The sequence below is a fragment of the Streptomyces sp. NPDC058326 genome (assembly GCF_042879855.1).
Classification (GTDB): Bacteria; Actinomycetota; Actinomycetes; order Streptomycetales; family Streptomycetaceae; genus Streptomyces.
In genome coordinates this window covers 113,184-170,854 of record NZ_JBHVZO010000013.1, presented here as the reverse complement: position 1 = coordinate 170,854, position 57,671 = coordinate 113,184, and the positions used below count along the sequence as shown (strand labels likewise).

General features: G+C 72.7%; 44 protein-coding genes and 1 tRNA gene (1 of these 45 only partly in view). 20 read left to right on the top strand and 25 right to left on the bottom strand.

Annotated elements, in window-relative coordinates; all coding sequences use genetic code 11:
* The 5 genes from ACFVYX_RS23750 to ACFVYX_RS23730 all read right to left on the bottom strand — a co-directional run.
* Window positions 1-121: the 5' portion of a hypothetical protein gene (locus ACFVYX_RS23750; RefSeq protein ID WP_389683448.1), read on the bottom strand. Its footprint begins 47 nt before the window's first position; only the first 121 of its 168 coding nucleotides appear in the window; the start codon lies at window positions 119-121; its stop codon lies beyond the left edge, outside the window.
* 170 nt (window positions 122-291) lie between these two features.
* The gene (locus ACFVYX_RS23745; protein WP_389683447.1) at window positions 292-666 is read right to left on the bottom strand and encodes an FKBP-type peptidyl-prolyl cis-trans isomerase; all 375 of its coding nucleotides are present in this window, start codon (window positions 664-666) and stop codon (window positions 292-294) included.
* A gap of 147 nt (window positions 667-813) precedes the next feature.
* On the bottom strand, window positions 814-1,956 hold the full coding sequence (locus tag ACFVYX_RS23740) for a LacI family DNA-binding transcriptional regulator (protein ID WP_389683446.1): 1,143 nt from the start codon (window positions 1,954-1,956) through the stop codon (window positions 814-816).
* A 285-nt stretch (window positions 1,957-2,241) separates the two neighbouring features.
* Window positions 2,242-3,363, bottom strand: coding sequence for an MFS transporter (locus tag ACFVYX_RS23735; RefSeq protein ID WP_389683445.1), 1,122 nt, complete (start codon window positions 3,361-3,363; stop codon window positions 2,242-2,244).
* Window positions 3,364-3,720: 357 nt separating this feature from the next.
* Window positions 3,721-4,179, bottom strand: coding sequence for an SRPBCC family protein (locus ACFVYX_RS23730; RefSeq protein ID WP_389683444.1), 459 nt, complete (start codon window positions 4,177-4,179; stop codon window positions 3,721-3,723).
* 329 nt (window positions 4,180-4,508) lie between these two features.
* Here ACFVYX_RS23730 and ACFVYX_RS23725 point away from each other — a divergent pair, with 329 nt between their 5' ends.
* Together ACFVYX_RS23725 and ACFVYX_RS23720 are read left to right on the top strand one after the other, a co-directional pair.
* A complete protein-coding gene (locus tag ACFVYX_RS23725) occupies window positions 4,509-4,892 on the top strand; it encodes a VOC family protein (RefSeq protein ID WP_389683443.1) in 384 nt (127 codons plus the stop codon).
* A complete protein-coding gene (locus tag ACFVYX_RS23720) occupies window positions 4,889-5,764 on the top strand; it encodes a sigma-70 family RNA polymerase sigma factor (protein ID WP_389683442.1) in 876 nt (291 codons plus the stop codon). Before ACFVYX_RS23725 ends, ACFVYX_RS23720 begins: the two co-directional genes overlap by 4 nt.
* Window positions 5,765-5,845: 81 nt before the next feature.
* Here ACFVYX_RS23720 and ACFVYX_RS23715 read toward each other — a convergent pair.
* Window positions 5,846-5,919 (bottom strand) — tRNA-Met (locus tag ACFVYX_RS23715).
* Window positions 5,920-6,224: 305 nt separating this feature from the next.
* Window positions 6,225-7,481, bottom strand: a complete 1,257-nt coding sequence (locus tag ACFVYX_RS23710) for an ABC transporter substrate-binding protein (protein ID WP_389683441.1) — start codon at window positions 7,479-7,481, stop codon at window positions 6,225-6,227.
* A gap of 456 nt (window positions 7,482-7,937) precedes the next feature.
* On the opposite strand from ACFVYX_RS23710, the gene ACFVYX_RS23705 reads away from it, so the two are divergent.
* Entirely contained in the window at window positions 7,938-9,572 is a 1,635-nt protein-coding gene (locus ACFVYX_RS23705; RefSeq protein WP_389683440.1) for an amidohydrolase, read from the top strand.
* A gap of 114 nt (window positions 9,573-9,686) precedes the next feature.
* Here the strand turns inward: ACFVYX_RS23705 and ACFVYX_RS23700 are convergent, their stop codons facing one another.
* Window positions 9,687-10,469 carry an SAM-dependent methyltransferase gene (locus ACFVYX_RS23700; protein ID WP_389683439.1) on the bottom strand — a complete coding sequence of 261 codons (783 nt, stop codon included), beginning with the start codon at window positions 10,467-10,469 and terminating at the stop codon, window positions 9,687-9,689.
* Between the two features lie 176 nt (window positions 10,470-10,645).
* On the opposite strand from ACFVYX_RS23700, the gene ACFVYX_RS23695 reads away from it, so the two are divergent.
* Entirely contained in the window at window positions 10,646-11,539 is an 894-nt protein-coding gene (locus tag ACFVYX_RS23695) for an NAD(P)-dependent oxidoreductase (RefSeq protein ID WP_389683438.1), read from the top strand.
* Window positions 11,540-11,654: 115 nt separating this feature from the next.
* Here the strand turns inward: ACFVYX_RS23695 and ACFVYX_RS23690 are convergent, their stop codons facing one another.
* Window positions 11,655-12,248 carry a DinB family protein gene (locus ACFVYX_RS23690; RefSeq protein WP_389683437.1) on the bottom strand — a complete coding sequence of 198 codons (594 nt, stop codon included), beginning with the start codon at window positions 12,246-12,248 and terminating at the stop codon, window positions 11,655-11,657.
* A gap of 132 nt (window positions 12,249-12,380) precedes the next feature.
* Window positions 12,381-13,220: an N-formylglutamate amidohydrolase gene (locus tag ACFVYX_RS23685; RefSeq protein ID WP_389683436.1), complete on the bottom strand. Its 840-nt coding sequence runs from the start codon at window positions 13,218-13,220 to the stop codon at window positions 12,381-12,383.
* A 102-nt stretch (window positions 13,221-13,322) separates the two neighbouring features.
* Between ACFVYX_RS23685 and ACFVYX_RS23680 the strand changes: the two genes are divergently transcribed.
* The gene (locus tag ACFVYX_RS23680; RefSeq protein WP_389683435.1) at window positions 13,323-13,469 is read left to right on the top strand and encodes a hypothetical protein; all 147 of its coding nucleotides are present in this window, start codon (window positions 13,323-13,325) and stop codon (window positions 13,467-13,469) included.
* A 258-nt stretch (window positions 13,470-13,727) separates the two neighbouring features.
* Window positions 13,728-14,957, top strand: coding sequence for an enoyl-[acyl-carrier-protein] reductase FabV (gene fabV / locus ACFVYX_RS23675; RefSeq protein ID WP_389683434.1), 1,230 nt, complete (start codon window positions 13,728-13,730; stop codon window positions 14,955-14,957).
* A 156-nt stretch (window positions 14,958-15,113) separates the two neighbouring features.
* Here fabV and ACFVYX_RS23670 read toward each other — a convergent pair whose 3' ends face one another.
* Window positions 15,114-18,488, bottom strand: coding sequence for a S8 family serine peptidase (locus tag ACFVYX_RS23670; RefSeq protein ID WP_389683433.1), 3,375 nt, complete (start codon window positions 18,486-18,488; stop codon window positions 15,114-15,116).
* Between the two features lie 543 nt (window positions 18,489-19,031).
* Between ACFVYX_RS23670 and ACFVYX_RS23665 the strand changes: the two genes are divergently transcribed.
* Complete coding sequence (locus ACFVYX_RS23665) at window positions 19,032-20,540, top strand: right-handed parallel beta-helix repeat-containing protein (protein WP_389683432.1); 1,509 nt, start codon at window positions 19,032-19,034, stop codon at window positions 20,538-20,540.
* Between the two features lie 310 nt (window positions 20,541-20,850).
* Here ACFVYX_RS23665 and ACFVYX_RS23660 read toward each other — a convergent pair whose 3' ends face one another.
* Window positions 20,851-21,519 carry a hypothetical protein gene (locus tag ACFVYX_RS23660; RefSeq protein ID WP_389683431.1) on the bottom strand — a complete coding sequence of 223 codons (669 nt, stop codon included), beginning with the start codon at window positions 21,517-21,519 and terminating at the stop codon, window positions 20,851-20,853.
* A 157-nt stretch (window positions 21,520-21,676) separates the two neighbouring features.
* Here ACFVYX_RS23660 and ACFVYX_RS23655 point away from each other — a divergent pair, with 157 nt between their 5' ends.
* The 6 genes from ACFVYX_RS23655 to ACFVYX_RS23630 all read left to right on the top strand — a co-directional run bounded on the left by ACFVYX_RS23655 (window position 21,677) and on the right by ACFVYX_RS23630 (window position 28,214).
* Window positions 21,677-22,597, top strand: coding sequence for a hypothetical protein (locus ACFVYX_RS23655; protein ID WP_389683430.1), 921 nt, complete (start codon window positions 21,677-21,679; stop codon window positions 22,595-22,597).
* Complete coding sequence (locus ACFVYX_RS23650) at window positions 22,594-23,172, top strand: hypothetical protein (protein WP_389683429.1); 579 nt, start codon at window positions 22,594-22,596, stop codon at window positions 23,170-23,172. Before ACFVYX_RS23655 ends, ACFVYX_RS23650 begins: the two co-directional genes overlap by 4 nt.
* 360 nt (window positions 23,173-23,532) lie before the next feature.
* Complete coding sequence (locus tag ACFVYX_RS23645) at window positions 23,533-24,699, top strand: aromatic acid exporter family protein (RefSeq protein WP_389683428.1); 1,167 nt, start codon at window positions 23,533-23,535, stop codon at window positions 24,697-24,699.
* 376 nt (window positions 24,700-25,075) lie between these two features.
* On the top strand, window positions 25,076-25,942 hold the full coding sequence (locus tag ACFVYX_RS23640) for a GNAT family N-acetyltransferase (protein ID WP_389683427.1): 867 nt from the start codon (window positions 25,076-25,078) through the stop codon (window positions 25,940-25,942).
* Window positions 25,943-26,067: 125 nt separating this feature from the next.
* Window positions 26,068-26,331, top strand: coding sequence for a GlsB/YeaQ/YmgE family stress response membrane protein (locus ACFVYX_RS23635; RefSeq protein ID WP_389683426.1), 264 nt, complete (start codon window positions 26,068-26,070; stop codon window positions 26,329-26,331).
* Between the two features lie 653 nt (window positions 26,332-26,984).
* Window positions 26,985-28,214, top strand: coding sequence for a PP2C family protein-serine/threonine phosphatase (locus ACFVYX_RS23630; RefSeq protein WP_389683425.1), 1,230 nt, complete (start codon window positions 26,985-26,987; stop codon window positions 28,212-28,214).
* 471 nt (window positions 28,215-28,685) lie between these two features.
* Here ACFVYX_RS23630 and ACFVYX_RS23625 read toward each other — a convergent pair whose 3' ends face one another.
* The 3 genes from ACFVYX_RS23625 to ACFVYX_RS23615 all read right to left on the bottom strand — a co-directional run bounded on the left by ACFVYX_RS23625 (window position 28,686) and on the right by ACFVYX_RS23615 (window position 32,014).
* Window positions 28,686-29,684, bottom strand: coding sequence for a glutathione S-transferase family protein (locus ACFVYX_RS23625; protein ID WP_389683424.1), 999 nt, complete (start codon window positions 29,682-29,684; stop codon window positions 28,686-28,688).
* Between the two features lie 69 nt (window positions 29,685-29,753).
* The gene (locus ACFVYX_RS23620; protein ID WP_389683423.1) at window positions 29,754-30,923 is read right to left on the bottom strand and encodes a YhjD/YihY/BrkB family envelope integrity protein; all 1,170 of its coding nucleotides are present in this window, start codon (window positions 30,921-30,923) and stop codon (window positions 29,754-29,756) included.
* A 29-nt stretch (window positions 30,924-30,952) separates the two neighbouring features.
* Window positions 30,953-32,014: a GlxA family transcriptional regulator gene (locus ACFVYX_RS23615; protein WP_389683422.1), complete on the bottom strand. Its 1,062-nt coding sequence runs from the start codon at window positions 32,012-32,014 to the stop codon at window positions 30,953-30,955.
* A gap of 129 nt (window positions 32,015-32,143) precedes the next feature.
* Here ACFVYX_RS23615 and ACFVYX_RS23610 point away from each other — a divergent pair, with 129 nt between their 5' ends.
* Window positions 32,144-33,067: an NADP-dependent oxidoreductase gene (locus ACFVYX_RS23610; RefSeq protein ID WP_389683421.1), complete on the top strand. Its 924-nt coding sequence runs from the start codon at window positions 32,144-32,146 to the stop codon at window positions 33,065-33,067.
* Between the two features lie 103 nt (window positions 33,068-33,170).
* Here ACFVYX_RS23610 and ACFVYX_RS23605 read toward each other — a convergent pair whose 3' ends face one another.
* Window positions 33,171-34,109: a terpene cyclase gene (locus ACFVYX_RS23605; RefSeq protein WP_389683420.1), complete on the bottom strand. Its 939-nt coding sequence runs from the start codon at window positions 34,107-34,109 to the stop codon at window positions 33,171-33,173.
* Between the two features lie 252 nt (window positions 34,110-34,361).
* On the opposite strand from ACFVYX_RS23605, the gene ACFVYX_RS23600 reads away from it, so the two are divergent.
* Both ACFVYX_RS23600 and ACFVYX_RS23595 read left to right on the top strand, forming a co-directional pair.
* Window positions 34,362-35,030, top strand: a complete 669-nt coding sequence (locus ACFVYX_RS23600; RefSeq protein WP_389683419.1) for a macro domain-containing protein — start codon at window positions 34,362-34,364, stop codon at window positions 35,028-35,030.
* Between the two features lie 142 nt (window positions 35,031-35,172).
* Window positions 35,173-36,819, top strand: coding sequence for an ADP-ribosyltransferase domain-containing protein (locus tag ACFVYX_RS23595; RefSeq protein ID WP_389683418.1), 1,647 nt, complete (start codon window positions 35,173-35,175; stop codon window positions 36,817-36,819).
* Between the two features lie 128 nt (window positions 36,820-36,947).
* Here ACFVYX_RS23595 and ACFVYX_RS23590 read toward each other — a convergent pair whose 3' ends face one another.
* Together ACFVYX_RS23590 and ACFVYX_RS23585 are read right to left on the bottom strand one after the other, a co-directional pair.
* A complete protein-coding gene (locus tag ACFVYX_RS23590) occupies window positions 36,948-37,304 on the bottom strand; it encodes a PRC-barrel domain-containing protein (RefSeq protein WP_389683417.1) in 357 nt (118 codons plus the stop codon).
* 119 nt (window positions 37,305-37,423) lie between these two features.
* Window positions 37,424-39,082: a cation acetate symporter gene (locus ACFVYX_RS23585; RefSeq protein WP_389683416.1), complete on the bottom strand. Its 1,659-nt coding sequence runs from the start codon at window positions 39,080-39,082 to the stop codon at window positions 37,424-37,426.
* Window positions 39,083-39,433: 351 nt separating this feature from the next.
* On the opposite strand from ACFVYX_RS23585, the gene ACFVYX_RS23580 reads away from it, so the two are divergent.
* The 4 genes from ACFVYX_RS23580 to ACFVYX_RS23565 all read left to right on the top strand — a co-directional run bounded on the left by ACFVYX_RS23580 (window position 39,434) and on the right by ACFVYX_RS23565 (window position 48,431).
* A complete protein-coding gene (locus ACFVYX_RS23580) occupies window positions 39,434-42,691 on the top strand; it encodes a type 2 lanthipeptide synthetase LanM family protein (protein WP_389683415.1) in 3,258 nt (1,085 codons plus the stop codon).
* A gap of 243 nt (window positions 42,692-42,934) precedes the next feature.
* Window positions 42,935-43,126 carry a hypothetical protein gene (locus ACFVYX_RS23575; RefSeq protein WP_389683414.1) on the top strand — a complete coding sequence of 64 codons (192 nt, stop codon included), beginning with the start codon at window positions 42,935-42,937 and terminating at the stop codon, window positions 43,124-43,126.
* 114 nt (window positions 43,127-43,240) lie between these two features.
* Entirely contained in the window at window positions 43,241-46,336 is a 3,096-nt protein-coding gene (locus ACFVYX_RS23570; RefSeq protein WP_389683413.1) for a helix-turn-helix transcriptional regulator, read from the top strand.
* A gap of 196 nt (window positions 46,337-46,532) precedes the next feature.
* Window positions 46,533-48,431: a BTAD domain-containing putative transcriptional regulator gene (locus ACFVYX_RS23565; protein ID WP_389683412.1), complete on the top strand. Its 1,899-nt coding sequence runs from the start codon at window positions 46,533-46,535 to the stop codon at window positions 48,429-48,431.
* A 67-nt stretch (window positions 48,432-48,498) separates the two neighbouring features.
* Here ACFVYX_RS23565 and ACFVYX_RS23560 read toward each other — a convergent pair whose 3' ends face one another.
* From ACFVYX_RS23560 to ACFVYX_RS23530, 7 genes are all read right to left on the bottom strand, one after another.
* Window positions 48,499-48,882, bottom strand: a complete 384-nt coding sequence (locus ACFVYX_RS23560; RefSeq protein ID WP_389683411.1) for a VOC family protein — start codon at window positions 48,880-48,882, stop codon at window positions 48,499-48,501.
* Between the two features lie 63 nt (window positions 48,883-48,945).
* Complete coding sequence (locus ACFVYX_RS23555; RefSeq protein ID WP_389683410.1) at window positions 48,946-51,135, bottom strand: prolyl oligopeptidase family protein; 2,190 nt, start codon at window positions 51,133-51,135, stop codon at window positions 48,946-48,948.
* On the bottom strand, window positions 51,132-52,565 hold the full coding sequence (locus ACFVYX_RS23550; RefSeq protein WP_389683409.1) for an MFS transporter: 1,434 nt from the start codon (window positions 52,563-52,565) through the stop codon (window positions 51,132-51,134). Before ACFVYX_RS23550 ends, ACFVYX_RS23555 begins: the two co-directional genes overlap by 4 nt.
* The gene (locus ACFVYX_RS23545; RefSeq protein ID WP_389683408.1) at window positions 52,562-53,542 is read right to left on the bottom strand and encodes a DUF6895 family protein; all 981 of its coding nucleotides are present in this window, start codon (window positions 53,540-53,542) and stop codon (window positions 52,562-52,564) included. The genes ACFVYX_RS23550 and ACFVYX_RS23545 overlap by 4 nt, the downstream gene beginning before the upstream one ends.
* Window positions 53,543-53,622: 80 nt before the next feature.
* Window positions 53,623-54,870, bottom strand: a complete 1,248-nt coding sequence (locus ACFVYX_RS23540) for a radical SAM protein (RefSeq protein WP_389683407.1) — start codon at window positions 54,868-54,870, stop codon at window positions 53,623-53,625.
* Window positions 54,867-55,910, bottom strand: coding sequence for a DUF6895 family protein (locus tag ACFVYX_RS23535; RefSeq protein ID WP_389683406.1), 1,044 nt, complete (start codon window positions 55,908-55,910; stop codon window positions 54,867-54,869). Before ACFVYX_RS23535 ends, ACFVYX_RS23540 begins: the two co-directional genes overlap by 4 nt.
* Window positions 55,882-57,081, bottom strand: coding sequence for a glycosyltransferase (locus ACFVYX_RS23530; protein ID WP_389683405.1), 1,200 nt, complete (start codon window positions 57,079-57,081; stop codon window positions 55,882-55,884). Before ACFVYX_RS23530 ends, ACFVYX_RS23535 begins: the two co-directional genes overlap by 29 nt.
* Window positions 57,082-57,671 lie beyond the last annotated feature (590 nt).

Sequence of the window (57,671 nt, the reverse complement as noted above, 5' to 3'; positions counted from 1 at the left end):
CCCGGAGCGCGAGCTTCGGGACATCGGGGCTCTGCGGGGGCGCGCCCTCGAACGTCCCGTCGAACTCGGCTCCGGTTCGGCTGATGTCGGCCGGGAACCTGCGGTGAGGTGCGGTCGTCATGGCAGAACTGTAGCGGCGAGGGTGATCACATCGGATAACCCGTCGATATCCGGGACGACGGCCCGGACATCGACGAGGGGGAAGGGAGCTGTGTACTGCCCCGCCGCCGCACGCGCTCTTCCAACGCCTCGGTCGAAAGAGCGAGTACCGGCACGACGGCCCCCTGGGCCTCAGACGGAGAGCAGGTCCACCACGAAGACCAGTGTCGAACCCGCCGGGATCAACGGTGAGGGTGACTGCTTGCCGTAGCCGAGAGACGGGGGAACGATGATCTCGCGCCGGCCACCCACCTTCATTCCCCTCACGCCCCGGTCCCAGCCCTTGATGACCCTGCCGCCGCCCAGCGCGAACTTGAAAGGCTGGCCCCGGTCCCAGGAGGCATCGAATTCCTTCCCCGACTCGAACGTGACCCCGACATAGTGGACCCTGACGACCATGCCCGGCTTCGCCTCGGCCCCGTCCCCGACGACCAGGTCTCGGATGGTCAGCTCGGTGGGAGCATCACCCTCCGGAACGTTGACTTCGGGCTTCGTCAGTTCACTCATCGCAGCCTCATCACCTTTCCGCCGGAAGCCCTCACAGGGACCAGCCGGACACATGGACACTCCATGCAGCGATGATCACGCTACCGAGAATGCCGGTCTCCAGAGCACATCGCATCGTCAGCTCAAGGCAGGACGCCAGGTCGGGGGTCAGACCTTCGGGTCCGGCCCCTTCCTGTTCTCTCCGGCGGACTCCGGCCCTGTCGGGCGCCCGGCGACGCGGTGAGGCGTGCCCGCCGGGCGTGTGGCGCTGCGCCGGACGACGAGTTCGACGGGGACGACGGAGGAGAAGGGTGCTTCGGTGGTGCCGTCGATGCGGTCGAGGAGCAGCCGCAGGGCCTGGTGGCCGATCTCGGGGAAGGCGGTTCGCACCGTGGTCAGCGGCGGGAGCATGTGCGCGGCCTCGGGGATGTCGTCGTAGCCGACGACACTGACGTCGTCGGGGATGCGGCGCCCGGCCTCGTGGAAGGCGCGCAGCACCCCGAGGGCCATCTGGTCGTTGGAGGCGAAGACGGCGGTGACGTCCGGGTCGTGGGCAAGGGTGCGGCCGAGGGCGTAGCCGGAATCGGCGCTCCAGTCGCCGAAGAGCGGATCGGGAACGGGCGCCCCCGCGTCGTCGAGCGTCTGCCGCCAGCTCTCCACGCGGCGGTCGGCGGATGTCCAGCCGACCGGGCCCGCGATGTGGTGGACCGTGCGGTGGCCGAGCCGCAGCAGGTGTTCGGTGGCCGTGCGGGCGCCGGCTCGGGAGTCCGCGGCGACCCAGGGGGTGCCGTCGCCGAGGTCGTTCTCCACGACTACCAGGGGGGTGTCGATCCCGGCCTGTGCCAGCGCCCTGCCGACGCGTTCCTGCGGGGCGATGGCGATGACGCCGTCGGCGCTCTCCGCGCTGAGCCGGTCGACGGCGCGCAGCATCGTGTCCCGGCCGGCGGTGTCGAGGGCGATGGAGCTGACGAGGTAACCGGCTTCCTGGGCAGCGGAGTTGATCGCGGTGAGGATGGAGGCGGGGCCGAAGCGGGCCGCGTCGAAGGAGATCACGCCGAGCATCCGGGTGCGGCCACTGGCCAGTGAGCGGGCACTGCGGCTGGGCCGGTAGCCGAGGGCGCGCATGGCGGACAGGACGGCCTCGCGGGTCGCGGGCCGGACCGCCGGGTGGTCATTGAGCACACGGGACACCGTCTGCTTGGACACGCCCGCCAGTCTGGCCACGTCGCCCATCACGGGCCGGGTCCCCGCGAAGCTGCGGCGGCTGCGCCCCTTGGCGGACGCCGTGCCGTCGGCGGGGCTTCGGGTCATGGCGGAGGAGTCCTTCGCGCTTTCGGCCTTGCCGGGGAGGTGCTCTGTTGTGGTGACAGCATAGGTGGTGCGGGGTGGTCGGAATGGCCGGGTGGCCGACGCGCTCCGGCACCGGGCCTACCTCGCATTGGCGTTACGCCGTGTCGATCGCCCAGGGGGACCGGCGGGGCGGACCGGCGGGCCGGGGGACCGGCGCGGCCTGGGGTCAACGGATCCGGGGGTCAATGGATCCTGGGGTCAACGGATCCGGGGGTCAACGGATCCGAGGGCCAACGGATCCGGGAGTCAGCGGGTCCTGGTGGCGCGGGTCAGCCAGAGCGTAGCGGCCAGACACAGCGCCGAGACGACGCACAGGAGCAGCGGTACCGCCCGGACGCCGGACCACTCGATGGCCCACCCGAGCGTGGGTCCGGCCACGACGCCGCCGACCATGGACGCGGCGATGACCAGGGCCCCGGCCCTGCGGGCGCGCGGGGCGGCACGGTTCAGCCAGGGCAGCCCGGTCGGGAAGATCGGCGCGATGAACAGGCCGACGCCCCCGTACGCGTACGGGGCCAGGCCCGGCACGGCGGCGAGGAGAAGGCACAGCGTCATGCCCGCGCAGGAGACGGTGATGATGGCCTGTGCCGAGAAGCGCAGCGCGAGCGGTGCCACGAGGAACCGGCCCGCCGTCATCATCAGCCAGTACACCGACGTGGCGGTCGCGGCCGCCCCGGCACCGTAGCCCACGGTCTCCAGATGGGTCGGCTCCCAGCCGCCGACACCCGCCTCGACGGCCACGTGCAGCACGTACAGGGTGACGAACATGGTGAGCACCGACGCCAGGCTGCGCCGCAGCACCGCCGTCCCTTCGGGGAACTCCTCGTCGGAGAGGGGGGCCGGCACGTGGTCACGGACGCCACGGAGGCACAGCAGCAGGGGCAGGTTGGCGGCGGCGAACGCGAGGAACACCGCCGGGTAGTGATCGGCGCCGACCGCGCCGATCACGGCCGGGCCGAGAATCGCGCCGATGCCGAAGTGCGCGTTGAGGATGTTCAGCATGGCCGCCGAGCGGCGCCCGAAGCCGACGGCGAACAACTGGTTGAGGCCGTAGTCGATGCCGCCGAAGCCGAGCCCCGCGAGCAGGGCCATCACCAGGGCCGACGGCCAGTTCGGGGCGAGCGCGAACCCGACGGCACCGACCGCCATCAACAGATAGGAGCTGCCGAGGATCTTCCGGTTGCCGATCCGGCCGTAGAGCCGGTCGAACAGGAGCACCCCGGCCACGCCGCCGACGAAGTGGGCGCTCAGGCCGAGCCCCGCCGTCGAGGGCGACAGGTCGAACTCGTCGCGCAGCGCCGGGATCGCGGGTCCGTAGAGCGCCTGCAGCGCGCCGATGAGGACGAACCCGACACACGAGGCGACCACGGCGGCCCGGTTGAAGGCGGCGCCCTCGGCGGTGACGCGGTTCCGCGCGGTGCGAGATGTGCGAGAAGTGCGAGAAGTGCGAGAGGTACGAGTGGTCGGTCGGCTCACGTCGCCTCCGGATGAAGGTGGGGGCCGAAACCGCTTGCTGCTGTCCGGCGACGTTGATTGTTACCGGTAACATTCGCGACGGTCAAGATTTCCGCAGGTGTGAGGGGGAGGTGATATGGCGTCAAGCAGCTGTGCTGCACGGGGAGTTGGCGAGCGAAGGCGCCCGCCATGGACAGGGCTACTCGGGCTCCGTACCCAGCCGCGCCCGGACGCGTTCCGCCAGTCCTTCGTCGAACGTCATGGCCGCCCTCACCCTTCCCGGAGGCCGCTCACCTGACGGTGAAGATCCTGGAGATCCTTGACCAGCGACGCGCGCACCTTGCGCCCCATCATCGGTTCCGCCAGCCGGTAGGGGCCGGAGGCATCGCCGCGCACGCGGATCCGTGCGAGCGTGCCGCCGTCCGGGAGCTGCTCGAAGGTGTAGGTCACGTGCATCGGCATCGGGCCGGCGACCGAGACCATGTCCAGCAGAATCGGGGGCTCGTACGCGGCGACCCGCAGCACGTAGTCGATCCGCTTGCCCAGGAAGTACGCCGTCCGCGTCACCTCCGCCCCGACCCCGAAACCGCCCGTGTCCGCCGGCCGCGTCAGCTCCGCCGTCCGGATGCCCTGGGTCCACTCGGCATCGTGGCGCCAGTCCATGGCATACGTCGCCACCCGCTCGCGCGGCAGCGGGAGCACCCGCTCCACCGTCACGTCGATACCCATCCGCAACCCCGTTCCCTGGTGACGGTTCCATGGACCCATCACTGGCGCGCACCGGCAACCCGACGCCGAGCGGGCCCACCGGCGCGTAGGTACGTCCCCTCGGCACCTGACGAGACCGACCACCCGGCTGGGCAGGACGACGTCGGACGAGATCCGGGACCCGCGGGGCGGAGGCCGCGGACGGGGAAGTCTGGGGGCCGCTGGTGCGGAAGTCCGGCAGGAGGTCTGGGTGACCGACCTCCCTTGTTACCTCCTCCGGTCCGCACGCGTCATAGGTGTGACGACCGCATACGAGCAGGCGTCACTCCTACGAGTGAATCGAGAACAGCTTGCTGACCGGCATCATGTACGTGACGATCTACGTCACTGACCAGGACCGTGCCCTGGAGTTCTACACCGAGGGACTCGGCCTGGAGAAGCGGCTCGACTTCCCGGGGCCCGACGGGCGTTTCCTCACCGTCGGCGTTTCCGACAGCCCGGTGCAGATCATCCTGTGGTCGCACCCGGCGGCCGCGGGACAGCCGGGCGGCGCGGGCGCGCCTGGTCCGCTCATCCTCGAATCCGAGGACCTGCGAAAGGATTTCGAGATCATGCGCCGACGAGGCGTCAGCTTCGAGGAGCCCGAACCCGTGGACTATCCCTTCGGGGTCCGCGTCGAAGCGGTGGACCCGGACGGCAACCGGATCTCGCTCCGTCAGCAGCGCAAGCCATGACTGCACACCCGTCCGACCTCGTGGCCGAGACGTTCGAAGCCCAGCGCGATCGGCTGCGCGCCGTCGCGTACCGCGTGCTGGGCTCGCACGCCGACGCCGACGATGTGGTCCAGGAGGCCTGGATGCGCCTCGCCCGCCAGGACGCGGAGACCATCGACAACCTGGCCGGCTGGCTGACCACCGTGGTCGGCCGAATCAGCTTCGACCTCCTGAGATCCCGCCGGGCCCACCCCGAAACCGCCTACGGGCACGAGTCCGCCGAGCTCGTGGTGACGCCCGTCGACGCCCCCGCGCCCGACGAGCAGGTGGCGCTGGCCGATTCGGTCGGCCTCGCCCTGCTCGTCGTGCTCGACTCGCTCACCCCGAGCGAACGCCTGGCGTTCGTCCTGCACGACATGTTCGCGGTCCCGTTCCGCGAAATCGCGCAGGTCCTGGGCAAATCAGCCGACGCCACCAAGATGATCGCCAGCCGTGCCCGCCGGAAGGTCCGAGCCACGGACCGCCCGGCGGGACCCGGCCGCGAGCACCAACAGGTCGTCGAGGCTTTCAGCGCGGCCGCTCGCCGCGGTGACTTCGAAGGGCTTCTGCGTGTCCTCGACCCGGACGTGCGGCTGACCGTCGACACCGCCGCCGGCGTGGTCGTCACCCTCGGCGCCACCAAGGTCGCCGCCGGCGCCCGCATGTTCTCCGGCGAGGTCGCCCGCCACCGCCCCGTGCTGCTCAACGGCGTCCCCGGCCACATGTCCTGGCGTCCCGACGGAACCCCTCTCTCCGTCATCGCCTTCAGCGTCACCGCGAGCCGGATCACCGGCATCCACATCGTCGTCGACCCGGCCAAACTCGCCTCGATCCACCTGCCCGCACCGGCCTGAGCCGGTGAACGGGCGGCCTGGGGCCGGCGAAGACACGCATGAGGCCCGGATCCACAGGATCCGGGCCTCATGTCACTTCAGTAGCGGGGACAGGATTTGAACCTGCGACCTCTGGGTTATGAGCCCAGCGAGCTACCGAGCTGCTCCACCCCGCGTCGGTAGACCCAACAGTACGCCATCCACGGCACCCCCAGGACCACGAGCATGTGGCTCAGGGACGGCCGGGGCCCGCGGGCGGTCCGTACGGGCCGTCATGGGTCGACTGGCCCAACGTGGACGAGGACGCCTACCGGGAGATGGCGGGCGCGCTGCGGGAGTTCGCGGACGACCTCGCCGATGACGGACAGCTCGCCAACAACCGCGTGCAGCGTCTGCTGTCGTCGGGGCACGGCGAGGCGATGGAGGCGCTCGGCGCGCACTGGGGCAAGGTCAAGGACAAGCAGGCCGGTGCCCGGTCGCGCTACCTCTCCTGTGCCATCTCCCGCGCCTGCTCGGCGATGTGTTCCAGCACGATCTCCGGGTCGGCGGACGGCGCCACGGCCTTGCCGATGTTCCGCTTGAGGGTGTCGCTGACCCGCAGCCACGACGGTTCGTTGACCGGGTAGAGGCGGGCGCCGCGCAGTGCGATCAGGAACTGTTCGGCGCTGGGGTCCGCCGCCGCGTCCTGGGACGCCTGGGTGGCGGACACCGTCGACGGCAGCAGGTGGTAGCGCCCGGCGAACTCGTTGAGGTTCTTGTCCTCATAGACGAAGTTCAGGAAGGAGCCCACCAGTTCACGGTTGCCGTCGTGCTTGAAGGCCATCATCCAGTCGGCGACACCCGCCGCCGGCGGGGTCGCCGTGTCGTCCAGGGTGTCCGACACCGGCATGCTCAACGTGTTGACCTTCATGCCCTTCTCCCGTGCCTCGTGCAGGAGGGAGGGATAGCCGTTGACCATGCCGACGTCGCCGCGCAGGAAGGCGGCGAAGGCGTCCTTCCGGTTGAGTTCGGCCGGCGGGACCGGGCCGGTCAGCGCCGGCGAGACCAGGTTGTCCTTGATCCAGCGGAACGTCTCCGTGTTCTCTTCGGACGCGAGGCTGTAGTCGCCGCGCTCGTCGGTGTACCCGCCGCCGTTGCTCAGCTCCCAGATCAGGGCTTCCGCGTGAGCCTCCTCGGGGCCGAGCGGCAGCGCGTACGGGTAGAGCACGCCCTCCTCCTTCAGCGCCGTGGCCGCCTCCTTCAGGTCCGACCAGGTCTTCGGTGGCTTCGCCCCCGCCTCCTCGAACAGCTCCTTGTTGTAGAAGAGCAGTCGGCTGCTTGCCACGAACGGAAAACCATAGAGGGTGCCATCGACCGATCCCGCCTTCGCGAGGGGCGGCAGGAAGTTCGCCTCCGTCCGGATCGACATCACCTCACTCGCGGCATAGAGACGCCCCTGCGCCGCGAAATCGGAGTACGCGCCCATCAGGGCCACGTCCGGGGCATTGTCCTCCCGGACCATGCGCGTGACCTCGCGGTCGACGTCGGCCCACGGGTGGATCGTCACGTCGACCCTCTTCCCGGGGTGAGCGGCGGCGAAGGCCGCGGTCAGCCTGTCCCAGTACGGCTTGGAGCTGGTCGCCGGGGTGTCGCCGTACTCGGGGACCACCAGGCGCAGCGTCGTCCCGCCGCTCCCGGACGAGCCGCAGGCGGTGACGAGAGAGCCCAGCAGTCCGAATGCGGCCACGGAGGCGGTCATGCCGAAGAGTCTTGGTCGCACGGATCTTTCCTCATGTTCTTTTTGGACGGTGCGCCCGGAATTCTCTCCTGGCCCGGGGCATATTTCGCCCCCCGCCGAAAGGTTGTGGCCGTATCTCCAATCGGGACGATTCCGAGTGGTGTTTTTCGATATACCGGCACGGATTCCGACGCGCGTAGAACCCTCCATGACGTCCAAGAACCCGCCGTTCAGGAGCATTGACGAAGGGACCGGAAAAGGGCGGCACGGCATCGGATTCCTGCTGGCTCCTGGGTGGCGTCCCGCTCTCCGTACCGACAGGGCGTAGGTGCGTCGCCGACCGGCTCAGGGGTCCCGAACACCCCGGTAAAGGCCTTACGTCAACGCCATTGACGTGTGAACGGCAGACGGGCTTCCATGGCGCCCTGTCCGTCGTCCCGCGCCCGTCCGGCGCGCCGCACGCAAGGGAGCCGCCCCATGCCCCACGCCGATCTGGTCTTCACCCGGGGACCCGTCCTCACCATGGACGCGGCCAGGACACGGGCGAGTTCACTCGCGGTCACCGGCGAGCGGATCACGGCCGTCGGTCATGACGAGGTGCGCGAGCTGATCGGTCCCCGGACGGAGGTCGTGGATCTGACGGGCAAGCTGCTGCTGCCGGGTTTCCAGGACGCGCACATCCACGCGGTGGGCGGCGGGAGCGAGCTCGCCGCGTGCGACCTCAGTCAGGTCGTCGACGCCGAGGCGTGTCTGGAACGGATCCGCTCCTTCGCCGAGGCGCACCCGGACCGGGAGTGGATCACCGGCGGCGGCTGGTCGATGGAGAGCTTCGCCGGCGGCCTGCCGACCCGGCATCTGCTCGACTCGGTCGTGCCGGACCGTCCCGTGCTGCTCGCGAACCGGGACCACCACGGCGCCTGGGCGAACTCGCGGGCCCTGGAACTGGCCGGGATCACCGCCGGCACTCCGGACCCGGCCGACGGCCGTATCGAGCGGGAGGCGAACGGCGCCCCCAGCGGCATGCTCCAGGAGGGTGCGACCGGGCTGGTGTCCCGCCTCGTGCCCCCGAGTACGCCGGAGGACCGGATCGCGGGCCTGCTGCGGGCACAGAAGCTGCTGCACTCGCTGGGCATCACAGGCTGGCAGGACGCGCTGCTCGGTTCGTTCAACGGCATGCCCGACCCCTCCGACGCCTACCTGGCCGCGGCGGAGGACGGTTCGCTGACCGCCCGAGTGACCGGGGCGCTGTGGTGGGACCGGGAGCGGGGCGGCGACCAGATCCCCGAACTCGTCGGGCGCCGCGACGAGTTGAGCTTCGGCCGGTTCCGGGCGGGCTCGGTCAAGATCATGCAGGACGGAATCGCGGAGAACTTCACGGCCGCGATGACCACCCCGTACCTCGACGGCTGTGGCTGCGCGACCGGCAACACCGGGCTCAGCTTCGTCGACCCCGAGGCGCTGCGCGGCCACGTCACCGAGCTCGACGCCCTCGGCTTCCAGGTGCACTTCCACGCGCTCGGCGACCGGGCCGTGCGGGAGGCGCTGGACGCGGTCGAGGCGGCCATCGCGGTCAACGGGCGGCGCGGCAACCGCCACCACCTCGCCCACCTCCAGGTCGTGCACCCCACCGACCTGCCCCGCTTCGCCGAACTGGGCGCCATCGCCAACATCCAGCCGCTGTGGGCGGCGCACGAGCCGCAGATGGACGAGCTGACGATCCCGTTCCTCGGTCCGGAGCGGGCGGCCTGGCAGTACCCGTTCGGTTCGCTGCTGCGGGCCGGGGCGACCCTGGCGGCGGGCAGCGACTGGCCCGTCTCCAGCCCGAACCCGCTGGAAGGCATCCACGTCGCGGTGAACCGGCGCGAGCCGGGGTCCGAGGACGAGCGGGTGTTCCTTCCCGATCAGCGCATCGACCTGCTGACGGCCCTGGCCGCGTACACCGCCGGTGCGGCGCACGTGAACGGCCACGACGACGCCGGCAGTCTGCGCCCCGGCCACCTGGCCGACCTGGTGGTACTCGACCGCGACATCCTCGCCGGACCGCCGGAGGGGATCGCCGAGGCCGTGGTGGAGCGCACCTATGTGGGCGGCGCGCTCGTGCACCACTCCTGAGCGCCGAGTGCCCCCTGCGCCGCCCGCGGGGAGGAGGCGCGGACCCGCGGGCCGTCTCCGACGTCACCGAGACTCACCAGCCGCGGTGCCTGATGCCCCGTCACCGCCCCGCTCCTACTTTCGGCCGACGCCCGCGAACATCGCGACGTCCGGCGTCGGCGTCTCCGGCCGCCACGCGGAGCAGGACACCACCCCGGGCTCCAGCAGCTCCAGGCCGTCGAAGTAGCGTGCGACGGCGGCGGGAGTGCGCTGCGTGAGCTTCGGGGTGCCGTGCTCGTTCCAGAACGCCACCGCCGCGTCGACGTCCGGCATGTCGGGGTGGGTGACCGTGTGGGACAGGACGAGGTGGCTGCCGGGTGCGAGCGCGTCCATGAGCCGTCGGACGACCGCGTACGACTCCTCGTCGTCCTCGATGAAGATGACGACTCCGAGCAGCATGAGCGCGATGGGCTGCGACAGGTCGAGCGTCTTCGCCGCCGCGGCCAGGACCGTGTCGACGTCCCGCAGATCGGCGTCCAGGTAGTCGGTACGGCCCTCGGGCGTCCCGACCAGCAGGGCGCGGGCGTGCGCGAGGACGAGCGGGTCGTTGTCCACGTACACGACCCGTGCGTCGGGGGTGACGCGCTGGGCGACCTCGTGGGTGTTGTCGGCGCTCGGCAGGCCCGTCCCGATGTCGAGGAACTGGCGGATGCCCTCCTGCTCGGCCAGGTGCCGCACCGCCCGCCCCAGGAACAGCCGGTCCGCCTTCGCGTACTCCCCGATCCCGGGATGCAGCTCCCGGATCTGGTCGCCCGCCGCCCGGTCGACCGGATAGTTGTCCTTGCCGCCGGTCCAGTAGTTCCATATCCGGGCGGTGTGCGGCCGGGACGTGTCGATGCGCGATTCGATGTCGGTCACGTGATCAACGTATCGCAGTGCCCCGCAACTTCCTTGCGCGGAGGGTGGTTTGCCCCCTGTCGCGCGGAGGGTTCTTGACCTCAACTCCGGTTCGGATTTTAGCGTGACGGTTCGTGCAGCACCTGTGGCGCTCCCAGGACGGGGGCGGACCACCGTGACCGGGGAGAGAGATGTTGATGAACACTGCCGCAGAACGAACCGATGCCAAGCCCGCCGTGACCGTGATCGGCCTGGGCGAGATGGGCTCCGCGCTCGCCGGGGCCTTCCTGGACGGCGGACACCCGACCACGGTGTGGAACCGTACGCCGGAGCGCGCCGACCCCCTGGTCGCGAGGGGAGCCGATCGGTCCGAGACCGTCCGCGACGCCGTCGCCGCCAGTCCCCTCGTGGTCGTCAGTGTGAAGGGCAACGCGACGGCCCGCGCGGTGCTGGAAGCGTCGGGCGACGCGCTGTCCGGCCGCTCCGTGCTCAACCTCACGGACGGGACGTCCGCGGAGGCCAGAGCCGTGGCCGAGTGGGTCAGGGGCCAGGGCGCGCGGTATCTGCACGGGCAGATCATGACGATCGCCCCGGGCATCGGGGCAGCGGAGACGGTGGTCTTCTACGGCGGATCCGACGCCGTGTTCCGCGATTTCCGTCCCGCGCTGGCGCTCCTCGGCGGCCGGGCCACGCTGGTCTCGGCCGACGCGGGCGTGCCGGCCCTGTACGGGATGGCCGTGCACGGCACCATGTGGGGCGCGCTCAACGGCTTCCTCCACGGGGCCGCACTGCTCTCCAGCGAGGGCATCGAGATGCGGCGGTTCCTGGACGACGCCGGGCCGTCCGTCGCCGCGCTCCTGGCGTCCTTCCCCGTGATCGCCGACGAGATCGACCGTGGTGAGTACGCCACGCCGTACGGAGCGCTTCAGCACCACCTGCCCTCGATCGAGGACCTGATCCGCGAGAGCGGAGACCGGAACATCGACGTCGAACTCCCCGCGTACACCCTCGGCCTCGTGAACGAGGCCGTGCAGGACGGCCACGCCGAGGACAGCTACGCGCGTCTGATCGAGCACTTCAGGAAGGAGTGAGTACGGCTGCCGTCGAGCCCCGGCGGCCCGGGGGGAAGCGGCCACGGCTGAGCCGAGGGCCGGTGCGCTCGCGACGCGCAGCACCGGCCTTCGGCGCCGGGACCCTCACCTCACCTCAGCCCTGCCTGGCCTGAGCCTCTTTGGCGGATGCCTCCAGGCGGTTCCAGTGGGCCTCGTACACGGCCTCGTCGCCGCCGGCCATGTTGCTGTTGCTCTCCCGCATGCCGACCTTGCCGTCGATCAGCTCGCGGACGATGTCGGCGTGACCCGCGTGCCGGTGCGTCTCGGCCGTCATGTGCAGCATGATCCGCTGAAGCGTCACGTCCCCGTTGTCGCCCCACCATGCGACGCGGCCCATCGCGTCGAGCGGCAGCGCCTCGATCGTCGCGTCCGCGTGGGCCCGGGCACGCTCGTAGAGGCCGAGGATGTCCTCGCGCGACTCGTCGGCGGTCGCCCACATGTCCGCGTTGGGCTCGGCGTCCTCGTCGTGCCAGGGGAGGGACTCCTCGTGCGGGCGTCCGAAGGTCGGGCCGAAGTACCCCAACTCGACGCAGGCGAGGTGCTTGACGAGGCCGAGGAGGTTGGTGCCGGTCCGCGTCAGGGGACGGCGTATGTCGTACTCGGACAGTCCGTCCAGCTTCCAGACAATGGCGTCGCGGGCCGACGTGAGGTAGCGGTGCAGGTCGTCCTTGGGGTCATTGGGCTTCATGGGGCCGAGTCTCGCATCACCCACTGACAGCGGTCGCGGATTCACCCCGGCGGACGCCGTGCCCGCGCACGTACCGGCCTCTGACGGGGCGTCTCCGCTCGGCGGGCGCCCCGCGCGACAGCCCTCCTCCCGTCAGACGGACGCCCACGCGACCAGCTCGGCCAGCGCGCCCGCCAGTGGTGCGAGGCCGGGGCCCGCGGGGCCGCCGGGCTCCTCCATGTAGAGGTCGCGCCGGATCTCGACCATCAGCGCGGTGACCTCGGGTGTCTTCCCGTAGTACCGCAGGGGCACATACGTGCCGGCGAACGGGGTGTCCATCTCCGTGCCGCCGAAGCCGCCGAACGCCCGCCGCGCCGCGTCGAGCAGAGGCGCGGGCGGGTGGAACGGGTCCGTGCCCAGGCAGACCGGCGGGCGCGGCCCGTCGCCGTGGAGCTCGTACGGCAACGCCTTCGTCGGATACGAGTGGACGTCGATGATCACCACCCGCCCGACCGTCGCCAGCCGCTCGGCGACGGCGTCCGTGACGGCCTGCGCGTAGGGCCTGAAGTAACGTTCGATCAACGGGTGTCCGTCGAATCCGTCCGGGCGCAGCTCCTCGCGGTGCGTGGTCCGGGTGTAGACCGCGCCCATGCCCGCCGCCAGCATCTCCTCCCGTTCGTCGGGGAACCGCTCCGGGTCGACGACGAGACGCGAGAGCCCGTTGACGAAACGCCAGGGAGCGAGGTGCGCGGCCTCGGCCGCCCCTGCGGCCATCTCCGCCGTGAAGGAGTCGGTGATGTGGTCCAACTCCCGCTCCAGGGCGGCGTCGTCGAGCGTGATCCCGGCACGCACGTCCGGGGGTACGGTCCGGGAGGAGTGCGGGACGTGGAGGATCACCGGGGAGTCGGGTGCCCCGGGGTGGAGGCGGAACGCGGGGGAGGGAGGGGCGGCGGGCGAAGGAGAAAGGGGAGAGGAGGGAGAGGCGTCGTTCATCCGGTTCCTCGCTGCGCGTCGCGTACGGGTGTGTTGTCCCGGACATTGTCGCGGCATCCCGGGGTAGGCGACCGGTACACGACCCGGCTCCGAGGAGGAACCATGTCCGGACTGCTCGCCCGCATCAGGCAGTTCACCAGCAGCCCGCAGGGACGGCGGACCATCGCGTCGGCCCGGCGTGCCGCCGCCGACCCGCGCAAGCGCGACCAGGCCCGCCGACTGCTCGGGCGGCTGCGCGGACGGCGGTGACGGGGGAGGCCGGAGGGCTCGTACACCCCCGTACGGCAACGGGGCAGGCCGAAGGGCTCGTGGCCGCCCCGACACCCCCGTACGGCAGTGGCGCGGCCAGGGCCGCCCCGCTGAAGCAGTGGGAACCCTCCAAGCCGGGCCGGACATCGTTGTGTCGGTCAAGATCACCATGTGCCTCCCCACGGCCGCAGACTTGTGGGACGGGGTGGCCGAGGTGGCCGCCGCTTCCTGTCCGTGCCGACACCCGGGACCCATACCGTGACTGAACGTGTCATCGCGCCCAAGAGCCGGGGCTTCCTCTTTCTCGACTCCCACCCCGGCGGCTGCCGACAGCTGGTGGACGAGATGTGGCAGGCCGTCCCCGCCCCCGTCGCCCCCGGCGAGGGTGACGGGCCGGTGGCCCTCGTCATCGGTTCGTCCGCCGGGTACGGCCTGGCCGCCACGATCGCCGGCCTCGCCCGGGTCGGCATCCGCGGCATCGGCGTGTGCTTCGAGAAGGCGCCGGCGCGGCGCACCGGCACGGCCGGCTGGTACCGCACCGCCGCCACCGCCCGGCTCGCCCGGCAGCACGGCCGGGACATGGTCTTCATCAACGGCGACGCGTTCAGCGACACGGTGAAGGAGCAGGTCGCCGCCCTCCTCGCCGAGCGGTTCGGGGGACGGCTCGACTTCCTGATCTACTCGGTGGCCGCGCCCCGGCGCACCGACCCGGACACCGGCGACGTGTACGCCTCGGTCCTCAGGCCGATCGGCTCGCCGTACACCACCAAGACCCTCGTCTTCGACGAGAACGGCGCCCCGGAGGTGAAGGAGGTCACCACCGCGCCTGCCGAGGGCGACGACATCGAGCAGACCGTGGCGGTCATGGGCGGCACCGACTGGGAACGGTGGATCACGTTCCTGGCGGACCGTTCCCTGCTCGCCGACGGCTTCACCACCGCCGCCCTGTCGTACATCGGCTCACCGCTCACCGCGGCGATCTACCGGCAGGGCACCATCGGCGTCGCGAAGTCCCATCTCGAAGCCACCGCGCGGACCTTGGACGAACGCCTCGGAAAGACCGTGGGCGGCCGGGCCGTGACCTCGGTCAACGCCGCCGCCGTCACGCAGTCGTCCACCGCCATCCCCGGCATCGCCCTGTACGTCGGGCTGCTGCGCGGCGTCCTCGGCGACGCCATGGTGGCCCCGGTCGGCCAACTGGTGCAGCTTTGGGACCAGTTGACCGGAGCCCGGCCCCTCGACCTCGACGAGGAGGGCCGGGTCCGCCTCGACACGTGGGAACTCGACCCCGCCGTGCAGGACGCCGTCGCCGAACGCTGGACGACCGCCACCAGCGAGTCCATCACCGAACTCGCGGACCTCGACTGGTTCAGCGAGGAGGTCCGCCGCCTTTACGGCTTCTCCGTCCCCGGCGTCGACTACGCCGCCGCCGTCGAAGCCGACGTCCCCTGGCCCACCCCCACCCCCACCCCCAGCGCCACCGCCTGACGCGAACGACAGTGCTGGAGGGCGTTCTCGCACGCCCTCCAGCACATTGTCGTGACGCGGGACGCGTCACCGGAGCGACGTCACCTGCCGTACCCCGCGACACGTGCCGTACCCCGCGTCACCTGCCGTATGACGCGATACCTGCCGTACCGCGCGTCACCTGCCGTACCACGCGTTGTGGATCTTCAGCGTCGACGTGTTCCCCTGCCTGTCCGTGACCTCGGCGGAGAACGAGATGCCGCTGTCCTTCGCCGGACTCTTCACGAAGACCTTGCCGTCCCGGACCTTCACGGGCTGCCAGCTCTTCCCGTCGTCGTAGCTCACGGAAACGGCGAGCGACTTCAGGTTCCGCCCCGCCGCCGGGCCCTGCACAGTCACCGGGACCAGGACGGGCATGCCCGCCGGGATGCGCGAGGCGAGGTCCACGGGGGCCGTGAAGCGGACCGTGGACACCGGAAGCGCCGTGGTCGCCGCGACCTGCTTCGAGCGGAACGTGAAGCCGGTCTCGACGCGGGTGGAGGCGGCGGCGACCTTCGCCTCGCGCTCCACGGAGGCCGTCAGCCGGTACTCGGCATCGGACGAGTCGACCGTGAAGGGCATCGTGCCGGTCAGCGGGTCGTCGTTCTCGGCGATCTTGACGCCGTCGCGGTACAGCGTCGTCGTGGCCGAGGTGTGCTTCGTCAGACCCGCGTGGCCCGCGCCGTCGGCGAGCAGCGGCAGGGAGCCGATGATCTGCTGCTCACCGGTGGCCGGGTCGGGCGCGGTGCGGAAGACACCCATGTTCTCGCCCAGGAGCGGGCCGAAGACACCCGTGTTGAAGGTCTCCCGGTACGTCCTGCCCGTCTCGTAGCGCTTCGGCCGGACCATCTCGTACCTTCCCTCGAACTCCGGGTAGCCCCACGCGTCGGGCTCGCCGTACTGTTCGATCCGGGTCAGCCACTTCACGCCGTCAGCGGTGGAGACATGGAAGGTGCGGGTGCCCGGCAGTGCCTGCGGCGCGGAGAACGCGTTGCCCTGCGGCGCCCCCGGCAGCTGGGCGTAGGGGGACGCGAGCGCGGTCTTCCCGGGCGCGGACGCGCCGAGGGCGACCTTGAGCGTGGCCAGCTCGTCCGCCTTCACGTGCCGGGTGTAGCCGGTCGCGACCCGGTCCGTCCCACCGCCGAAGGCCACCGAGTACTGGGTGGTGGCGTCCTTGATGAAGTGCGCGTCCCAGGTCTGCAGGAGCGAGCCGTCGGTGACGGCCGGACCCGTGTGGGCGGTGCGGAAGCCGGTGAATCCGTGGAGGACCCAGCCGCTGCCGACGCGGCCCAGGCCGGTGGCGACCTCGTAGTACGAGCCGCCGTAGTCCGCCCTGTCGATGCCGGGCACGGTGAGGTCCACCGGCTTCGTGGTGCGCGCGTCGGGGGTGATGGTGGTGTCGCCCGTGATCTCCAGCTTCGGCCGGGCGATCCAGTCGGTGCCCTTGGCGTAGTCCGACGGGTCCTCGTAGACGGCCGTGTCGAGGATGTACGAGCCCTTGGGCACGCGGATCGTGTGGGTGCCCGGCTCGTTGTCGACGCGGGTCTGGAATCCCCTGGCGGGGCCGTCGACGCCGGTCAGGGTGTTGGTGAAGTGCTGGGCGTCCTCGCCGTCGCGGCCGACGGTCCGCAGCGTGAGGTCGTACGACTCCGCCTCGCGGACGACGACCGCGGCGGTACGGACGGACTGGCCGGCGCCGGTGGCGGTGACGTACCCCGAGAAGGTGCCGTCGGTGTCGCCGACGCCGGTGTCGGCGACCAGGTCGACCTCGGCCCTGCCGCCGGCGGGCACGGTCACCTGGGTCGTGCCGAGCCTGAAGAGCCCGGCCGGGGCGGGCTTGCCCGCGGGGCCGAGCGTGGTCACCGACAGATCGAGGGTGACGTCGGTGGTCCCGAGGTTGCGGTAGCCGACCTTCCGGGTGAGGGGCTTGTCGTCGGTGTGGGGCCACTGCGCCACGCCGAAGGTCAGCGAGACCGGATCGGCGATCACGCTCTGGGCCAGTGCCCGGTCGACCTGGACGCGGCCCGAGCCCTGCTGGAAGGCGGTGTGGTCGCCCCCCTTGGTGGATGCGATCAGCGCGCCCTTGAGCTCGGTGGACTTCCAGTCCGGGTGCCGCTGCTTGAGGATCGCCGCCGCGCCGGCCACGTGCGGGGTGGCCATGGAGGTGCCGTCGATCTGCAGGTAGCCGGGGGCCGGGTGCGGTGTGCCGGGCTGGGTGTCGATCGCGCTGCCGGGGGCGGCCGCCGCGGTGATGGCCACGCCGGGCGCGGTGACGTCCGGCTTGACGGCACCGTCGCCGGCGCGCGGGCCGGTGCTGGAGAAGGCCGCGACCCTGTCGTCCTTGTCGACCGCGCCGACGGTCAGCGCGGCGTCCGCGCTGCCCGGCGAGCCGAGCGAGGATTCGCCGTACTCCCCGTCGTTGCCCGCGGCGACGGCGAACAGGATGCCCTTCTCGGCGGTCAGCGTGTTCACCGCCTCTTCCAGCGGGTCGACGCCGGGGCTGTCACCGCCGCCGAGGCTGAGGTTGACCACGTCCGCGCCTTCGGCGGCGGCCCACTCCATGCCCGCGAGGACGGCGGAGTCGTCCCCGAAGCCCCGGTCGTCGAGGACCTTCCCGCTGATGACCTTGGCGCCGGGTGCGACGCCCTTGTACGCACCGCCGGACCTGGCACCCGTACCGACGGCGATCGACGCGACGTGCGTGCCGTGTCCGACGCGGTCCGCGGTGTCGGGGGAGCCGGAGAAGTTCTTCTCGCCGACGACCTGGGTCCTGAGGTCGTCGTGGGTCTTGTCGACGCCCGTGTCGAGGACGGCGATCGTGACGCCCGTTCCGTCGTAGCCGGACTCCCAGGCCTTGTCGGCGCCGATCTGCCGGACGCTGCGGTCCAGGCTCGCTCGGCGGACACCGTCCAGCCACACCTTGCCGATGCCGGAGGCGGTGGCGCGCGCGCCGCTCCGCTGCCGGTCGGTCAGCGCCTCCCACACCCTGGCCACGTCGTCCTGCGAGGTGTGGATGGCCTCGGCGCCGATGGTGGGGAACGTGCGCCGCACCTGGGTGTCACCGGCCGCACGCACCTCGGCTCGCGCGGCACGGGCGCCCTCGTCGTACTGCACGATCAGCTTCAGCCCGTCGCGGTGGCTCGCGCGCAGACGCGGATCGGTGAGCTCGGTGAGGTCGAAGAGCCGCTGGTCCAGCTTGCCGGCGGCGATCAGGCTCCGCGCGTCGCTGGGCACGAGCAGCGTGTGGTCCTTGACGCGCTGTATCTGTACGGGTATCTGCTCACGGCCCTCGGCGGCCTCGAAGGCCACCACCCGGCCCTTGGCGCCGACCACCACGTGGTCGCCCGTGATGAGCCGGATCCGCTGGTCGGCGCCGGAGCGTGTGAGGTGCGGTGTGTTCGTGTGCGGTGCGATTGTCGCGTTCGCGGCGATCGATGTCGCGGGGCCGGTCATGCCCGCGACCAGGGCCACCGATGTGGCCGCTGTGACGGTGAAGGCGCGTGCTCTCTGCACGTGTGCGCGCAAGTCTCCCCCAGGAGCTCGGGACGAAGTCGAGTGGTCGGTTCCAGCCGGGCGCACGGGCGCCCGCCGCTGGTCAGCGCAGTATGTGAGGTGAGGAAGGCGTGATCAACGGCGCTACGGGGCGCGGGGGTTGCACCGGACACCTTCCGGCCATCCTGAGCCGGGCCAGTGCGATGGGGCGACGATGGGAGTGTGACGAGGGTGTGACACCGGGGCGATGCTTGTGCGACAGGGGCGCACGAGAGTGCCCCCGGACCACGGTGCGACGCAGGTCCCGCTCCTGTTCGATCCTCCCGCCCCGCACCGGCGGAGCGGGTCCTTCCCGTTGGCCGTATCCGCACCACGGAGGGAACCGCCTGCCGTCCGGGGCCGGAAGCGTGGCAGCGGCTGACCCGAACCGGCCCGCCATGGAGGAGAGTTGACCGGACGTTGCCCCTCTGAGCGAAATTCGATCAATCGACAGCAATGTGTTGACTCGATCATCGGCCGGACCTAGCTTCTGGCGACATCGGACCTTCAGAAGGGTGTTGCGTCATGGCCATTCGGGCATTCTCGGGACGGCGTGCGATGAGCGGCGGGACGGTCGCACTCGCCCTCGTGGTCGCCGCCGGCGCGACCCTCGTCGGCGCCCCCGCCGCGGCCGCGGCGACCACCACCCATGTGGACTGTTCACGACCGGACGCCGGCGACGGCAGCCAGGCCGCGCCCTTCAACAGCGTCGCCCAGGCCAACGCGAGGACGTACGCCCCCGGTGACACCCTCGCCTTCGCGTCGGGCACCACCTGCACCGGGTCCCTCGCCCCCAAGGGCAGCGGCACCGCCGCCGCCCCGATCACCCTCACCCGCTACGGCACGGGCGCCCTCCCCGTGATCAACGGGAACGGCGCCCCCGACGTGGTCTCCCTGACCAACCAGGACCACTGGCGCATCAGCGACCTCGAACTGACCAACCCCGCCGCCTCCCTCGCCCGCCGCACCGGTCTGCGGATCTCCGCCACCGACGGCACGGCGCACCGCGGCTTCGACGTCGGCGGTCTCGTCATCGACCGCGTGGCCGGCCAGACGAACAAGAACAGCCCGACCACCGAGGACTTCGTCCAGTCCGCCGGCATCGTCACCGGCGCGAGCGGCACGAACTCCACCCTCAACGACGTCCATGTCCACCACAACCAGGTCAGCAACACGGGCGGCGGCGGCCTCAAGATCCGCGTCGGTTCCATGGCGGTCAAGGGCGCGGGCGTGCTGATCGAGCACAACGTCATCAAGGACGTCGGCGGCGACGGCATCATCGCGAGCTACGCGGACGCGCCGATGATCCAGTACAACAACGCCTCCGGCGTCGGCAACGGCGTCTACCCGTTCTCCGGAGGAAACTTCGCCGGCATATGGGTGCTCGGCGACCGCAACCCGACCATCCAGAAGAACGCCGTGTACGGCATCACCCGGATGTCCGTGGCGGACAGTCAGGCGTTCGACTGCGACTGGGGCAACACCGGCACCTGCACGATCCAGTACAACTTCAGCCGCGACAACATCGGGGGCTTCTTCCTCGACTGCGACGGGTGCGGCACCATCGGCGGCGCCCGGCAGATCATCCGCTACAACATCTCCGAGAACGACTGCCGGATGAGCAGCGTCACCGCCGGCCGTTCCGCGCTGCACATGTACAACAACGTCTTCTACTGCACGGACCGGAAGTTCAGCGTCACGCTGCCCGAGGAAAGCGTCGTCGAGAACAACATCTGGGTGGGGACCGCCGACTCCCGACTGCCCACGGGGCCCGGGATCAGCTGGCTGTGGAACGTCTTCCAGGGCGTGCCGAGGCCCACCGCCAACGGCATCACGGGCGACCCGCACTTCGTGAGCCCGGGCACCGGCGGCGACACGATCCACTCCGTCGACGGCTACAAGCTGCGGTCCACGTCCCCCGCCCTGAACAACGGCTCCGTGATCACCGGCAACGGAGGGCGCGACTACTGGGCGAACCCGGTGTCCGCCACCACCAAGCCCCACCGAGGCGCCTACAACGGCCCGGGCCTGTAGGCGCGCGGGAGGCCGACAGCGCTGATCGCGTCACGCCCCCTTGACAGCCGGCCGTGTTCCTGACAGCAGCCGCTCCGTGGCACGTCCACGAACGGCACGGAACCCTCAAGGGAGCGATCAGCGCACGAGCCGGCCGGAGGGAGCGGAACGCTCCGCGCCCTGCCCGAGGCACCGCCCGTCGACTCCGCCGAACGCGTGACGAAGATCATCGGCGCGGTGGACCCCCCGCTCCCCAGGCGCCCTGACCGACCGGAGCCGCTCACGCCCCGACTGCCGCAGGGGGACCAGGTCGCGTGCCCGCCTCCCCGCCTCAGCTCTTCACGGCCTTGGCGGTCCTCGCGGCCGGCGCGCCGGGGCCGCAGGACATGCGGGCCGCTGTCAGAGCGGGATCCTCTGCCGTGACGCCCTTGCTCACCTCGGAGCATTCCAGGACGCCCGAGCCGTCGATGGTCCAGCTGATCGCCCGGCCCCGGGCCGGCTCGCCGCTCCCGCACGTGTACCGGAAGTCGCCGGTGACCTGCCGTACAAACGCGTAGTCGACGAACGTTCCGCCGCCCTGGACGCTGGTGGTGCTCGTCTCGAGACGTGGTGCCGGCCGGCGTACGTCCGCGAACGCGTAGTCCTCGGTGTCGGCCGCGTCCGTGTCCCCGATGTGGACACCCAGGGAGCGGAGTGCGGCCTCCGTGTCGACCCGTGGTCCCTTCTCGACGGTGACGGCGGTGCGCGGTGTGTGGAGCCGCGTCGGCCTGTGCGTCAGTGTGCCGCCTCCCTCCCCGAGCGTCTGCTTCGGGGCGACGGCCGTCAGCACGTCGCGCTCGTCGACGTTGAACCAGGTGTACGTGCCGTTCTCGCACGCCTCGGCGACCGCCGCGTTCTTCGCCCTGTCGGCAGGCAGTTCGCCGTCGGCCGTACAGGCGACCGCCCCCACGGCAAGCGCGGCCACGGCACACGCCGCACGGTAGGTCTGCTTCGTCATCATGTCTGTTTCCCCCGGTCCATCGGTCAATGGTGGGGCCGACGTTGCCCGGCGGAGGCCGGCCGGGCAAGGGACTTGAGCTACTTCTGAGCTCGTGGCGGAGCGGTGGAGCGGCGGCCGGCCAGGGGCGATGTCGGTCGCATCCGCTTCAATACCTGCCATGGACGAACAGGAACTCCTCGAGGCTGTCCACCGGCTGACCTGGCCCGGCACCGGTGACCTGGACTGTGGCGAGCCAGGACACCCCGAGGGACACATATGCCTGGCACCGTCTGACGAGAACGACCTCGCCGCGCTCCAGGAGGCGCTCAGCGGGCGGTACGGGCGACCGCGCAACCTCGCCATGGACGGATACGCCGACCCGACCGTGACCGCCAGGACCGGGCTCCCGCTCCTGGCCCCGTTCGGCGACCGGATCGTGGAGATGCGGGCATGGGTGTACGCGGGCCGGTTCATCGGCTGCGGCGCCGCCCGCTCCGACGACGGCGTACGGATCGTGGTGCTGGTGGCGGAGCGGGAGGACCCGGCGGCGGACCTGGCGGAGGTGACGTCCTGGGTGGACGGGGTCGTCGCCGTCACGGGATGGGACACGGCGTCCGCGCGTACGGTCGACTGGGAGGAGGTCGAGGCCCGCATCGGGACCGCGCTGCCCGGTGACTACAAGCGGCTGGCCGAGGTCTTCGGGCACGGCGCGTTCGACGGGTTTCTCCAGCTGCGCGTACCCGGCGCCGCCTTCCGGAGCGACGACATCGTCCTGAACACCGAGTGGCTGGGCGAGTGGGCCGCGTCGCACCGCAGCGGCCTCTGGGAGCCGTACGAGGTGTATCCGGCCCCCGGCGGGCTGCTGGAATGGGCGAGCTCCGAGCAGGCCGACCAGTTCTACTGGCTCACCGAGGGCGAGGACCCCGACCGGTGGCCCATCCTCGCGAAGGAGGACATCCCCGACTCGTGGCAGCGGTTCGACGGGACGACCGCCGAGTTCGTCTACCGCATGCTCACCGACCGTCAGCACCCGTTCTCCACGGCACGCTACTTCGACGCCCACTGGTTCGACAGTTACGAGAAGGAGGACGAAGGATGATCAGGGGCGTCATGGTGAGGGTCCGGGCGGCCAGGGCGGCACGCTTCTGCTCCGCTGCGGCGCTGAGCGGCGCGGTCATGCTGTCGGCGACGGGGTGCTCACCGGAACTCCGCCCGCTGGTGGCGGTGTACGCGGACGAGCGGGGCACCGCACACGCGCTGCTGAGGTCGTGCGACGGCGACGGCCGGGTGCGGGGACCGTGGCTGCGGGGCACCGCGGCCCCCGTGACGAAGGACGCCGCGACGTCGGGCGAGGAGCGGGACCCCGGCCCGGCGGCGTCCGGGGTGGAGCAGCCCTGGATCGGCTGGGAGGCCCCAGGACTGAACAGAGCCGCGGACTTCCCCCTGTTCGCCCCGCCCTCCGCCTGGGCAGCCGAGCCCCGGGGGCCACAGACCCTGCGACCGGACCACTCGTACGAGCTGACGTTCGCCGACCCTGATGACTCCTACGTCTACAACGCCTCGGTGACGTTCGACGCCGGGCGGCTCGCGGAGCTGACCGCCGGGGAGGTGCTGACCCTTCGAGGCACGATGACGAGAGAGGCGTTCGAGGAGCTCGCGGAAGAATCCTGCTGACCTCGCGGCCGGAGCGCGCCGGGCGGAGTTCCCGGTCAAGGACCTTGCGGCCGCAGCCCGCCAGGCCCGGATCCCGGCAAGGGTCTCGCGCCCGCGGCGTGCCAGGCCCGGATCCCGGTCAGGGCCTCGCGGCTGCCGCGCGCCCCTGTTCGTGAGCGGGGCGCGCCCGGCGTGGGCTCCGAACCGCTGGGCAGGCGCATGCGCGTGAGCCCCGTACGGAGGGCAGTGGGCGGAGCACGGTGTGCCGGGGCCCGACGGCGGGGGGAGGGGTGGCACGCTCGGGTGGAGCGGGACACCGTGAGCGAAGCGAGGTAGCACGTGACGCAGCGCAGCGGGCGGAGCGCCCGATACGCCGAGCTGATGACCCGCCTGAGGCGGGATCCGTTCGTCGTGCAGACGGTACGGTCGACGGCGGCGGCGACCCTCTCGTACGTCGTGGCGCTCTGGCTCAGCAGCGAGGCGGCGCCGCTGACCGCACCGCTGACCGCCCTCCTCGTCGTACAGGTCACGCTCTACTCGACCCTCACCACGAGTCTGCGCCGGGTCAACTCCGTCGTCGTCGGCGTGCTCATCGCCATCGCGTTCAGCGTCCTTGTCGGACTCTCCTGGTGGAGCCTCGCTCTGATCATCCTCGCGTCCCTCCTCGTGGGGCGGCTCGTGAAGGTCGAGGAGTTCATCCCGGAGGTCGCGATCAGCGCGATGCTGGTGCTCGGCGTCACCCAGGTCGCGCACACCGCGTGGGACCGCGTCCTGGAGACCCTGATCGGCGCCGTCGTCGGGATGCTCTTCAACCTGGTGCTCGCCCCGCCCGTCTGGGTGGACACGGCGGGGGAGTCGATCGAGGACCTGGCCCGGCGGATGCGCAGGCTGCTGCTGGACGTGGCGGAGGAGTTCGCCGGGGCTCCCCCCGTCGAGCGGGCGGCGGCCCGGCTGCACGAGGCACGACGGCTCGACAACGACGTGGCCGACGTGGACGGCGCGCTGCGCACGGCCGAGGACAGCCTGCGGTTCAACCCGCGGGTGAAGGAGGGCCTGCTGCACCGCATCGTGCTGCGCACGGGGCTCGACACGCTGGAGATCTGCGCCGTCGTCCTGCGCGTCCTCACCCGCACCCTGACCGACCTGGCGAAGGAGGGGGCGGGCGAGAACCTGCTGCCCCGTCCGACCGCGCTCGCCCTGCAGGAGACGGCCGAGCACACCGCCGACGCCTTCGTCAGCTTCGCCGTGCTCGTCACGGCCCCGGGCAGCGAGGCCGCAGAGGCGGCGGAGGAACGGCTCGCGGGCGAGCTGCGGGCCGCACGCGCCTGCCGGGGCGGGGCAGCCGACCTGCTGCTCGCCCTCGCGCTGCGGCACCCCGAGCGCTGGCAGCTCTACGGAGCCCTGCTCGCCGAGATCGATCGCGTCCTCGACGAACTGGACCCCGAGCACCGGGGCCGCCGCCTCATGGAGGAGCTCGACCGGCACACCCGCGAACGGCGGCGGCTGACGCGCCGTCCCGGACGCGACCGCGCCCGCGCGGAGAGCTGAGCGCCACGGACCGAGACCGGCTGGTACGCGACGAAGCCCGGCACGGCCCGTCGTTGAGGGCAGCGCCTCGGACGGGCGCGAGGGGCCCCTGCCCGACCGGCCGGTCGGGCAGGGGCCGGCAGCCGACGACGGGGCCTCGACGACGAAGACAGGAAGTCGATCCGGGTCGACAGGGCAGCGAAGTCGTCCGGGAACAGCTCCTCGCTCGGATCGGCCACGTACAGAGCCGCGTCGTCACCGAGCCGCCGTCCGGCAGGCGCCGGCATCCCGGAGTCGGCATCCCGGCGCCGGCGTCGATGCCGGCTCCGTACGAGCCCTCACAGTCGCCCAGGAAACCTGGTGCGGACCGGCAGTGCGATGGTGTGTGATCGGGGCCATGGCGATCGAGATGGGCAGGCCGGGAGTCGACGGGCTGAGCGGGGCCGTGAGCGCGCTGCGGGAGTGGCAGTACGAAGGGGCACCGCCGCACCTGCACCCGGGGGACCTGGGCTGGTTCTGGCGGTCGGGGGCGAAAGCGACCGCCGCGGCGGTCAGGACGTGGAGCAGGGGCGGACGGATCCTCGCCGTCGGGCTGCTGGACGGTCCCGATCTGCTGCGGCTGACGACCGCTCCGGAAGTCCGGCGGGACGAGGAGTTGGCGCGGCGGCTGCTCGAAGACGCGACAGACCCCGGCCGTGGCGTACTTCCCGCGGGCAGGGTGAACATCGAATCACCGGCGGACGCGCTGATCCAGGATCTGCTGGCCGGGGACGGATGGCAGGCCGACGAGCCGTGGACGCCGCTGCGGCGCGACCTCACGGAGCCGGTGAGCGACCCGGGCACGCGGATCGAGGCGGTCGGGGCGGAGGGGGCGCACGTGTACGCCGCCGTGCACCGGGCGGCGTTCGACGGGTCACGGTTCACGCATGAGCGCTGGCGGGCGATGGCGGCAGGATCGCCGTACGCCGACGCCCGGTGTCTCGTCGCGTACGACGACCGGGGCGACGCGGTGGCGGCGGTGACGGTGTGGTCGGCCGGTCCCGGCAGGCCCGGGCTGCTCGAACCGATGGGCGTGCACGGGGAGCACCGCCGTCACGGCTACGGCAAGGCGATCAGTCTGGCCGCCGCGGCCGCGCTGCGGGAACTGGGCTCGTCGACCGCCCTGGTCTGCACTCCGAGCTCCAATCTCGGCGCCGTCGCCACGTACATCTCGGCCGGCTTCCGGCCACGCCCCGAGGTCCGGGACCACTACCGGACGTCGTGAGGGATGCCTGCCTCTCGCCCGAAGGCCCTCCGCGTCGCGACGTCCGAACACGCCCTTTCCTGATTCGGAAGGGGGCGGCCGGGCATACGGATGGCCACAGGCACTTTGGAGAGGAAACGTACGCCATGGGCATTATCGGCTGGATTCTGATGGGGCTGATCGTCGGGATCATCGCGAAGTTCCTGATGCCGGGCCGCGACCCCGGTGGCTGCATCGTCACACCGCTCATCGGTATCGCCGGTGGTCTCCTCGGAGGATGGCTCGGCAAGGTCATCTTCGGGGTCGACTCCATCGACGGATTCTTCGAGATATCGACCTGGGTCGCCGCCATCGTCGGCTCCCTCATCCTCCTGGGCCTCTACCGCCTGGTGGTCCGTGCCAAGGACTGAGGCCGGGGGCTGAACGGGCCGCGTTCACCGGCCCGTTCAGCCCGGTGCGGTCCGTCCTCGCGGGGAGTGGGCGCCGCCTGCCGACGAAGAGGAGTCGGCCGGCGAGGAGGAATCCGGCTGCGCCGACGCGTCCGAGGACGGCTCCGGCTGCGCCGACGAGCCCGAGGACGTGGCGGCGGAGGACGAGGAGGCAGAGGATGAGGAAGGAGAGGAAGGAGAGGAAGAGGGGGAAGAGGGGGGAAGGCGAGGAAGAGGAGGACGAGGACGCATACGAGACCTCTCCTCCCCGCCGGCGCAGGCGGCAGGCCGCCTGAAGCCGCTTCCGGCACCGGCCCTTGAGCCCGCTTCCGGCATCAGGAGGTACGCGTGAAACTCCCCTTCAGAAGGAGTCGTTCCCTCGCTCGCTGGACACCTCCGGTCATCGCCCGCCGCCTGCTCCTCGGGCTGGCCATGTGGGGCCTGCGACGGGTGCTCCGGCGGGCCACACGCAGAGTGTTCGTCACCGGCTGAACCCGCCCGTGGCGTCGGCGTACGGGGCGTGAGGAGGCGATCACCGGAGACCCTGCGTAGCGTGGGACCCACCCGTGGGAAAGGACGGGCCCGCTCCACGCCACCGCGCCGCGAGACGCCCTGGGGAGAGCCGCGGAGGTCGTGTGTCGACGTACGAGGATGTGCTGGCCGATCTGCTGGCCCGCTCCCATCTGCTGTCCGGGCGGGAGCTCGCCGGCCTCGTCGAGGACGCGGGGCGGGGCATGGGGCTCCGGGGAACGGCCCTGTACGTCGCCGACCTGCAGCAGATCCGGCTGGTCGCGCTGCCCCAGCCCCGTGGCGAGGGGCACCGGACGCTCGACGTCGACACGTCGCTCGCGGGTCTCGCCTACCGCACGCAGCGGGTGCAGCGGTCGAGGGACGGCGGTACCGCCTGGCTGCCGATGATCGACGGAGTGGAGCGTCTCGGCGTCCTGATGGTGAAGGCGGCCGACCTGGACGACGCCCTGCTCGGACGCAGCGAGACGCTCGCCGAGATCGCCGCCCTGCTGGTCGTGTCGAAGTCCTCCCACAGTGACCTCCTTGTCGAGGCGGAACGCTCGCGGGCGATGACGGTGCAGGCCGAACTGCTGTGGGCCTTTCTGCCGCCACGGACCATCGGCACGGCGGACGTCACCTCTTCGGCGCTGCTGGAACCCGCGTACGACATCGGCGGCGACACCTTCGACCACACGCTGGACGACCGGGGCCTGCACCTGACCGTCATCGACTCCATGGGCCACGACCTCGCCTCGGGCGGGGCCGGCGCCGCCGGGCTCGCCGCCTGCCGCGCGACCCGGCGCTCGGGCGGCTCCCTGACCGACATCGTCACCTCGATCGACCGGATTCTCGACGAGTGGTTCACCGACCGGCTCATGACCGCCGTCGTCGCCCATCTGGACACCTCCGACGGGCGGCTGACCTGGATCAACTGCGGGCACCCGCCGCCGTTGCTGATCCGCCACGGGAGGGTCCTCCCGCAGGTGCTGGCCAGGGAGCCCGACCTGCCCCTCGGCTGGGGGTTCCTCGTCGGCTCACCGCCGACCGAGCACTCCGAGCGCCTCCAGCCCGGTGACCGGATCCTCCTCTACAGCGACGGGGTCACCGATGCCCGCTCGCCCGAGGGCGACCTGTACGGCGAGGAGCGGCTGGCCGACACCGTCATCCGTGCCACCGCCGCGGGCGCTCCCGCCCCCGAAGCCCTCAGGCGGCTGGTCCACGGACTGCGCCGGCACCAGGGCCACAAGCTGCGCGACGACGCCACGATCCTGCTCAGCGAGTGGCACCCGGGCGGCCGCGGCGCGGAGGTCCGTAACCGGACCGGGGAGGCGAGTGCCCGTCCCGGAGGCGGGTAGGCGTGGGTGCGAGACCAGGACCGACCAGGAACCGACCAGGACCACCGCGATACGTCAGGAGGGCCCATGAGCGCGTCGCCGAACGATCCCGTTCCCCCCAGCCCCACGCCCCCGCCCGGACCTGGACCCGCTCCGGGCCCGGGACCGCTGCCCGGGCCCGTCCCCGGCCCCGGAGGGCCGGACCCCGTCCCGCCGGCGCCGCCGCAGCCGGAGCCGGATCCGCCGTCCCCGGGCCCGCCCCCGGAACCCTTCCCCCAGCCGGGCCCGCTGCCCGCGCCGGGCCCGGGGCCGGAACCGGTGACCTGAACGCCCTGGGCCGGGCCGTCCCACGGCCCCTGGACAGGCCATCTGGACCGGTCTGGAGGCTCGGACCGGCCTTGACCTGCTTGGACCGGCCTGGACCCGCCCTGGACCGGCCGTCCGGACGATCCGGCCACCAGCTCCCGCCCGCCCCCGCTCGGACGAGCGACGTCAGACGAGCGACGGAACCCGCTCTGCCGGGGGCGGAGGCCCCGGCGGCGTACCGTCGCCGAAGGGCCGTCCGCCCAGCTCCTCCCGCCCGTGCGGCGCGAGCCAGCCCCGGGGGTCCGGCCCCAGGGGGACGATTCCCGTCGGGTTGATGTGGTTGTGGACGACGTAGTAGTGCGCCTTGATCTGCTCGAAGTCGATCGTGTCGCCGAAGCCCGGTGTCTGGAACAGGTCCCGCGCGTACCCCCACAGAGCAGGTAGTTCGGTCAGCTTCTGACGGTTGCACTTGAAGTGGCCGTGGTAGACGGCGTCGAAGCGCGCGAGTGTCGGGAAGAGGCGGACATCGGCCTCGGTGATCGTGTCGCCGACGAGGTAGCGCCGGCCGCTGAGCCGTTCCTCCAGCAGGTCGAGCCGCTCCCACAACCTCCGGTACGCCTCCTCGTACGCCCGCTGATCGCCGGCGAAACCGCACTGGTAGACGCCGTTGTTCACGTCCCGGTACACCGCGTCGGCCACGTCGTCGATCTCGTCGCGCCACCGCTCCGGGTAGAGGTCCGGCGCGCCCTCCCGCTGATGAGCCGCCCACTGGCTGCCCAGGTCGAGGGTGATCCGTTCGAAGTCGTTGGTGACCACCGCGCCGGTGGGGACGTCGACGAGGGCGGGCACCGTGATACCCCGCGGGTATCCGGCCCGGCGCCGGAAGAACGCCTCCTGGAGACGTTCGATGCCGAGGACCGGGTCGCGGCCGCCCGGGTCCAGGTGGAACGACCAGCTGCGCTCGTCATGCACGGGCCCGGCGATACCCAGGGAGAGCACGTCCTCCAGGCCCATCAGCCGGCGGACGATCGCGGCCCTGTTCGCCCAGGGACAGGCCCGGGCGATGATCAGCCGGTATCGGCCGGGCTCCACCGGGTAGCCGTCCCGGCCGTCGGCCGTGATCCGTGTCGTGAGGTAGTTCCGGTCGCGCTCGTACACACCGTCGCCCTCGTCGTCGCCGGTCATCTTCCTCGGCCCAGCCCTTTCCGTGCGCCTCCGCCACGGGCCCCGCCGAGGGACCCGGCCGGCCTCGTGTCACCGCTTCCGTAGCGTGCGCATGTCCTCCTCGCTCCACGAGCGGGTGTCCCGCGGCTCGACGTACGGCTCCTCGTCCGGCGGCATGCCACCGGCGACCGCCCGCTGGCGCAGCGCCTCGGCGTCGAACTCCAGGCCGAGGAGGACTGCCAGGTTGCTGATCCACAGCCAGATCAGGAAGACGATGACGCCGGCCATGGTGCCGTACGTCTTGTTGTACGACGCGAACTCGGCCACGTACAGCGCGAACCCCGCGGACGCGGCCATCCAGATCAGCAGGGCCAGGGCGCTGCCGGGGGTGATCCACCGCCAGCCCCTGCCCTTCGCGTTGGGACTCGCCCAGTACAGGAGCGCGATCATCATCGTCACGAGCAGGACGAGCACCGGCCATTTGGCGATCGACCACACCGTCAGCGCGGTGTCGCCGAGGCCCAGCACGTCTCCCGCGCGGCGCGCCACGCCGCCGGTGAAGACGACGATCAGGGCGCTCGCCGCGGCCATGAGCATGAGCGCCGCGGTCAGGCCGAGGCGGATCGGCAGGACCTTCCACACGGGCCGGCCCTCGGGCACGTCGTAGACGCGGTTGGCGGCGCGCATGAACGCGCCCACGTAGCCGGAGGCCGACCACAGGGCCAGTACGAGGCCGACCACCGCCATGACGGCGCCGGCGCCCGTGCCGCCCTGGACGTTCTCCACGGCCCGGGCGAGCACGTCGCGGGCCGGTCCCGGCGTCAGCTCACGCAGGCTGTCCATGACCTTGTCGGCCGTCGACGGCCCGCTGAGGCCGAGCAGGGAGACCAGCACCAGCAGGCCGGGGAAGAGGGCGAGGACGCCGTAGTACGTGAGGGCGGCGGCCCGGTCCGTCAGCTCGTCGGACACGAACTCGCGCAGCGAGCCCTTGAGTATCGCGAGCCAGGAGCGGCGCGGCAGATCGGCGGGCGAATCGGGCGCGCGCTCCTCGACCTCCGGTCCGGGGCCCGCGTCCTCCGGCTCGGGCACCCGCACCGGTCCGTCGTCGGCCGCGGTGGCGTCCGGCTCCGTACGGGGCGTGGCCTCTGGTTCCGTACGGAGCGGGACCTCCGGTTCCGTACGGGGAGCGGCGGCCGCCTCCGAACGGGGTTCGGGCTCGGCCTCCGCGCGGTGTTCCTGGGGGGCGTTCCGATCGACCATGCCCGGGCGCGTACCCGCCTTGCCCCGTCCTACGCGCCGCGGGCCGGTTCCGCCGACCTCGCGGGCCCCGGCGGCTTGCCGGTGCCGAAGGCGCGGCGGTAGGCGGCGGGCGAGACGCCGAGCGCGGTCCTCATATGGGCGCGCAGCGAGTTCCCCGAGCCGAGCCCTGCCCGGTGCGCCACCAGGTCGATCGACAGATCGGTGGTCTCCAGGAGCTGCTTGGCGAGTTCCAGCCGCTGCGCCGTGAGCCATTGCACGGGCGTCATGCCGGCCTCGTCGCGGAACCGGCGGGTGAAGGACCGCAGGCTCATCCGGGCGTGCTCGGCGAGCCGGGTGAGGGTGAGCGGCTCCGCGAGGTGTTCCAGGGCCCATGCGCGGGTCGCGCTCGTGCCGGCCAGGGTGGGCTCCGGGACCGGGCGGTCGATGAACTGGGCCTGCCCGCCGTCCCGCCAGGGCGGCACGACACATATCCGGGCGGCCCGGTTCGCCGCCGCGGCGCCGTGGTCGCGGCGGATCATGTGCAGGCAGAGGTCGACCCCCGCGGCCACGCCCGCGGAGGTCAGTACATCGCCGTCGTCGACGAAGAGGACCTCCTCGTCGACCTTGACCTTGGGGTACGCCCGGCGGAACTCGGGGGCGAGGTGCCAGTGCGTGGTGGCCGGGCGGCCGTCGAGCAGCCCGGCGGCGGCCAGCACGTACGACCCGGAGCAGATCGACACGAGCCGGGTGCCCGGCCGGATGCCGTCGATGGCGGCGCGGACGGCGGGCGGCAGCGGGCCTCCCCGGCCCAGCTCGGGCATGGCGTGTGTGGGCGGCAGGACGACCGTGTCGGCCCGGGCGAGCGCCTCCGGTCCCGCCGTGGGCTGCACGGTGAAACCGGCGTCGCTGACGACGGGGGCGCCGTCGGCGGTGCAGACGGTGATCTCGTACAGCGGGCGGCCCTCGGCGTCCGCCACGCTGCCGAAGACCCGGGAAGGGATGCCGAGTTCGAACGGGGGCACGCCGGGGAGGGCGAGCACGGCGATGCGGTGGGGCTTCACACGCCGCGCCGCCGGCTCGTTCCGGCCGGCCGTCCCAGGAGCAGTACGCATGGCCAGATCCTGTCACATAGTGGCCAGGCGGCCAATGCCGTGGCGGGACGGTCTGCCCGATCGTGGACGTGTCGCCGTCGGAAGGGATCCGGCGGCACACGGATGAGAGACAGGGAAGAGGCGGACAGCATGCGTGCGATGGTCGTGGAGCGGTGGGGCGGGCCCGAGAACCTGGTCGAGCGCGAGGTGGAGCGCCCCGCGCCGGGCCTGAACGAGGTTCTGGTACGGGTCCACGCGGCTGGGGTGAACCCCGTGGACTGGAAGACCCGCGCGAGCGGGGCCCTCATCGAGTGGGGCGCCCTCCCGGCCGTCGGATGGGACGTGTCCGGCACGGTGGAGGCTGTCGGCCCCGGCGTGGGGAACCTCCGGCCCGGTGACGAGGTCTTCGGGATGCCGGTCTTCCCGCGCCAGGCGGGCGCGTACGCGGAGTACGTGGTCGCACCGGCCCGCCACCTGGCGCCCAAGCCGGCCTCGCTGACGCACGTGGAGGCCGCGGCGCTGCCGCTCGCCGCCCTCACCGCCTGGCAGGCGCTCGTCGACACGGCGGATGTCAGGCCCGGCGAGCGGGTCCTCGTCCACGCCGCGGCCGGAGGGGTGGGCCACTTCGCCGTACAGATCGCCAAGGCCCTCGGGGCGTACGTCATCGGCACGGCGAGCGCGGCCAAGCACGACCTCGTGCGCGAGCTCGGAGCGGACGAGGTGGTCGACTACCGCGCCGACCGTTTCGAGGACGTCGTCTCCGGCGTCGACGTCGTCATCGACGGCCTCGGCGGGGAGACGGCCGAACGCTCCCTGAAGGTGCTCCGCGACGGGGGCAGGCTGATCACGCTGCCGGGCCCGGACGGCGTTCCCGCCGCCCCGGACGGCGTGCGGGCGGTCTGGGTGCTGGTCGAGCCCGACCACCTCGGGCTGCGTGAGATCGCGGCCCTGGTGGAGCGCGGGGAGCTGAGGCCGGTGGTCGACACCGTGCTGCCGCTCGCCGAGGCGGCGAAGGCCCACGAGATCGGCGAACGGGGCCGCACCACGGGCAAGATCGTCCTGGCGGTCGCCTGAGCCCGGGTGCGGGGACCTGGGGGCGGCCCGCTGCCCGGGCCGCCCGAGCCCTGTTCGGACGTGATCAGGGACGCGGTACGGGTGGCGGGCAGGCCGTGGCGGGTCAGTGGCCGTAGCGGCCGGTGTCGATCTCCCAGCGGTGGTAGCCGGCGATCCAGGCGGCGAGACCGTCGACGTACCGGCCGGCGGCCTCGCGCGCGGCCGGGGTGAGGCCGAGGAGGTCGCATATCTCGGGGACCTGGGACGACAGCTCCACGAAGCGGTCGACCATCGTCTGGGCCTCGCGCATCACCTGGCCGGCCGCCTCCTCGGGGGTGCCGCCGCGCTCCTCACGGACGATCATCACCAGGTTGGCCACATCGCCCCGGGCGAGCTCCTGGGCGTAGGAATGCACGTCGTTGGTGAACGACGGTATGTCGGCCGCCAGTTGACGCAGCCGGCGGAAGACCGGGTGGTGCAGTATCTCCTGCGGCAGCTCGAAGCGGTTGAGCCGTTCGACCATGTCGAAGAGGGTCTCCATGGCGGCCGTGCCCCGCCGGAGCGCCAGATAGCCCTCGCGGTCCGGAAGCCGGCCGGAGAGCCGCCCGGCGGCCTCGGCGGGGTGGCAGGCGAAGTACCACTCCCAGTTGTAGGCGGACCGGGCCCGCCAGCGTGCGGACATGCCGCGCAGGCTGCGCTCCCAGAGGTCGGCGAAGGCCTGCTCGACGGGGGTACGGGCCTCGGGGGCGGGACCGTTCCCGTGCATGAGCGCCGTCAGGCGGGCGCTGACCTCCGCCACCCGCGCCGGGGCCCGGCCGAGGTCCGAGTCGAGCCGGTCGTCGAAGAAGAAGTAGAAGCTGAGCAGGTCCGCGGCGAGGACCAGGTCGTCGGTGGCACAGTCGGGACTGGTGAACGCGGCGAGACGGGGCACGTCCCACCGGTCGTACGCCGCCGGGTCGACGACTCCGGCGAGCCCCGAGTGCCGGAGCAGCCAGTCCCGGTGGAACGGCGCGACGGAACCCTGGTTCGGATTGGCGCGCGGTGGAAACGGAAGATCGAGCATCGCGGCGTTGAACACGGGACCCCCAGGCGTTGACGCCGGGTGATCGCCCAACGCACCCCGGCGCGATCGAAGGGTACTGGACTTGATCATCAACTGCCAGGGACCGAGGGGGAGTCACGTGTCCGATCGGGGCCGTCGTGCCCGCGAACGCCCGCCCCTGACCAGGCGACCTCCGGTCCGGGGAGAGGGCGTTGTCAGTGCCGGCCGATAGCTTTGGAGTTGTTCGAGAGACGCTGCGAGAAGGGCGAATGCATGGGTGTCGCACGTGCGTTGAGGGTGGTGCTCGTCGATGTCAACGAGGAGGTGGTGGCGGCCTGGCGGTCCGCGTTCGCGGACACGCCCGGGGTGGAGATCCGGCGGGGCTCCCTCCTCGATGTCGATGTGGACGCGTGGGTGTCTCCGACCAATGCGCGGGGCCGGATGGACGGCGGCGTCGACGGCATCGTCAAGCGGCATCTCGGCGCCGGCATCCAGGTGAGGGTGCAGCGGGCGATTCGCGACCGGTTCGGCGGGAGCCTGCCCGTGGGCAGCGCGGTGTGCGTCCCGTCCGGGGCGGCCGTCCCGCGGTATCTGATCTCGACGCCCACCATGCGGCAGTCCTCGCAGAACGTCAGCGAGACGATGAACGTGGCGCTGGCGTGCGCGGCCGCCTTCCAGGCGGTGCACCTGCAGAACCGGGCCGAGCCGGGCAGCATCCGGTCGGTGGCGCTCGTGGGGATGGGCGCGCAGACGGGCCGGGTGCCCGCGAGGGTGTGCGCCAACCTGATGTGGACGGGGTACACCCTGTTCCACGACCACGGCTTCACCGACTACGACGAGTTGAGGGCCGCGGTCCTGGGGCAGCTCGACGACATCGAGGGAGCGGGGTCCGCGCGGCGGGTCCGGATCACCGTGCCGCGGCGGCCTTCCTTTCGGCACTGAGCCGCAGACCTCACCGACCGGCACCTCACCGACCGGTACCGCGCAGGGTGGTACGGCGGTCGGCGACGGCGTCACCGCGTCCGATCAGCATTCCGGCGTGCCCGCGGGGCCGTCCGGTTCGATTTCCGGGAGTTCTGACCTCGTGACCGCAGCCGACGTTCCCTCCGCGAGTGACGGTGGACCCCCGGCGGGGGACCCGTTGGGTCTTGCCGAACTGTTCACCGGTGGCGGTGAGCCGTGGCTGCCGCTGCTCGGTCCGGTGATCGAGGCGCAGCCGGGAGCCGCCGACTTCATTGGACCGAAGCGCAGTCCCGAGGTCGTGCCGGTCCGTGAGCTGACGTTCCAGGCGCTGAAGCCGCATCCGCCGCAGAAGTGGAAGGTGGTCGTCTTCGGACAGAACCCGTATCCGCGGGCGGAGAGCGCGACCGGCATCGCGATGTTCGACAACACCTTCAACGACTGGAATGACAGCCAGTTCGGCCGGGTGGTCAGCATCCGCTGCATCATCAAGGCCGCCGCGATGTGGAAGTACGGCATCGTCAAGAAGACGCCGATCGCCGACATCCGGAGCCTGCTGAAGAAGGAGGACACGGTCCAGCCGCCGGAGTGGTTCCAGGCGATGCTCACCCAGGGCGTCCTCCTGCTGAACGCCTCCCTCACGGCGAGCGCGGACGGGGCGATGCCGACCGACCGGCACACGTCGTTCTGGCGGCCGGTGGCCGAGCAGATCGTCGAGGAGATCCTCCGGGCGAAGCAGGATGCCGAGGAGGAGGACCGGGGGGTGGTGTTCGCCTGGTGGGGCGCGCACGCCCGGAGCCTGAAGCGCGTCGTCCAGCGTCTGGAGAAGAAGTACCCCGGGGTCGAGGTCCGGCACCTGGACCACCCGAACCCGGCGGCGCAGGGGGACGTCTTCTGCGAGGGCGACCACTTCGCCCAGGTGAACGACGCCCTGGCGGCGGTCGGCGCCGAGCCCGTCGACTGGCTGCCCCGGAAGGGCTGGGACCGGAAGGCGTCGGGCACCGGCGGCGCGGAGAGCGGTGGCGTCGCCGAGCGGATGGGGGCGTTCATCGCCTCGACGATGGAGCTGCACCAGCTCTATCTGGAGCGTCTCACCAGCGTCAAGGACGAGGGACTCGTCCTGCCCCCGATCACGGGGGTGTTCGACACACCGCTGATGGACTTCCGCAAGGCGGTCGAACCGGTGTCGAAGGTGCTCGTCAACCTGGACCGGCACATCGAGCGGTCCAGCCGGTTCGGGGAGGCCAAGGTCGCGGCGGCGGTCGCCGGGGCCGGTGTCGACGGGCTCTCCGCCGACGCGATCTCGGCGCTGTACCTCTACACATGCGAGTCGGCGTTCTACCGCGAGATCAACGCCGTGCTGCGCTCCTCGGACCGGGAGCGGCTGGTTCCCTATCTGCCCTACCTGCGACTGCTGTTCTCGGCGGTGGACGCGCTGCCGACGCGGACGGAGCCGCTGTGGCGGGGCGTGGCGCTCGATCTGAGGTCGCAGTACCCGCTGGGCCGGACGGTGACGTGGTGGGGCGTGTCCTCGTGCACGTCCGAGCTGGGCGTGGCCCGGGCGTTCCTCGGCAGCCGCGGCCGGCGGACCCTGTTCGAGGTGACCCCGGCGCGGGCCGTGGGGATCCGGCGGTTCTCCGCGTTCACCGGCGAGGAGGAGTACATCCTGGCCCCCGGCACCCAGTTGAAGGTGACGGAGGTGAAGGCCGAGCGCGGGGGCCTGTGCACCGTGCGGCTGGCCGAGCTGGAGGGCGAGGGTCTCGTGTCCTAGGGGTGTCTTGTCGACCGGCCGAGCTCGCGGCGTCCGGCACGAACGGGGGCGGGCCGGGCGAGGACGCGGAGGGGCCCGGACTCCAGGAGTCCGGGCCCCTCCGACCTCCGTCGGGGACTTCGGAGGTCTCAGATGAAGCCGCCGGGGCGGTGGTAGTACGTGCCCAGCTGCTCGCGGTACGCGGTGTCGCCGAGGTGCGTCTCCCGGTGGAACTCGGGGGAGTTCTTCACCTGGTCCTTGGAGCAGTCGACGTAGATCTTCTGCTCCTGCGGGTCGATGCGGGAGACGAGACCGGCGGGGAGGAGGACCTCCTTGCCGAAGATCCACACGCCCGTGTCGACCACCAGATAGGCGTCCCCGACCTCGTCGGAGTGCTTGTCGACCTTGCCGATACTGCCGTCGGTCGCCTCGACCTTGTAGCCGGTCAGGACCGTCCCGGCCAGGTGGCCCGAGGTCGAACCGTAGCTCCACGCGTGCTCAGTCACGCCAACAACAACTCCTCCGGTCGGTGGAGGACGACGAGGTGCTCCCTCTGTCGTCCTTCCCTTCTCCGTGTCGGTACGGGCGGACGTCGTGTCCCGCCCACGGTCCGCCTGCCCCGCCGTCATGTTCTCATTCGTGCCGCTTGGCCCTCTTTTCCGCCTTCTCTGCTCGCTGCCCTCTGTCCCGTTCCTCCCGTCCCTCCGGTTCTTCCGGGGCCCGTCACGCTGCCCAGCCAGCCCAGGGCGAAGCCGACGGGAATGGAGAAGGGGGCGACGGACTGGAGGGGGAGCCAGGCGAAGTCATGGCCGGGGAGGAGCGAGGAGGGCAGGCCCGAGACCACGGGAGTGAAGGTCTGCAGCACGAGGACACAGGCGGCGCCGCCCGTCAGGGTCCACAGCAGACCCCGTTCCGTGAAACGGCCCCAGAAGAGGGTGTAGACCAGGGCCGGCAGAAGGCTGGAGGCCGCGAGGGCGAGGGCCACCCAGCTGAACATCTGGATGTTCCAGTCGAGGGCCGTGTATGTGAGCGTCATGCCGGCCGCGCTCACGGCGACCGCGCCCCAGCGGGCGGTACCGATCTCGACCCCCTTGCCCCGGACGCCACCGCGGCGCAGCGCCTGCCGGTAGAGGTCGTGCCCGACCGCCGCCGACGCCGTCAGGGTGATGCCGGCGATCACGGCGAGGGACGTGGCGAAGACGGCGGTGGCGACGAGGACGAAGAGCACGGCGCCCGCCGCACCGCCGGGGCCGTCGGCGAGGACTTCGGTGGTGAGCATCAGGGCGCCGGTGCCACCCGGACTGACCGCGGCCAGTCTCGCGCCGCCGACGGTCGCCGCGGTGCCGAGACCGATCACCACGGTCAACGCGACCACGGTCGCCACGACGAGCAGCGCGCCGCGCACCGACCGGCGTGCCGCCGCGGGGCCGGGCGTGGCGTGCAGACGCATCAGGACGTGCGGCATGACGGCCGCGCCGAGGACGATGCTGAGCTGGAGCCCGACGAAGTCGAAGGTCCAGCTGGCGCTGGGGTTGGAGCGCTGGAGCAGCCCGGGACGGAGATACGCGGACCCTGCGCCGTTGTGTGCGAGCGCCGCGTCGAGCAGGGCGGCGGGGTTCCAGCCGAAGCGGGCGAGGAGCGCCCCGACGACCAGGGTCAGCGCCACCAGGACGACGACCGACTTCGCGCTCTGCAGTGCGGTCGCCCCGCGCATCCCGCCGACCGCCGTCGCGATGGTGATGAGCACGCCGGTCATCACGGCGATCGCCCGCTGCGCTCCCACGGTCTCCAGGCCCAGGAGCTGGGCGGTCACGAGGGCCACGGCCGAGAGCTGGACGACGAGATAGAGCAGGCACACGAGCAGGGTGACGACCGCCGCCGCGATCCGTACCGACGTTCCCGGCGCCCGGTCCGCGAAGACGTCGGCGAGCGTGAACCGACCGCGCGCACGGAGCGGCCCGGCGAGGAGGAACAGCACGCCCAGGGCGGCCAGCGTGCTGCCCGCGACGAACAGACCGTCGAAGCCCATCAGGGCGACGGTCCCCGCCGTCCCCACGACGGTCGCCGAGGACACGTAGTCACCCGCGAGCGCGAGGCTGTTGCGCAGGGGTTTGTCGCGGCGGCGGCCGATGTAGAAGTTGTCGGCCTCCTCGCGTTGCGGCCCGAGGAGCAGGCAGGCGAACAGGGCGGCGACGACGACGAGCAGGAAGCCGATCAGGACGGCGGCCCGGGTGTCACCCGTGGACAGGGACGGCGCGGCGGCGAGGATTCTGTGGACGGGCATGGTTCTCCGGAACGCGGGGAGGGGGACGGGGGCCCACGACAACACGGTCCGGGCCGCCGTGGCAGGGGCACGCCCGGAGACGGGTCACGGGCACACCGGCACGGCCGGGGTCTGTGCGTACGTCCAACACCCGCGCCGGACCACTCCGACACCGCCCGTGCCGTGACCCACGCGGTGTGCGCCGATCCGGGCCCCGCAGACGGTCCGGCCCCGCCCCCGGGGCGACGGCCTGACCCCCGTTCCGGGGCAGGGGCGAAAACTTGGGGGGCCGATCCCCATGCCACCGGAGCGCCTCCCGTACCAGGATCAGGGGTGCGCCGAACGGCGGGCCCGACGGTGGGGGGAGGAACGATGGCGGCGGAGACGGGACAGGGGCGGGCCGATGCTCCGCTGTCGGCGGTCCCCCGCTGGTGGGAGGCCGGGCAGGTCTCCGGCGACGACGGGGACGGAGGCCGCCCGGACTGGGCCGCGTTCGCCGAGTGGGCGTCCGCCGCCGCACCCGTGCGGGCCCTGGCGCCCGAGGGAGAGTATCCGGGGCTCAGCGGTTTCGAGTGGGTGCTGCGCCCCTACACCGAGCGCGCGGGGCAGCGGTTGGAGCGGGGCGTTTCGGGGCGGACCCGGAAACTCGTGGACCTGACCGCCGTACGGAGCGACCTGGAGCGGCAGCTCAGCGGCAGGCTCGCGAGGGCGGCGGCGCGGACGCTCGTCCTCGAACTCCACGAGGCCCGAACCGCCGGGCGCCTCGAAGGAGCCGACTCCCGCGCCCGGTTCCGGGACTTCCTGGGACGTACGGCGTCCCGGCGCGGCCTCGCGGCCCTGCTCGCGGGGCGGCCGGTGCTCGCCCGGATCCTGGGACGGACGGCGCTCGACACGGCGGACGCCGTCGCCGAGGCCCTCGAACGCCTCGCGGACGACCACGACCGGCTGACGCCCGGTCTCCTCAGCGACTCCGGACGGGAACCGGGGCTGCTCGTGGGCGTCGAGACCGGCGCCGGAGACGGGCACCGCGGCGGCCGCAGCGTCATGCTGCTGCGCTTCGCCGACGGAACCCGCCTGGTGTACAAGCCGCGTCCGCTCGCCGCGCACCGCCACTTCAACGCTCTCGTCACCTGGTTCAACGGGCTGCCCGGCACCACGGACCTGCGCACCCTGAGGCTGCTCGACCGGGGCGCCTACGGGTGGGTGGAGTTCGTCGCCGCCCGCCCCTGCGACACCGTCGCGGAGATCGAGACGTTCTACCGCCGCCAGGGCGCTCTCCTCGGACTGCTGCACCTGCTCGACGGGACCGACCTGCACCACGAGAACCTGATCGCCGCCGGCGCCCACCCGGTCCTCGTCGACGTGGAGACCCTCTTCCACCCGCCGCTGCCCGGCGCCGCCGCCACCGAGGACCCCGCCGCCCGCGCCCTCCACGACTCCGTCTACCGGGTCGGACTGCTGCCCCAGCTCCTCGTGGGCGACCACAGCGCCCTCGACGTCTCCGCCGTCGGCGGCGGCCACGAGGCGGTGTCGCCCGTGGCCCGGGCGGACTGGGCCGACACCGGCACCGACCGGATGCGCCTGGTACGCAGAGCGGGCACGTTCGGCGAGTCCGCCAACCGGCCGCGGCTCGCGGACGGCGAGCCCGTCGAGCCGGGCGCCCACGTCGAGGCGCTCTGCGACGGGTTCCGCACCGCGTACACGGCGATCAGCACCGCCAGAAGCCAACTCCTGGAAGGAAGAAGCCCGCTGACGGCGTTCGCGGAGGACGAGGTACGGGTGGTGGTGCGCCCCACCTGGATGTACGGCACGCTGCTCGACGAGTCGACCCACCCCGACCTCCTGAAGGACGCCGACGCACGGCAACGGGTCCTGGAGAGCCTGCGCACCGACGCGTTCGGCGCGGTGCTCGACCCTGGCCTCGTCGCCGAGGAGATCGCCCAGCTCTGGGCGGGCGACGTACCCCTGTTCACCGCCCGGCCGGGCGCCGACCACCTGTGGGGCGCGCCGGAGCGGCCGCCGGCCGGCCGCACGGAGTTGCCCGGGATCACCCGCGTCACGGCGAAACTCGCCGCCCTCGACACGGTCGACCGCCAGGACCAGGAATGGATCGTGCGCGCCGCGATGGCGACGACGTCCCGCACCCCCGCGCACCGGCCCGCCGAGGGCCGCCGCACCCGTACGGCCGACCGCGCCCCGGAGCCGGAGCGGCTGCTCTCGGCCGCCCGCTCCGTCGGGGACCAGCTGGTCTCCCTGGCGTACCGCGAAGGAGCGCGCAGCAACTGGATCGGCCTGGAGCTCCTGGACGACCGCTACTGGCGGATCGGCCCCCTGCCGGCCGACCTGGCCGGCGGCTACACGGGCCCTGCCCTCTTCCTCGCCCAGCTGGCGGCGCTCACCGGGGCCGCGCACTACGCGGAGGCGGCCCGAACCGCCCTGGCGCCGGTGCCCCGCCTGCTCGACGCGCTGACCTCCCGGCCCGAGGACCTCGGCGCGGTGGGCTCGGGCGCCTTCTCCGGACTCGGCGGCATCGCGTACGCGCTCGCCGGGACCGCACGGCTCCTCGGCGACCCGGAGGTCGGCTCCTGGGCGTCCGCCATGCTGCGGCTGGTGGGGGAGGCGGCGCGGTCCGAGCGGGAGTACGGGGTGGGCACGGGCGTCGCCGGCGGACTCGCGGCCCTTCTCGCGGCCCACGGGGCGGATGCCGGCGAGGCGGGCTCCGGTTCCGGTGCCTCCGCTCCAGGATGCGCGTCCACGGAAGAGGCACGGCAGACCTGGACGACCGCACGGGCCTGCGCCGACCGGCTCCTCACCACCGATCCGACGGCGGCCGGGCGGGGATTCGCGACGGGGGCCGCCGGGATCGGCTGGGCCCTGCTGCGCTTCGCGGCGGCCTCGGAGACCGAGACGGCTGTCGGGGCCGGGCTCGGGGCCGACGCCACCACCGAGGCCGGGTTCGCGGCCGACGCCACCACCGAGGCCGGGTTCGCGGCCGACGCCACCGTCGAGACCGGGTTCGGCGTCGGGGCCGCCCGCCGGTACAGGGTCGCGGGTCTGGCCGCGTTGCGGGCGGCCGTCGGCGGGGAGCCGGACGAAGGGCGGGGCCGCGGCGGCGGGTTGAGCCGGGACCGGTTGAGCCGGGGCCTGGGGCCGGACGGGGGTCGCGGGGGAGTCCCCGTCCGGTCGACGGACCAGGGGCCCGAGAGCGGCGCCCGGGCCTCGGCCTGGTGCCGGGGGCGCGCCGGTGTCGCGCTCGCGGTCCTTGACGCGCCGGGTGCCCTGGATGACCCGTACCTCTCGGCCTGGTCCCGCGAGGCCGCCGGGGAGCTGGGCCGTGACCGGCCGGCGCCCGACGACAGCCTGTGCCACGGCGAGGCCGGTGTCTGTGAACTTCTGGGCCACGACGCGCTCCCGGAGGCACGCCCGCACTGGATCCGCCGGGCAGGAGCGCTCCTGGCGTCCGTCGAGGAGACCGGCGCGCGGAGCGGCGCCCCGGACGGGGTTCCGCACCCCGGTCTGCTCACCGGGCTCGCGGGAATCGGCCATGGTCTGCTGCGGGCGGGGTTCCCGGAGCGCGTACCGTCCCTGCTCCTCCTGCGGACGTCCGGCCCGGGACGCCCCGACCTCTAGCGCCGCGACCGCCGGCGGCACGACCGTGCAGAGCGCACCACGACGGCGCGGAGCCCATCACGACCGCGCAGAGCGCGCACCACGACCGCTCCACCTGTCCCACCGCTCCACCTGTCCCACCGCATCATCTGCCCTACCGCACCACCTGTCCCACCGCACCATCTGCCCTACCGCACCACCTGTCCCACCGCACCACTCGGCACGACCACCACTCCTGCGGATACCAAGGACGAGTGAGGACCCATGCAGATCAGTGACTCGGTGACGTACGTCGACGGCGCGGAGACCGCGGCCCAGGAACACCCCGTGGGCGAGGTGACGTTCGGGGCGAGCGGGGCCCTCGGGCTGCGCAGCAGGCTGCTCGGCACGTCCGGCCTCGACGCCGCCGCCTCCCTGGACATGCCCTACACCACCGGCACCATCCCGCTGTCCTAGGACCTGCCCCTCGCGCGGCGAAGTGGCGTGGATGACATCTTGACGCGGCGAGCGGGGGCCGGGGTGATCCCCGGCCCCCTGCCGTGAGCGAAAGGGAGCAAGTAACCTGCGCCCATGCGAGCGACGTCGTCGGTCATCGTGGGGCGGGAAGCCGAGATCGGGCTCCTTGACGATGCCCTTGAGGGCGTCGGAAGGGGCGCCGGCCGGGCGGTGTTCCTCGTCGGCGAGGCGGGGATCGGCAAGTCCCGGCTGGCCGGTGAGTGCGCCTTCCGCGCGTACGACCGGGACATGCCGGTGCTGCGTGGCCGCGCCACGTCCACCGGGCTCGTCGTGCCCTTCCGGCCGCTGATCGAGGCGCTGTCCTCGCGTTTCCGGGCGGCCGGTGCCCCGAACGACCCCGAACTCGTCCCCTACCGGCCGGCGTTGGCCGGACTCGTGCCGGAGTGGCGGGCCGGCGCCGTGGCGCCCGGGTACGCGATCTCGCTGGTCGAGATGGCCGAGGCGCTGCTCAGACTGCTCGCGGTGCTCGGCCGCGAGCGCGGGTGCGTGATCCTCCTGGAGGACCTGCACGACTCCGACACCGAGACCATCGCGGTCGTCGAGTACGTCGTCGACAACGTGGCGGACCTCCCGGTCCTACTGGTGGGCACGCTCCGGCCCGACCCCGGCCCCGCGCTCGACCTCGCGCTGGCCGCGGAGCTCCGGAACACCGCCTCGCTGAGGGAGCTGGGACCGCTCGGCACCGCCGCCGTACGGGACATGGTGGACGCGTGTCTGGACGCCGGGCCGGGCGAGGTGCCCACGACCGCGCACCGGCACCTCGCGCAGCGGGCGGGCGGGAACCCGTACCTGGTGGAAGTACTCCTGGCCGACCTGCTCGACACCGGACGGCTGAGCAGGACCGACGGCTGGTGGCAGCTCACCGACCAGGGCGAGGCGACGGTGCCGACGGGCGCGGTCCGCAGCTGGGCGCGCCGGCTCGGCCGGCTCGACGAACCGGTGCGGGACCTGCTGCTCATCGCGGCGACGCTGGGCGGCCGGTTCTCCGTCGGGGCGCTGAGGGCGGTGACGGGGCTCGACGACCGAGCCCTGTTCGCGCACCTCCGGTCGGCGTCCGAGGCGGGGATCATCGCCCCGGACGGCGCGGCCCACGACGACTACACCTTCCGGCACGTCCTCACGGCGGACGCGCTCAGGGCCTCGCTGCCGCCCGCCGAACAGGCCGCGCTGGCCCGGCGCGCGGCCTCCGCCATCGAGGAGTCCGCCGGCGTGCTGTCCGGCGAGGAACGCCAGTTGGTGGCGACCCTGTGGCTCGCCGCGGGTGACAAGGCGACGGCCTCCCGACAGTTCGCCCAGGTCGGCCGGCAGATGCTGGACGCCGGCGCGTCGGGCTCGGCCGCCGTGCTGCTCGAACGCGCCCGGGGGCTGGCGGCCGACGAGGAACGTGACGCGATCACGGTGCGGCTTGCGGTGGCCGAGGCCGAGTCGGGGCGGCTCGACACGGCCTCCGCCCTGCTCGACGACCTCCCGCCGGCCCCGGCCGGGTCGCGCACGGCGGAGGAACGCGCCCAGGCGCACACCCAGGTCGCATGGGTCGCGACCATGGCGGAGCAGCAGGAGGAGGCGCGCCGCCGCATCCGGGCGGCCCGCGCCCTCTTCGGAGGCGCGCCGAGCCCGGAGCAGGAGGCGGCGCTCGTGGTGGTCGAGGGCCATCTCGCGCTGCTGCCGCACCGGGACGGAACGGACGGGCAGGAGAGACACGACGGCGGGGACAGAAGGGATGACCGGGGCAGAAGGGACGACTGGGGCGGTAGGGACGACCGAAGGGTGGGTGAGGACCGTCGTGAGCGGCTCCGAGAGGCGGAACGTTCCGCCAGGCGCGCCGCACTCACCGCGGAACAGGGCGACCGGCCCGAGGTGGCCTGCCGGGCCTGGCAGCTCCTCGCCCTGCTCTCCCGCGAGCGCGGCTTCGACGAGGCCGACGCCTGTCTGGTGCGGATGCTCGAGGTCGCGGAGAAGCACCGGCTCGCGGTGTCCCGGGCCGAGGCACTGGTACGGCTCGGCACCAACGCGTTCATGCGCACCGGGGAGGCGACCCAGCTGGAGACCGCCCGCGCGGCGGCGCATGAACTCGGCTCGCTGGCCCTGCTCCAGACCGTCGACGGGCTGCTCGCCATGCAGAGCGTGCTCGCCGGGCGGTGGGAGCGGGCCCGGGAGATCGGCGAGAGGTCCGTGGAAGCCAGCGCCCGCCTCCAGAACCTCTCGGCCCACCGCTATCTGCTTCTCGTCGACGCGATGCTCGCCGCCCACCAGGGGCGGGGCCGTGACCAGGATCGGGCCCTGGTCCGGTTCCGCCGCGCGGGCGGCGAGGAGTCGATGCTCGTCCCCCTGCAGCGCGGACTGTGCCAGGCCTTCGGTGCCCTGATGGCGGAGGACCGGGTACGCGCGCGGGCCGAACTCGACGCGGTGGCGGCCTGGGAGGAGGAGCACCCCAGTTTCTTCTACCTCAGTGGCCGGTACGGGCTCCGCCCCCTGCTGCGGATCCTCGACGGCGACGGCGACGGCGACAGAGAGGGCGGCAGAGGGGGCGACGGGGGCAGGGAGGCGTACCAGGAGGCGCTCGCCTCGCCCGGCGGGCAGCTGGCCTGGAACCGGATGTTCCTCGGCATGGCGGACGCGGTGCTGCGCGGCAGGAACGGCGACCCGGACGGTGCGCGGCGCGCCGTGGAGGAGGCCGGCCGCGCGGCGACGGTGTTCCCGCAGGCCTGGCATCTCGCCCTGCGACTGACCGCCGAGGCGGCGCTCGCCGATTCCTGGGGCGAGCCGGCCGCATGGCTGCGGACCGCGGAGGAGTACTTCCACGAGGCGGGCGTACCACCGGTGGCAGGGGCGTGCCGGGCCGTCCTGCGTCAGGCGGGGATCAGCGTCCCGCAGCGCCGGGGCGGCCGGGAGCGGATCCCCGCGGAGCTGCGCACGGCGGGCGTCACACCGCGCGAGTACGAGGTGTTCGCCCTGCTCGGGGAGCGGCCCGGCAACCAGCAGATCGCGCAGCGCCTGTGCATCTCGCCCCGGACGGTGGAGAAGCACATGGCGAGCCTGATGACCAAGACGGGCTGTGCGGACCGCTCGGCCCTGTGCGCGCTGTCGGCGGAACGGGCGGAGGAACAGGGCTTGACCGCTGCCGCTCTCCCGGTACGGCCGCGGACCTGACAGGGCCACGGGCCTCGGGAGGGGATCCGAGGGCCTCGCGCATGGGGGACGCTCCCCGTCGTATGGGGGTCGGGTCCCCATGACGTGGTCCTGGGTCGCGCGACTCTGCGGGCGCTCTACCGATGCGCGGTGGGGCCGGGGCGGCGGACCATCGAGCGGACCGACCAACTCCCGTCCCCCTACGGAGGTTCGCTCGATGCCGCGTCCGTCCGCGCGACCCGCCGCGTCACCCGGCACACTCCGGTTCTCCGTCCTCGGCCCGCTCGCCGTGTACCGGAACGACCAGGCCCTGGCCCTCGGCCCGTTGAAGCAGCGCGTCGTACTGGCGACGCTCCTCGCCTCCGCCAACCGCCCCGTCTCCGTCGACGCCCTGACCGACGCCGTCTGGCCGGACGAGCCTCCACGGACCGGCCGCAAGAACCTCCAGGTGTACGTGAGCTCCCTGCGCGCGCTGCTCGCCGAGGACGAGCGGGAGCGGCCCCGGGTCACCCACACGGGCGGTGGATACGTGCTGCGCGTGGCGGAGGACGAGTTCGACCTCCTGAGGTTCCGCTCCCTCGTGCGGGCCGCCGAGGGGCAGGAGCCCGGCTCCGCCGCCCGGTTGCTGCGCGAGGCACTCGACCTGTGGCAGGGCCCGCCGCTGGCGGACGACCTGCGGCGGTCCCCCCGGCTCGCCGAGGAGGCCGAGCGGCTGGAACTGCGCCATCTGACGGCGTACGAGAGCTGGGCGGAGGCGGAGCTGGGCCTCGGCGGCGCGCCGGCGGTGGTGGAGGGGCTGCGCGACCTGGTCGAGCGGCACCCGCTGCGGGAGCGGCTCCGGTGTGCATGGATGTGTGCGCTGAACGGCTCGGGCCGGCAGGCCGAGGCGCTCGCGGTCTACGACGACTACCGGCAGCTTCTCGCCCGCGAACTGGGACTGGAACCGAGCGGTGCCATGGCGGCCCGGTACCGGGCGATCCTCACGGGCGACGACCGGACGGGAGCGACGAAGACGACCGGAGCGGACGCATCGGCTCGGAAGGCCGGGACGACCGGGGTGGCCGGCCTCCCGGGACGGTCCGCGGCCGACCGCCCCCACCGTCCGGCGCCCGTCGTCCTGCCCCCCGATCTCGCCGACCTCACCGGACACGGCGAGGAACTGCGCCACCTGGTCAACGTCCTGGAGGACGAGGACGAGGGCGCCGGTCGGGTGGTGCTGCTGTCCGGCCCCGCCGGGGCGGGGAAGACCACTCTGGCGGTGCGTGCCGCGCATCTGCTCGGCGACCGGTTCGCCGACGGGCGGCTCTGCGTCTCCCTGCGGAGCGCGGACGGCCGTCCCCGCTCCCTGGAGTCCGTGATCGCCGAGGTCGCCGAACGGACCGGCCGCGCCGGGCTTTCGGGGCCCGGCGCGTGGCGGGAGTGGCTCACGGACCACCGCGTCCTGGTGATCCTCGACGACGTGCCCGAGGAACGCGCCGTACGGCCCCTGCTCCCGTACGGCGGAAGAGGCAGGGTGCTGCTCACGGCACGCGGTCAGCTGGGCGGTCTCGCTCCCGTGCACCGGGTGACCGTCCCCCCGCTCGGCACCGCGGAGGCCGTGCAACTGCTCGCCGGGCTCGTCGGCCACAGCCGGGTGCGGGCCGACCGGGAGGCAGCGCTGCGCATCGTGCGCGCGTGCGGCGGGTCGCCGCTGGCGGTCAGGGTCGGCGGGATGCGGCTCGCGGTGCTCCGCCACGTGCCGCTGAGGGAGTTCGCGGACCGGCTGACCGACCCCGCCGGCGTGCTGGACGAACTCACGTCGGGGGACGTGTCCGTACGGCGATGGCTCGCCGACGGCTGGGAGGCGCTGTCGGCGGAGTGCGGCCGGGACGCGGGACGGCTCGCCGCGGGCACGGGGGACGGCCCGTTCGGCCTGAGCGAGGCGGCCGAGGCCCTCGGGTGCGACGAGCGGCACGCCGTACGGGTGGTGGAGGCGCTCATCGACGCCGGGATGGTCACGTCGCCGGGCGGCGAGGTCACCGCGCACGCGGCGCAGTACGAACTCCCCCATCTGGTACGGCTGTACGCGCGCGGCACGCGCCACGCGCAGGGGACGCCGGTACTGGCCCCGGGCTGAGCGGCGGCGGGCGCCTGAGGGCCGTCCGGGCGCCCCTCAGGCCGGCCGCCGGGCAGGGCGCAGGTCGTCAGACGGGCGGCAGCCGTCGGTGCAGGAGGCAGAACTCGTTGCCTTCCGGGTCGGCCAGGACGTGCCAGTTCTCGGCGCCGGTCTGGCCGACGTCGGCGGGCTTGGCGCCGAGCGCGAGCAGTCGCTCCAGCTCGGCGTCCTGGTCGCGGTCGGTGGCGTTGACATCGATGTGCAGTCGCAGCTTGCCCGCCCTGGGCTCGCTGCTGGGACTGAGGACGAGTGTGGGCTGCGGGCCGCCGAATCCGGCGCCGGGCGGTCCGATCTCGATGCTTCCGTCGTCGTCCCGGTCGAGTTCGACGTAACCGAGGACCTCGCTCCAGAACGCGGCGAGCCGTTCGGCGTCGGCGCAGTCGATGACCAGTTCACTGATGCGGCATGCCATGGCCGGCAGTTTACGTGGAGGCCCCGGGCCCGGCCAGGCGTTCCCGCGCTCCTGGCCGCCGCCTCACCGGTGCGTCGCCCGCGGGGCGGGGAGGCCCACGTGCTGGGCGAGGAACGCGAGGCACTCGGCCTGGAGCGCCACCGCACGGGACGCGGCCCGGTCGGCGTGCCCGACGCCCTGCTCGACCCGCAGCAGGACAGGTCCCGGGCCGGCCGAGGCGTGTTGCAGCGCGGCGCACATCTTGCGGGCGTGCAGCGGATCGGTCCTGGTGTCGCCGTCCGCGGCGGCCAGCAGCACCGCCGGGTACGCGGTCCCCGGCGTGACGCGGTGGTAGGGCGAGTAGCCGAGGAGTGCCGGCAGCAGCTCAGGATCCCGGGCGCTGCCGTACTCGGGCGTCCAGCTGGGGCCGAGGCCGGACAGCTCGTAGCGGACCATGTCCAGGAGCGGCGCCATGCACACCACGGCGGCGTACTTCTCCGGGTGCTGGGTGAGGGCGGCGCCGACGAGGAGTCCGCCGTTGGAGCCGCCCATGATCGCGAGCCGGCCGGGTGCGGTCCAGCCCTCGGTGACCAGCCGGTCGGCGGCGGCGGCGAAGTCGTCGAAGGTGTTCTGCTTGTGCTCCCGGCTGCCGGCCCGGTGCCACGCCTCGCCCTCCTCGCCGCCGCCGCGCAGCCCCGCCCAGGCGAACACCCCGCCCGCCCTGACCCAGGCGAGGACCTGGGCGCGGTAGCGGGGTGACATGGTGCGGCCGAAGCCGCCGTACCCGGTGAGCAGCGCGGGACGCGGCACGTCCGGGCTCCCGGTGGGGGAGAGCACGAACATGCGGACCGTCGTCCCGTCCCGCGAGGGGAACGCCACCTGACGGGTGACGGCGCCCCCGGCCGCGGGGGCAGCCCGGGCGTCCGGTGCGTTCCCCTCCCAGCGGGTCACACGGCACGTGCGCGCGTCGAAGCGGAGCACCCGCGTCGGCGTGACGAAGTCGGTGTACGCGAACCAGGCCTCGTGACTGCCGGGCGGCCCGGCCGTGAAGTCGCCGACCGCGCCGGTGCCGGGGAGCGGGACCGTGGCGACCTGCCGGCCGGCGACCAGGTCGTGCACGGTCACCTCCGCGACCGTGTCGCGTGTCCACGCCGCGAGACCCAGGGGGTGTTCGAGCTCCGGGCCGGACACCACGACGAGGTGGGTCAGCACCGCGTCGGGCCGCTCCGGGATCACCTCGCGCCAGGCGTCCGGGCCCCGGTGGAGTTCGGCCGGCCGGCACGCGACGACGCGACCGCGGGCGGCGTCGCGGTCGGTGCGCAGCCACACCAGATCCCGGGGACCGGTGCCCGGGACGGCGTGCAGGCGGGTGGCCGCGGGCCTGCCCTCCTGGACCGGCAGCAGGGACGGGCGGTCGAGCGGGCCGGCGGACAGGTCGGCCAGATAGAGGTCGGTGCCGCGGCCGGTGCCGAGCGTGGCCGTGACGCCGAGCCAGCGGCCGTCCGCCGTCACGGAGACGCTGTAGAACTGGGTCCTGTCCCGGCCTTCGCCGAAGACCACGGCGTCCGTCTCGGGCGCCGTCCCGACCCGGTGCAGACAGACCCGGCGGTGATAGCGCTCCTCGCCGGGGTTCAGTCGCGGGTCCAGGTGCCTGACGTAGTAGAACGCCTCACCCCCGGGCAGCCAGCCGATCGACGACTTCCGCACCCTGTCCACCGGCCCGTCGACGACCTTCCCGGTCGCCACGTCGATCACCTGGAGCAGCGAGTCCTCCGTGCCGTTGCTCGACACCTGACACGCGAGCAGATCGCCCTCCACGGACGGCTCCCAGGCATCGAGCACGGTCCGCCCGGACGGATCGAGGACAGCAGGGTCGAGCAGCACCCGCGCCGCCCCGCCCACCCCTTCCGCCCCCTCGCCCCGGCCCGTCCCGGCCGTCCCGGCTTCCGCGACCACGAGCACCGGATGCTCCTGGCCGGCGTCCTGCCGCAGCCAGAAGACCCGGTCGCCGCGCACCTTGGGCGACCTGGCGCGGTCGACGGCGTCGAGCGCCGCCACCTCCGCCTTCCACCGCTCAAGCCCGGGCCAGGCCGCGCGCTCCGCCGCGTAGAGCGACTCCTGTTCAGCGCTCCAGCGGAGCGTCGAGGGGTCCTCGGCGTCCTCGAGCCGACGGTACGGGTCGGGGACGCGCAGCCCGTGGAGCTCCTCGACGACGTCCTGCCGCTCCACGTGGGGGTACTGCCGCCGTGTCGGTCGCACGTCGTCGGGGGTCACTCGATGCTCCCTGGTCGATGGTGGGGCGGACGATGGACGGGCACCGAGGGGGCCGTACCGGCACCGGCCTCCGCGGCGGGTTCGTCGGGCGCACCGGCACCGGCCTCCGCGGCGGGTTCGTCGGCCGTACCGGGCAGCGCGAGCCAGGCGTAGACCCCGGAGAGCACGACGATCAGGCCGGACACCGCGAAGATCGTGTCGACCGGCCCGAACCGGATTCCCCCGGCCGAGCCCGTGAAGCCGTGGAGCACGGAGCCGGCGAGCCAGCCCGACAGGACCGCCGAGAGCATCGACGCCAGTTTCGTCACCGGATAGAACACGGCCATCACCCGCCCCCGGTAGTCCGGGGGCGCCGCCGCGAGCAGCAGCGGAGCCATCGCCGTGTTCAGGACGGTGAGCGGGACGGTGAAGACGAAGAGCAGGGCGACACCGGCGAGGAAGCCGCTCTGCCGTGAGTACGCGACGAGCAGTACACCGCTCACCAGCAGGCTGATCCAGGTGCTCCGCCGCGCCCCGAACCACTGCACGACCCGGCCCGCGCACAGTGCGCCGGTGATGCCGCCGACGCCCATGGCCATGCCGACGTAACCGTAGAGGTGGGCCTCGGCGTGGAGGTTGTCGGTGGTGAAGAAGACGTTGAGGGTGCTCAGCGCGCCGATCCCGAACTGGCCGATGACGGCGAGCAGGAGCAGCGCGACCAGGAACCTGCTGCGGGCGAAGAAGCGCAGGCCGTCGGTGAACTCCCGGCGCAGTCCGGCCCGTTGTCGACCTTCCGGCTTCCGCGTGGAACCCGGTCCGGTCGGGTCCCCTGTCGCCGGTCGTGCGCCGATGGACCGGATGGCGACGTACGACACCGCGTAGGAGAGCGCGTTGAAGAGCAGGGCCCACTGGAGTCCGGCGGTGAACAGCAGGGGCGCGGCGAGGGGCGGACCGATGATCCAGGCCGTCTCGCCGGTCGCCTGGGCGATGCCGGCCGCCCTGGCGCGGTCGGCGTCCCCCTTCACGAGGTCCGCCAGGATCGCGAAGCGCGCCGGAGAGAAGAACTGGCCGGCTGCGTGCAGCAGGAGCACCGTCGTGTAGACGAGGGCGAGCCACATCCCCTTCGGGAGGGCGTCCGTCGGCAGGAAGGAGACCACGGTCAGCAGAGCCACGAGCACGCCGCGGACCGCCTCGCTGAGCAGCATCGTGCCGCGCTTGTCCCAGCGGTCGACGAACACTCCCGCGAGCGGACCGATCACGAGCACGGCGGCGCTCGACGCCATCAGGACGCCGCTGACCGCGACCGGCGCCCACGTCTCGTCCTTCGCGAGAACGGTGGCCACCCACAGCACCAGGGTGGTGCTGAAGACGGCGTCACCGACGGACGAGACGGCCTGCCCGAGCCACAGCCGGGTGTAGTCGCGGTTGATCAGGGTCAGTCGCGGTGTCATGACGGCCCCGGCGACGAGACGGCAAGGGCCATGAGGGCGGTGACCAGGGTCGTGTGGTACGCCTTGCCGAAGAACTCCCCGACCGGGGCCGCCGCGGACGCCGCGAGCGCCGCCGACCGCCCGGGGATCGCGCCGTCGGGCCGCTGGGCACGTACGAGGCACTCCACGGCGGCGGCCCCCGAGGGCGTGCGCAGCGGATCGCTCCCCAGGATGAACTGGGTGAGGACGAGCTCCGCGGCGAGGTCCCACCGGTCGTGCGCGACGCTGTGCCGCAGCAGCCGGTCGACCAGGCCTCGCGCGTGCGCCAGGGCGTCGCCGGTGAGCCCCGGCGCGGTCCGGCCGAAGTCACCGAGATAGAACGCGGTGTGCGTGAGGGCGTACGCCTCCGGTGTGCCGAGCGGCGGCGCGTCGAGTTCCGTCACGTCGCCGGTGCGGGCGGCCGCGCGGAACGCCACCAGCGGGCTCCGCGGTACGAGTTCGGCGTACGGCTCGATGGTGTGGCGGGCGCCGGCCTTGTCCGCGTAGTAGCGGATCTCGATGCGCCGGTACGCCGACTTCCCCCGCGGCGAGAGGAAGCCGGGGTCCAGCCGGGTGAGCGCGCCCCGGCACTGCGTGTCGTCGATCCCGTCGGGGGCCAGCGCGGCGTGGATCAGCCGGTAGGTGGAGGCGTATGCGGGGACCTCGTCGAGGAGCCCGGGGAAACGCGGGTCCTGCCACAGCTTCCGTACGAGCGCCGCCGCCTCGCCGAGCGCCTCGGGGACGCCGGCCGGCCGGGCCGCGCAGTGGCACAGCAGGGCCAGCTCGAGCGCGGCCTTCGCCCTGCCGTGCGTCGCGGAACGGGCGCTGGGCGAGAACGGGTCGAAGTGGTCCAGATGCCGTCCCAGCCAGTCGAGCGCGCCGGCGGAGAGGCGCTCCAGGGGCGCTGGCGCCGGTGAGCCGGAGTGGGCGTCCGCCGGTGCGTCCGCGGGCGAGGGCAAAGGCGAGGGCGAGGGCAATGGCACAGGCGAGGGCGACCGTGGGGGCGAGGACGAGGACGAGGGCGAGGGGGAGGGCATCGCTACAGGCGCCCCGTCTCGTGCAGATGGTCGAGCAGGGCCGTGTCCACCGCGTCACGGAACCTCGCGAGCGTCCGCGCGTTCTCGTCGTAGCGGTACAGGTCCTGGCAGGCGATCCAGCGGTCGCGGGTCTCCGTACCGGGCAGGTACCCGTCGGCGACCGTGCCGACCTCCCAGTCGGGTTTGCCCGCCGTCTCCCAGCAGCTGGCCAGGGTGCCGTCGGCGCTGACCACCGCGCCGTAGCGGCCGTCGGTGTGTCCGCAGGTGACACAGGTCTTGCGGGCTCCGGGGCGGCTCACCGTGAAGCCGAGGTCGAGCGCCCGGCGCTGCCAGCGGGTGAAGGCGGCCGAGAGTTCGCCGGTGTGCAGCAGACTGTTGGCGTATCCGACGCCGACGTCGCCGACCCGGGCGAAGTACAGCGTGCACCGCGCGGGGTCGACCGCGCCCACGAGCCGGTCGATGAGCGCGTCGACCCCGTGGAAGGTCTCCTGGGACACGTTCACCCGCAGCGTCCACTGGATGGGCGAGACCTCGGAGGCCTTGACGATGTTGCGGACGATCTTGTCGAAGGTTCCGCTGCCGTCCGCCCTGCCGACCCGGATACGGTCGTGATCGGCGCGGTCTCCGTCGAAGGTGACCTGGATGGACGTGAGCCCGCGGTCGGCGAGCCGCCGTGCCAGCGACGGGGTGAGCAGCGTCGCGTTGGAGATCATCCAGGCCGAGGTGGGCGCGATGTCCGCGGCCCGCTCCAGGAGTTCAAGACAGGCGCGAGGATTGAGCAGTGGTTCTCCGCCGAAGAGAAGGATCCTGAGCTTCTCCAGACCGGCGGCGGCCATCTGACGCTCGGTGAAGCCGAGGATCGAGGTGATCGTCTCCGAGCTGAGGCGGGTCCGGGCGATCCGGGGCGGCCGGCTGCCGCCCGCCTCGTCCTGTGCGGTGTTCTGGAAGCAGTAACCGCAGCCCAGGTTGCAATGGGTGCTGGTGAGGACGGTCAGCGCGTAGGCCCTGACCCGGGCGGAGGTGAACATGCCGCTCTCGCGCAGCCGGTGTTCCGCCTCGGGATACAGACCGCCCTCGGCGGTGACGTGCCGGCCGCTGAGACGGGCCACCCCGCCCGGCCCGAGGAACCACCAGTTCCGCTCACCCTGGAGGAGGCGCGCGCCGGAGGGGAGGGGGGAGGAGGGCGCGGGCCCGGCTACCGGCGCGGAGAGCACCGCTCCCTCGGGACCCACTGCCTGGTCGGTGCTCATCGTGCCTCCCGTACGGCCCGTGCTGCTCGTCCTGCCGGTACGGGCTGTGCCGCTCGTACGGCCGGCACCGCCCCTGCTGCTCGTCCTGCCGGAACCGCCGGTGCTCCCGCCGCGGGAAGTGCCCCGGTCCGGCCGCTCGTGACGATCAGCGTCGCCAGCGCGGTCACGAGGGTCGCCTGGTAGGACTTCCGGAAGAAGTCCACGGGCGTCGCGCCGGCCGGAGCCCGCCGGAGGACCGACCGTCCCGGGATCGCGCCGCCGGGCGTCTGTACGCCGGCGAGCATCCGGAGGCCGGCCGCCCCCGACGGGGTGTCCAGCGGATCCGCGCCCAGACAGTACTGGGCGAGCACCAGCTTCCCGACGAGGTCCCACTCACCGAGCCCCACGCAGTGCTCCGTGAGCCGTTCCACGACGTGGAGCGCCCGCCTCCGCGCCTCCTCGGTCAGGCCGGGATCGCGGTGGCCGAAGTCGCTCAGGTAGAAGACGGTGTGCGTGACCACGCACACGTCCAGGTCGGCCACGGGCAGGGCGCCGGCCCGGGCCGGCAGGCTGGCCTCGTACAGCTCCCGGTACGGGGCGAACCGGTGCTCGGCGCCCGCGAGATCCGCGTAGAACCGCGCCTCCAGGTGGAGGTACGGCGACTTCCGGCGCGGCGCCAGGTAGCCGTCGGACGCCAGCCGGGCCAGCACGGAGCGCGGCGCGTCCGTGACGGCCCCGGCCGGCGCCAGAGCCGCGTACATCAGCTCGAACTGCCGTGCGTACCGCCGGTCGAGGGTGAGGAGGTGGGGGAAGTCCGGTCGCGCCCAGGCGCGTTCGACCGCTCCGGTCACCTGGTCGAGGGCCGTGTCGGCAGGCGCGGCTTTCCCCCAGTACCGGCCGAGCAGGGCGAGTTGCAGGAGGGCCTTCACCCGCGGGGTCACCGGCAGTTCGGCGCGGCCGGCCGGTGAGTCGAGGTAGCCCGCGTGCTGTCCGATCCAGTGCCGCACACCCGCGGACAGACTCGTCACGGCCTCATCGAGGCCGGCTGATCGCGTACTCATGGTCCTCCTTCGGGGTTGCGGATGCCTGGGCCACGCGCTCGACGACGTCGGCGGCGCGCGCCGCGCCGCCCGGCGCGGCCAGCCTGCCGCCGAGCGCACGGGCGCGGCTCCGCAGGCCGTCGTCGTGCCACGCCCGCTCCAGCGGCGCCGACGGATCCGCGGACGGGGTGGGAGGGACGCGTACGGCCACACCGGCCCGCACACAGGCGCCGGTGAGCAGCGGCTGCTCGGAGCCGTTGGGCGAGAGCGCGAGGGGCCGGCCGCGCAGGAGGGCGCCGAGGACGGGAGCGGAGGTGCCGTTGGCCAGCACCATTCCGGCCAGGTCGACGAGCGGGCCCATCCACGGCTTGCGGACCAGCAGGATGTCGGCGTCGGGAGCGGGCCGGGGGTCGGTGGACCGGCCCTGCTCGACCACGGCCTGGAACCGGCCGCCGGTGAAGATCTCGTTGAGCCGGGGCCACAGACTGTTGCCCCCGAAGAAACGGCCCAGATGGACGTAGACGACGGGCTTCCCGCACCGTGCGACGTGATCTCCGACCGCCTCGGCCTCTCCCGGACCGGGCGTCGGCTCCCAGGCGAGCGGGCCCACGTGCCGTACGCGCTCGGGGAGTTCCGCGCCCGGGTACTCCAGCGCGGGATCCCCGCGGAGCAGCAGGGCGTCACCGAGGAGCGGGTCGTCCTTCCACCGGGGAGCACGCCCCGCCAGAGCGGATTCGTCGCGCGTGGCGGCGTAGATGTCCCGGCAGTCGAGGGTGCGGCTCCGCCGGGTCCTGCCCAGGTGGGGTTCGTCTCCGCCGCCCGTCCGGTAGTCCCACAGATGGACCGCGAGCCCGATGACCACCACCGGAATGTCGAGTTCCTCGGCGGCGAGCAGGGCGCCGGTGCACAGCACAGAGGTGACCAGCAGGTCGGCGCCGGTGTCCCGGGCCGCCCGCAGGGTCGCCCGGTACTGGGCCGTACCGGTCTTCCCCCACCAGGTGGCGGAGAAGGCCCGCCGTCCGCCGAAGTCCTCCGCCCTCGCGAAGGGAAACCCGGCCTCCGCGACGAAGGGCGCGGCTGTGGACCGGCCGAGAACGCTGACGTGATGACCGCGGCGCCGCAGTTCACGCCCGGCCGCGAGGGCCGGGTAGAGGTAGCCGCCGTCGCTGAGCGGGCAGAGCAGGATCTTCACGACGTGCTTGCTCCCTCGGGCGGTCGGCGGGTGCGGGCCCCGGTGCGGGCCCGGGTGCGGGCCCCGGCATCGGGACGGGCGGGGCCGCGGGCCCCCCGGCTCCTGGCACGATCTGCCGAGAACCGGGTGGCCCGCGCGGTGCTTCAGACCTCGGTGACCTCGGTCAGGAGAGGTCGCTGGAGTTGTTGACGATGCAGCCGGCCTCGGCCTCCTCGTCCTCGCTGTGCGCCACGACCTCGATGTCCTCGTCGTCGGTCGGCTGCGGGTTCGTGTTCTCGGGCATGTTCGTCCTCCTCGGTCGGCGGCGTCGCTGCGCCGGATGAGAAGAAACGTACGGACGCCCGGTATGGGAACGCCTGACGGCCGGTTCGACGCCGGTATACGCCGACCCCATGGACGCGGTACGCCCCCGAAACCGGCCCGCACGCCCGGCCGCGCCGCCTTCTCGGACCCTTCGCGGGGCGCCGGGACCCGCCCCGGCCCGGGACTTAACCGATTACCAGGCGTTCCCGAACCGGAAGTGTGGCGCCCCCGGCGACGATCGGACGACACCTGGCGCGCCGCACGGGCGACTTACGCGTACGAGCGGC

What these genes read in the sequence shown, in the direction of transcription:
- ACFVYX_RS23665 (WP_389683432.1), top strand. Translation starts at nt 19,032, where the DNA reads ATGGCCATTCGGGCATTCTCGGGACGGCGTGCGATGAGCGGCGGGACG.
- ACFVYX_RS23655 (WP_389683430.1), top strand. Translation starts at nt 21,677, where the DNA reads ATGGACGAACAGGAACTCCTCGAGGCTGTCCACCGGCTGACCTGGCCC.
- ACFVYX_RS23610 (WP_389683421.1), top strand. Translation starts at nt 32,144, where the DNA reads ATGCGTGCGATGGTCGTGGAGCGGTGGGGCGGGCCCGAGAACCTGGTC.
- ACFVYX_RS23620 (WP_389683423.1), bottom strand. Translation starts at nt 30,923, where the DNA reads ATGGTCGATCGGAACGCCCCCCAGGAACACCGCGCGGAGGCCGAGCCC.
- ACFVYX_RS23570 (WP_389683413.1), top strand. Translation starts at nt 43,241, where the DNA reads ATGCGAGCGACGTCGTCGGTCATCGTGGGGCGGGAAGCCGAGATCGGG.
- ACFVYX_RS23580 (WP_389683415.1), top strand. Translation starts at nt 39,434, where the DNA reads ATGGCGGCGGAGACGGGACAGGGGCGGGCCGATGCTCCGCTGTCGGCG.
- ACFVYX_RS23565 (WP_389683412.1), top strand. Translation starts at nt 46,533, where the DNA reads ATGCCGCGTCCGTCCGCGCGACCCGCCGCGTCACCCGGCACACTCCGG.
- ACFVYX_RS23730 (WP_389683444.1), bottom strand. Translation starts at nt 4,179, where the DNA reads ATGGGTATCGACGTGACGGTGGAGCGGGTGCTCCCGCTGCCGCGCGAG.
- ACFVYX_RS23635 (WP_389683426.1), top strand. Translation starts at nt 26,068, where the DNA reads ATGGGCATTATCGGCTGGATTCTGATGGGGCTGATCGTCGGGATCATC.
- ACFVYX_RS23625 (WP_389683424.1), bottom strand. Translation starts at nt 29,684, where the DNA reads ATGACCGGCGACGACGAGGGCGACGGTGTGTACGAGCGCGACCGGAAC.
- ACFVYX_RS23650 (WP_389683429.1), top strand. Translation starts at nt 22,594, where the DNA reads ATGATCAGGGGCGTCATGGTGAGGGTCCGGGCGGCCAGGGCGGCACGC.
- ACFVYX_RS23575 (WP_389683414.1), top strand. Translation starts at nt 42,935, where the DNA reads ATGCAGATCAGTGACTCGGTGACGTACGTCGACGGCGCGGAGACCGCG.
- ACFVYX_RS23585 (WP_389683416.1), bottom strand. Translation starts at nt 39,082, where the DNA reads ATGCCCGTCCACAGAATCCTCGCCGCCGCGCCGTCCCTGTCCACGGGT.
- ACFVYX_RS23535 (WP_389683406.1), bottom strand. Translation starts at nt 55,910, where the DNA reads ATGAGTACGCGATCAGCCGGCCTCGATGAGGCCGTGACGAGTCTGTCC.
- ACFVYX_RS23640 (WP_389683427.1), top strand. Translation starts at nt 25,076, where the DNA reads ATGGCGATCGAGATGGGCAGGCCGGGAGTCGACGGGCTGAGCGGGGCC.
- ACFVYX_RS23645 (WP_389683428.1), top strand. Translation starts at nt 23,533, where the DNA reads ATGACCCGCCTGAGGCGGGATCCGTTCGTCGTGCAGACGGTACGGTCG.
- ACFVYX_RS23605 (WP_389683420.1), bottom strand. Translation starts at nt 34,109, where the DNA reads ATGCTCGATCTTCCGTTTCCACCGCGCGCCAATCCGAACCAGGGTTCC.
- ACFVYX_RS23660 (WP_389683431.1), bottom strand. Translation starts at nt 21,519, where the DNA reads ATGATGACGAAGCAGACCTACCGTGCGGCGTGTGCCGTGGCCGCGCTT.
- ACFVYX_RS23600 (WP_389683419.1), top strand. Translation starts at nt 34,362, where the DNA reads ATGGGTGTCGCACGTGCGTTGAGGGTGGTGCTCGTCGATGTCAACGAG.
- ACFVYX_RS23690 (WP_389683437.1), bottom strand. Translation starts at nt 12,248, where the DNA reads ATGAAGCCCAATGACCCCAAGGACGACCTGCACCGCTACCTCACGTCG.
- ACFVYX_RS23540 (WP_389683407.1), bottom strand. Translation starts at nt 54,870, where the DNA reads ATGAGCACCGACCAGGCAGTGGGTCCCGAGGGAGCGGTGCTCTCCGCG.
- ACFVYX_RS23695 (WP_389683438.1), top strand. Translation starts at nt 10,646, where the DNA reads ATGAACACTGCCGCAGAACGAACCGATGCCAAGCCCGCCGTGACCGTG.
- ACFVYX_RS23710 (WP_389683441.1), bottom strand. Translation starts at nt 7,481, where the DNA reads ATGACCGCCTCCGTGGCCGCATTCGGACTGCTGGGCTCTCTCGTCACC.
- ACFVYX_RS23720 (WP_389683442.1), top strand. Translation starts at nt 4,889, where the DNA reads ATGACTGCACACCCGTCCGACCTCGTGGCCGAGACGTTCGAAGCCCAG.
- ACFVYX_RS23560 (WP_389683411.1), bottom strand. Translation starts at nt 48,882, where the DNA reads ATGGCATGCCGCATCAGTGAACTGGTCATCGACTGCGCCGACGCCGAA.
- ACFVYX_RS23685 (WP_389683436.1), bottom strand. Translation starts at nt 13,220, where the DNA reads ATGAACGACGCCTCTCCCTCCTCTCCCCTTTCTCCTTCGCCCGCCGCC.
- ACFVYX_RS23745 (WP_389683447.1), bottom strand. Translation starts at nt 666, where the DNA reads ATGAGTGAACTGACGAAGCCCGAAGTCAACGTTCCGGAGGGTGATGCT.
- ACFVYX_RS23680 (WP_389683435.1), top strand. Translation starts at nt 13,323, where the DNA reads ATGTCCGGACTGCTCGCCCGCATCAGGCAGTTCACCAGCAGCCCGCAG.
- ACFVYX_RS23740 (WP_389683446.1), bottom strand. Translation starts at nt 1,956, where the DNA reads ATGACCCGAAGCCCCGCCGACGGCACGGCGTCCGCCAAGGGGCGCAGC.
- ACFVYX_RS23615 (WP_389683422.1), bottom strand. Translation starts at nt 32,014, where the DNA reads ATGCGTACTGCTCCTGGGACGGCCGGCCGGAACGAGCCGGCGGCGCGG.
- ACFVYX_RS23705 (WP_389683440.1), top strand. Translation starts at nt 7,938, where the DNA reads ATGCCCCACGCCGATCTGGTCTTCACCCGGGGACCCGTCCTCACCATG.
- ACFVYX_RS23550 (WP_389683409.1), bottom strand. Translation starts at nt 52,565, where the DNA reads ATGACACCGCGACTGACCCTGATCAACCGCGACTACACCCGGCTGTGG.